Genomic DNA, 56,330 nt, shown 5'->3' with positions numbered 1-56,330 from the left:
GCACGCGCAGCGCGTCGGCGAGGCGCGCGTCACGGGCGACGCGTCTGCCGAGGTCGCCGCCGAAGAAGGCGTCCACGACCCGCTGGACGGCGCGGCCCACCTCGTCGTGCGAGCGGGCGTCCAGTTCGGGCACGCGGGTGGCCAGCCGGCGCAGCTCCGCGTCGCACACCAGCGCGGCGCGGTCGCGCAGGGCCATCAGGACCGCGGAGCTGCCCCGCGCCGGAGCGGGGGTGGCCCGCGCGGGAGCGGGGGTGGGGGCCGGACGCGGCGACAGCAGCGTCGGTGCGCTCATCAGCAGCCCGACCATGAGGCAGCAAGCATCGCCGCCTCCCTGCGCGCCTTGGCATCCTGCGGGGGGTCGGCCGTCACCTCGACGCGCACGTCGCCGAGCACCTCGCGGGCCGCTCCGCCGATCTTGTCGGCCAGCTCGTCACGCTGCTCCCGGGTGCAGCCGGGCTTCACGGTGACGGTCAGCCGCTGCTCGTCGCGCTTCACGAGGCCCGCTCCAATGCCTGGTCGATGACGGAAATGGCGGTGTCGGACACCTGGCGGATGTGGCGCAGCCGGTGCACGGTGCGGGCGCTGGCCGCCGGCATCGACGGCATCCCGGCCGTGGGCGTGTCGTCCGGGCTCAGGTACGGCTCCGGCTCGAGGCCGGGTTGCTCGGGGCTCAGGTAGGGGTGGTGGTACGGCCGGCGGGGTTCTTCGTCGTGCGACATGAGGAGCTCCTACGAGGGTTCAGCGCTGGTCAGCGGGTTGCCGCTGTCCGGGCACGGGCGACCAGCCGGCCCGTATCCCGGACGGATCGTGGATGCCGAACCTGGCCAGTTCCTCCTCGGCCTCCGCGCGGACCTGGACGAAGCTGGCACGTAGTTCGGCGAGCAGGTGGCGGAGCATCGCCACCTCCTCTTCGAGGGCGAGCACACCGGGCATGGGCGCCCGGCCGGCCCCGCGGGCGGCGCGGATGAGCGCGGCCGTGCCGATCACCGCCGTGGCCCCAAGACAGGCGGTGAAGACCGAGGCGAACCCGGGTGTGGGCCCGCGCAGGAACGGATGTTCGATGAGCACGGAGGCGGCGGCGACCCCGATGGCGCCGCCGAGCATCCGGGCGGTGTTGATCGCGCCGACGGCCGAGGCGTACTGGGTGGGGTCGGCGGCGATCGTGCCGGCGGTGAACGTGCCGGTGGACAGGAGCCCGAATCCGGTCCCCAGCAGGACCGCGCCCAGCAGGCTCCAGGCGGTGGGCGTCGGCTGGGCCAGCAGCAGCGCGCATCCGCCGCCGAGGATCAGCGCCCCGAGGTAGATCACGCCGTTGAGGCTGAGGCGGCGGCTGACCAGCGTGGCCATCGGGCTGGCCACGATCATCGCGATGGAGATGGGCGTCAGCCACCAGCCGATCTGCGCCGGGTCGAAGCCGCTTTCCCGCAGGTAGAGCGGGCCGGTGGCGAGCACGATGAACGACATGGCGCCGTAGAGGAAGGAGGCGGCGCCGCCCCACAGGAACCCGGGCCGCCGCCACAGCGACATGTCGACGGCCCCGGCCGGATGCCGCCACGAGGTGGCCAGCGCCGCGCACAGCAGCACGACGGCCGCTCCGGCGCAGGTGAGCGTCTGAACCGAGGTCCAGCCCCACACGTCGCCGCGCGAGATGGCGATCACCGCGGTGGCGATCGCCCCCACGAGGGCGAAGGCGCCCACGATGTCCGGGACGCGGCGTCCGGTGCCGAGCGAGCGGGGCAGGGCGGGGGTGAGGCAGAGCAGTGCGGCCGCCAGGATGGCCCCCGGCAGGTACAACCCGCGCCAGCCGTACGCCTCCATCAGCCAGCCGCCCCCGCCCTGCAGGGCGAGCGCGCCGATACCCGACGACGCGCCCCACAGCGCGACCGCCCCGGCACGGCGCGAGGGTGGGAGCTCACCGAGCAGCAGTCCCAGCGACGCGGGGAACATCATCGCGGCGCCGAGTCCCTCCGCGAGCCGTCCGGCGAGCAGGATGGGCCAGGTGGGCGCCATGATCACCGCGGTCGCGCCCAGGCCGTAGAGCAGCAGGCCGAGGGCGAGCACGCTGCGCCGGCCGAACAGGTCGGCGAAGCGTCCCGCCGTGGCCAGCAGCGCGGCGACCGCGGCGAAGTTGCCGGTGCTCACCCACGTGATCTCCGCGAGGGGCAGCCCGGTCGTCATCGGGTCGGCACTCAGCAGCGGTACGGCCAGCGTCGTCGCCGTGCTGTCCGCCATGATCGCCACGACGGAGCCGGAGGCGACCAGCCGCAGCAGCACGAACCTGCTGCGCGCCCGATGGCGGTGCGGGCGTAACCGCTTGGTGATCTTCTTCTGGGGAGCCGGCTTTCCGGCCTGTTTCTTGGCGGCTTTCTGGACCGCCTTCTTGGCCTCGGGCGGGATGGTGGCGTGCTCGCGGATCGGCGCCAGGGTCATCGAGTGCTCCCCGTCAGGGGACGGTTCGGGATGGTCGCAGCGACCAGGCGCTCGGTGCCCACCAGCCGGGGCAGGGCGTGCGCGGCCTGGAACCCTGCGGGGAGACCGGCCAGGGTGTGGATGGTGCGCAGGGCCACGTTGAGGTGCGCGGCGCAGCGCCGGCGGACGCGCGCCTCCAGCCCGGCGACCCGGGCCAGCTTGTGCCGGACGTTCTCGATCTCGCTGGTGCGCTCGAGGTCGTCGAGTAAGGCCAGCCGGGCCGGCCAGCGCAGGTCGTGCGCGACGAGGGTGAGCGTGTCGGCGGCGACCTCGACCGGGTCGGTGGCGGGCCGGCCCAGCAACTGGGCGGCGGTCCTGAGCGCGAGGGAGGCGGTGCGCTCGTGGTCGGCGAGCCGGTTGACGAGCGCGGCCGACAGGACGCGGGCGCGGTGGTCGAGATGGCTGCCGCTCCAGCCGAGCACGAGCAGGCGCTCCGGCCCGGTCTCGGTGTGCCAGCCGCCGAGGTTGATCTCGCGGGCCATCCTGTGGTGGAGGACCCACAGCCGGTCCTCGGGGACGGTTTCCGGTTCCGCCCACACCTGAACACCGCCGAGCGGCAGGTCAGCGGTATGGATCAGGGCGTCGGGACCGGCGGTGCGAGCGCAGATCCGCTGGATGGCGAGCGACAGCGTTCCCTGTCCTGTCTGGTCTCTGACGAACCATGAGCTGCCCTGGATCACGACCCGGCCGCCTCTCGCTGTTAAGTGCCAGTTATCGGATGCCGCTTTGATAGTGCTCAGTCGTGTTCTAGCGTGTCAACTGTCACTTTCATCATGGGAAGATTACGCAGGTCAGCGAGCCTTCCTTTACGCTGTGAAAAGTCCGCTTCCGACGGGAGGTGTGGTGGCCAATTTCGCCGAGCGTCTCGATCACGCGCTCAGCAAGCGCGGATACACGGGTGCGCAGGTGGCCGCCGCCTTGACCACGGCCGGCATCCCGATCACCCGCGCCTACGTCAGCCAGCTGCGCACCGGTAAACAGACCAACCCGACGCTTCAGGTGCTCCAGGCCCTGGCCAGTTACCTTCAGGTGAGTGTTGGCTGGCTTCTGGGTGAGGACTATCTCGAGTCCGGGGCCATGCAGGATCTCCAGCTGCGTGCCGCGGCCATAGGCGCCTCCGCCTCCGGCCTGTCGGAGGGCTCGCTCGACCTCCTGCGGGACGTCGTCGACCTGGCCCGCCGCGCCGAGGGGCTGCCCGCCCGCGCCGCGGTCACCGACCTGCCCGACGCCACCAGGCTCAGCGACGAGGCGCGTGGCGTCCTGGCCGAACGGCTGCGCGGACTGCGGGTCTCGGCCCGGATGTCACCGGCCGACGTCGAGTTCGCGCTGGGGCGCGGCGTGGCCGCGGTCTCGGCCATCGAGGAGGGCAAGCTGACCCCGGCTCCGGCCACGGTCGCCCGCCTGCTCACCTTGTACGGCGTGACCTCGGCGCACCTGCGCGAGCACCTGATGACGCTGGCCAGGGGCGAGCGGGAGCCCTCCTGGTACGACGCCGCCGACGTCTCGCCGCCGGCCGCCACCGCCTACGCGCTGGAGGAGCGGGCCTCGGTCATCCGCACCTACCAGAGCCAGGTCGTGCCCCCGCTGCTGCAGACCGAGGCGTACGCCCGCGCGGCGATCCAGGTGGCGGGCCTGGCCACGCCGGGCCTCACCTCGGTGGACGAGGCGGTCAGGGTCCTGATGACCCGCCAGGCGCTGCTGACCAGGCCCGACGCGCCGGTCTTCTGGACCGTGGTGGACGAGAGCGCGCTGCTGCGCGCGATCGCCGGCCCCGACGTGCAGCTGGCCCAGCTCGACCTGCTCATCCAGCACGCCAAGCGGCCCAACGTCTCGCTGCACATCGCGCCGCTGGAGGATCCGGCCTATCTGCCGCGCACCGGGCCGTTCACGCTGTGGCGCTTCGCCGAGCCGTACGAGCCGGATCTGGCGTGCGCGCACGGGATCGAGTCCGACGAGCTGATCGCCGACACCGCCTCGATCGAGGTTTTCCATCAGGCGTTCGCCAAGCTATCGGTGATCACCACGACCCGCGACGAAACTCTTGATCTTCTTCATGTCCACCGGAAGCGGCTCGATCCATGATCTTTAACGGCATTTCGGGCATCGGCGGCCCGGGGCCTTGTCCACTGCGGGGGAACGCTAAACAGGCCTGACGGGTATGGGTCATCGCGAGCGTCCTGCCTGGTCTTTTGCGCGGCGGGCGCGAGCGGTGAAACAAAACCAACTATTTCTTGGAAGAGCTATTGCCGAGGGCCGTGATTATGGATCATATTGACTTCGGTCACCGCGTGGGGTCAGGTGCCAACTTTCCCGTGATTGTTATGTGGCGAGGGGAAAGGGCCCACACCCAATGCGTCAACGCGCCATCCGAAACCTGGCCAATCTCGTAACCGAGACTGCCACGCCGACCAGAGTCCTGGACGCCGCCGCCGGCGGGAAGAACAATTTCCTCGTCGACCGCGACGCTCTCCGCCGCTATGACAGCGCGGCCGCCGTCACCGCCACCGCCGCCAGGGAAGTCCACGGTTTCCTGACGCGCGTCGTCCGCCACCTCTCGGACGAGCTGATCGACCAGCTTCTGGTGATCGGCAGTGGTGTGCCCAGCGGCCTGCCAGCCGGCCGTCAGCTCCACGACGTCGCCCGCACCCACCCGCTCACCGCTGGCACGCGCGTCGTCTACGCCGAGTCGGACCCGATGATCCTGGCCAACGCGCGCGCCACCATCGAGCCGATCAGCGACCTCGTGCGCGTCGTCGAGGGCGACGTGCGGGAGATCGACGCCCTGCTCGCCGACCGGGTCGTGACCACGTTCATCGACTGGGACCGCCCGGTGGGCATCCTGGTCGTCTCCGGTCACAGCATCCTGGACGACGAGGAGTTCAGGTACGTGTTCAAACGCCTCGGCCTGGCCGCCGCGTCAGGCAGCCACCTGGCCGTCCTCCAGGCCACGCTCGACGGCATCCCCACGGAGCTGCTGCCCACCGTCTACGACCTGATCGCGATGACCATGCCCGGCTACGCCACCCGCGCCCGCGACCGGCTGGCCGCCGTCCTGGACGGCCTCGACCTGCTGGATCCCGGCCTGGTGTGGGTGTCGCAGTGGCGGCCGGAGGAACCCGGCGGCAGCGCGATCCCGCCTGAATCGTCCGGCAACTACGGAGCGGTCGCTCTGGTGCGCTGATGAGACTGAGCCGGGGTGTGGCGACGGAGCCGTGCCCCTCAGTCCCACCAGAACGACCAGGTGTGCGCGCCCACCAGCTGCTCGGCGTAGCCGAAGAGGTCACCGGGGCCCTGGACGACGTTGTCGGGGCAGAAGGCCCAGTGCTCGGCCGCCACGTGCAGCGCGTGCTCCAGGTCGGCGGGCGGCGCGGCCACGCTGACGTCGAGGGTGTTGAAGCCGAGGCTGACCACCCGCGCTCCGAACCGGTCCTCCCAGCTGCGCACGACCGCGGCCAGGGGAACCATCCATTCGTTGTGGTGCAGCGCGCCCTGCCAGCCCATGACGGCCAGCGTGTCGGCGCCGCGATCGACGGCGGCCAGCCCCAGCGGCATGCCGCGGGCGGCGAGCTGGCCGGCGTACCAGTCGGCGACCGCGCCCGGCTCGGCCACCAGCGCGCCCGGCGGGGCCAGACCGGGACAGAGCGCGCCGAAGGGCTCCAGCTCGGCCAGCGCTTCGGGGGGAACCTGCGCGACCCACTCCTGCCACACCTCGGCCATGAAACCCTCGGCGGTGAAGTGCTCGATCTGGGTGGCGTCGTCGGGCACGACCTGACCGGACGCCCACGGCTGGGCCGATTCGTCGAGAAGGACCGGCCATAACCCGCTGCGCGCGTGCTCGGCGCGGAAGGCGGCCCACTCCCGGCCGGTGACGGGCTCGTCGCTCATCCAGAACGCCGGCCGGACGGCCTGCTGGGTGAATCCCGGATCGGGCCAGATCAGCTCGCCTCCGGGCATGGCGAGAGCGAGCCTGCGCCCCATGCCGCCGTCGGCGAACAGCTCGCGCAGCTCCTGCGGCAGCCTCAGATCGTTCACGCCCATCGGGGGAGATGGTAGTGCCGAATGGTGACATCGCTTCGAGGGGCGGGACATTTGTCCTGGGCGAACCTGGATCGACGTTCCTTCCGGGCGCCGGGTGCCGCCCGGCACCGTTGACGCATGAAGATTCTGCTCGCGGCAGCCGTACTGCTGACCGGAAGCGTGGACGCGGGGGCGCCTGTCGTCACGACGGACGCCGGCGCCGTCCGGGGGAAGGTGTCAGGAGATGTCCGGATCTTTTCTGGGATCCGGTATGCCACCGCCGGACGCTGGGAGGCCCCGAAGCCCGCCGCCCCCTGGAAGGGCGTCAAGGACGCCACCAAACCCGGCAGCCCCTGCCCGCAGGTCGGCGCCGACTACGCCAACGTCACCAGTGAGAACGAGGACTGCCTGTTCCTCAACGTCACCACCCCGGCCCGGCCCGGGACCAAACGCCCCGTCATGGTGTGGATCCACGGCGACGGCGCGGTCGGCGCCGGCCACTTCTCCGACCCGCGCAGACTGGCCCGCGAGGGCGGCGCGGTCGTGGTCACGATCAACTACCGGCTCGGGGTGTTCGGCGGCTTCGGCTACCCCGGCCTGCGCAACTCCGGCACGTTCGGCCTTCAGGACCAGCAGGAGGCGCTGCGCTGGGTCAGGCGCAACGCGGCGGCCTTCGGCGGCGACCCGGGCAACGTGACGGTGTTCGGCGTCTCCTACGGCGCCTCGGCCATCGGCGGCCACCTCACCTCGCCGGGCGCCAAGGGCCTGTTCCACAAGGCCGCGCTGCAGAGCGGGGAGGCCATGATGGACATGCCCGCCGGCAGCATACTGCCCGGTCTGCCGGCCGCGCCGTACCTGCTGTGGCGCAGCACGGCCGAGGTCGAGGAGACCGGCAAGGCGTTCGCCGCCCAGCTCGGCTGCGCCGACCTCGACTGCCTGAGGAAGCTGCCGGTCAAGAAGATCCTGGCCGTCCCGCAGATCATGAACGCCTTCCAGGGCCTCGCCTACGGCAACGAGGTGCTGCCCGAGGTGCCGGCCAAGGCGATCGCGGCGGGCCGCTTCCACCCGGTGCCGGTCCTGGCCGGGGCCACCAAGGACGAGCACCGGCTCTTCGCCGCCATGCGCGGGAAAATCTCCTATCCGGACGCGCTCAAGGAGACGTTCGGGGAGCGCGCGGGGGCGGTGGCGAAGGAGTACCCGCTCGAGAGGTACGGTCACCCGGCCGTTGCCTGGAGCGCGGTCATGACCGACCGCCTGTGGGCCGTCGCCACCCACGCCCAGAACACCGCGCTGGCCAGGCGCGCGCCCGTCTACGGCTACGAGTTCGCCGACCGGGACGCGCCCATGTTCCTGCCCGTCCCGGCAGACTTCGACCTGGGCGCCTACCATGCGGGCGACCTGCCGTACCTCTTCCCCGGCAAGAAGGAGAAGCTGAGCCCGGCCCAGTGGAAGCTGTCCGGCCAGATGGTCGCCTACTGGACGAACTTCGCCCGCACCGGCGACCCCAACGGCACGGGCCTGCCCGCCTGGCCCAGGCTCGGCAAGGGCGGCACCCTCTCGCTGGAGCCCGGCAAGATCCGGCCGATCGACTACGCCGCCGAGCACCGGCTGGACTTCTGGAACTAACGTGGCCCCATGACCGTGCGCGTGCTGATCGCCGAGGACCAGGGCATGATGCGCGACGCCCTCGCGCTGCTGCTCGGCCTGGAGGACGACCTGGAGATCGTCGCCCAGGTCGCCTCGGGGGAGGAGATCGTCCCGGCGGCCAGGGAGCACGCGCCGGACGTGGCGCTGCTGGACATCGAACTGCCCGGCCGCAGCGGCCTGGAGGCGCTGCCCGAGCTGCGTGCGGCGCTGCCCGGCTGCGCGGTGCTGGTGCTGACCACCTTCGCCCGGCCCGGGTACCTGCGCCGGGCGATGGAGGCGGGGGCGGCCGGGTTCCTGGTCAAGGACGGGCCCGTGGAGGAGCTGGCCGCGGCGATCCGGCGGGCGGTGGCGGGGGAGCGGGTGGTCGATCCCACGCTGGCCGCCGCCGCGCTGACCGCCGGGCCCAGCCCGCTGACCGGGCGTGAACGCGACGTGCTCGCCGCCGCGCTCGACGGCTCCACGATCGCCGACGTGGCGGCCCGGCTGCACCTGTCGGAGTCGACCGTGCGCAACCACCTGTCGTCGGCGATCGGCAAGACGCACACCCGCAACCGGATCGAGGCAGCCCGGCTGGCACGGCACAATGGGTGGCTGTGATGAGCTTTGACGCGGTACTCAGTGATCTCGATGGAGTCATCCGGATCTTCGATGACAAGGTCCAGGACGAGATCGAGGCCCGCTACGGCCTGCCCATGCGGAAGACCGCGTTCCGGCCCGACCTCATCATGCCCGCCACGCTCGGCCGGATCACCGAGCGGCAGTGGATCGAGGCGCTCACGGCCGAGCTCGGCGGCGACGAGCGGGCCAGGCAGGCGGCGCGGGAGTTCGGCGAGGTGCCGTTCCGGGTGGACGAGGAGGTCAGGGCCATCCTGGCCAAGCTCCAGGAGACCGTGCCGCTGATCATCGTCACCAACGCCATGGACACCCTCGACGAGCACCTCGACCGCCTCGGCCTCACCTACTTCGCCGACGCCGTGGTCAGCAGCGCCAAGGTCGGCGTCGCCAAGCCCGACCGGCGCATCTACGAGATCGGCGCCGAACTGGCCGGGGTGGCGCCCGAGCGCTGCGTGTTCATCGACGACCGCCTGGAGAACGTCGAGGGCGCCCGGGCGCTCGGCATGACCGGCATCCACTACCGGGCCGTCGCCGACCTCGCGCCCCTCATCGGCTAGCCACGTCCGCGTCGGCCACGTCCGCGTCGGCCACGTCCGCGTCGGCCACGTCCGCGTCGGCCACGTCCGCGTCGGCCATGTCTGTGACGGCCATGTCTGTGACGGCCATGTCCGCGTCGGCCATGTCGAAGAAGCGTCGTTCCAGCGCGACCGCGCGCCGGAACGTCGCCAGCACCTGAGCCGCGCGCTCCTCCGGCAGGGCGGGCCCGAGGCGGTCCAGTTCGCCGCGCAGGAAGTCCACCCACGCCCGGAACTCCGGCCCCTCGTGCAGGTCGATCCACTCCCGGTGCACGAACGTCGCCGGCAGCGGCTCCTCCGCCCGCTCCGCCCAGCTCAGGTAGCTCCACTCGGCCACGCACAGCACCGCCACGATCAGCGGGTAGTCCTGCGCGGCGCGCACCTCGTCCATGAGCGCCCGGAACTCCGCCGTGACCGGCTCGGGCGCCGCCTCGGTGCTGCCGCCGAGCGCGGCCAGCGCGCGATGGAAATACGTCTTCTCCTCGGCCGTGGCCACCTGCCCGAGGAACTGCCCGTACGGCACGCGGGCGGCGAAGGTGTCCGCACTGGCCACGGCCGCCCCGAGCAGCGCGGTGAAGGAGTCGACGAACAGGAAGTCCTGCTCCAGGTAGTGCCGCATGTCGGCGTCGCCGGTCGTGATGGCGGCGGCGAACGGGTGCCCGGCCACCGCCTCCCACTCGTCCGCGCACTGGGCGCGCAGCCACGCGCTGAAGGATTCCTCGCTCATGCGGGCGACTCTAGCCATGACGGCACTCCCCGCCGCGGCCGGGCCGTACCGGTCGGGCGGGGAGGCGTGGCGCGGGCAGGACGTCGTACCTGGGGAGAGGTTCACCGCCCGGGCGCGGGCCGCGCCGCCCGCGCCGGGCTCCAAGGCTCTAGTAACCACCTCCGCTCGTCCGGGTCGGAGTCGGTGAGGGATCGCCGGAGGGCGCCGGGGTGGTGGTGGCCGGGCGGGCGCCCGCGGGGCGGATGAGTCCGATGAGGCCGTGCTTGGCGCCGTCGATGCCGGCGGAGAACCAGACGGCGTTCTCGCCGCCGTTGGCCGCGGTGCCGGGCTCCAGGTCCCAGAGGCCGGGCAGGACGATCGGGCGGCCGTTGGCGGTGCGCAGCGCGCCCTGGTGGCGGCCGCGCTTGATGGCGTGGACGGTGCCGTCGCCGAAGTTGCCGACGAGCAGCGAGCCGGCGAGGGCGCCGAAGCCGCGCGGGGCGGTGGTGATCGCCCAGGGGGCGTTCAGCGGGCCGCGGGAGACGCGGCCGGTCAGCCTGCCGTCGGCGGTGAAGCGGCTGAGGAAGCCCTTACCGCGCCCGGGGACCGCCTTGCCGGTGTCCGGGTCGCGCAGGGCCGAGGCCACCCAGACGTTGCCGTTGGCCACCGCGACGTTGAACGGGTGGTAGTTCTGGGGCAGCGCCGGGTCGCGGAACTGCCAGCGGGCCAGCCGTACCCGCTTGAAGTCGTCGTCGAAGGCGTGGATGCGGCCACCGGCGAAGTCGGCGGCCAGCAGGAACGCGCCGTCGTCGGTCTCCAGCAGGGTCAGGCCCTTGTAGTCGGCGCCCCGGGTGAAGGCGGCGATGATGGCGTTGGCCGGGTCGGCCTCGGCGTTCCAGCCGCTGATGGCGCCGCTGGGGCTGGCGAAGATGAACGTGGCGGGCTTGCCCTTGACCGTGAAGCCCTGGCCGGTGTTGACGACCTGGCCGGTGGGCGCGCCGCCGGGGATGGCGACCTCGGTCTGCTCCTTCTTGCCGTTGCCCGAGTAGACGGTGGCGCTGCCGGTGCCGGTGTTGGAGACCCACAGGGTCTTGCCCATGGCCAGGCCCCAGGGGTTGACGACCTTGGGATCGGTGACGGGGGCCTTGCCGCGGACGTCGGAGACGAGGTTGACCACGTCGAAGCGGGCGCGGGGGGTGGATTGCGCGGGGGTGGTGAGGGTAGCTCCCAGCACGACCGCGACAGCGCCGAGCGTGATGATGCCGCGTCTATAGGGGTGCCGCATCCGTGCCTCCTTGGTGTGCGCTTGTGACGCGAGATACGCGGGAGGCGGGAGACTGGTTCAGCGTTGTTTACCACCGGGAATGGGACATATATGGAAGTTCTGGGCATCGATATCGGCGGTTCGGGGATCAAGGGAGCGCCCGTGGACGTGGTGGCGGGCCGCCTCACGCAGGAGCGCCTGCGCATCCCGACGCCCCAGCCCGCCAAGCCCGCGCCCATGGCGGAAACCGTCGCGCAGATCGTCGATCACTTCTCCTGGACCGGTCCCGTCGGCGTGACCTTTCCCGGCGTGATCATGGACGGGGTGGTCAGGAGCGCCGCCAACGTCCACCACTCGTGGGTCGGCGTGGACGCCGCGGATCTGTTCGGCGGCGCCCGGGTCGTCAACGACGCCGACGCCGCCGGCCTGGCCGAGCTCAGGTTCGGAGAGGGGCGCTCGCGCAAGGGCACCGTCCTCATGCTGACGTTCGGCACCGGCATCGGCAGCGCGCTGTTCGCCGACGGCGTGCTGGTCCCCAATACCGAACTCGGGCACCTGGAGCTGCACGGCAAGGACGCCGAGCACCGCGCCTCCGACCGGGCCCGCGAGGAGGAGGACCTCGGCTGGAAGGAGTGGGCGGAACGCGTCGAGACCTACCTGAAGCACGTGGAGAAGCTCTTCTCGCCCACGCTGTTCATCATCGGCGGCGGAGTCAGCAAAAAGGCGGACAAGTTCCTGCCGCACGTGAAGATCGACACGCCGATCGTGCCCGCCGCGCTCCAGAACGAGGCGGGCATCATCGGCGCCGCACTGGTGGCCGCCCCCGCGGGACCGCCACCGGCGGCGTAGCCGGCCTCCCGGGGATCAGCCCCAGCCCACCCCGCGGCTCACGGGGCCGCCCTCTGCCCGGCCAGCAGCTCCGCCAGCCGGTCCAGCTCCTCGCGGGCCCGCAGGGCCGGATGGCGCTCCAGGACCTCCTGCACCTGCAGCAACGCGCCGAACTCGGGCTCCGGCCCGGTGATTCCGGCCAGCTCCGGCCGGATCCGGTCCCGCAGGCCGGATCCGCGCGTGCCGTCGGCGAAGTCCGGAGGCAGGGGACCGGCCTGGTCGTGGAAGCCTCTGGCGTACAACATGAACTGGTAGGCGGTGCCGTACTGCTCGGAGACCCGGCTGACCAGGTCGTCGCGCAGGGCGCTGAGGTCGCTGTGGGCCAGGCTGTGCCGGCGGACCGCGCTGCCCGCCCGGCGCAGCCGCAGCGCCGCCCGCGCCCTCAGCAGCCGGCCCCGGCGCTTGACCTCCGCCTCGCGCGCCGCGTACGGGTCGTAGGCCACGATCTTCAGCGCCATGGCCGACAGCGTCAGCGTGACCATCAGGATCGTGATGAGGTCCGGCGGCAGCGGCCTCGAGAGCGGGCCGTCGTTGACGTCCTGTACGCGGTAGAGCGCCCAGCCGCCGATCAGCACGATCAGCAGCAGCGGCAGGGCCAGCCGCATCGTCCAGTGCAGAATCGCCGCCGCGGCCCGCCGGAATCCGGCGCGCTTGCGCTGGCGCGCGCCGTGCAGCCGGACGGCGCGGAAGACCGGCCCGCCCAGCAGCGTGCCCGCCACGACGATGCCCACGGTGAGCGCCAGCCCGGGCGCGAACGTGATCACCTGCTCCCGCCAGGACACGTCGGCGTTGCCGACGAACCGCTGGAAGATGCTCTGGAAGTACCACGTGTCGAACGCGCCCACCGCGATGATCGTCGGCCAGACGATCACGCGCACCCACAGGGGCCGCTGCGGCACGCCCGCCGTGACCCGCTCCTCGCGCAACCGCCGCCGATCCTGTACGGCCCGGCCGACCTCGCCGCCTTCGGCCACCGAGCGCAGCACGGCCAGGGCGGCCCGCGCGTCCTCGTCGGTGGTGATCACCCGGCGGCGTTCGCTCGCCATTCTCTCCTCGTGCTGCCTGACCAGGCGGGTCGCCCGGTTCTTGGCATCGAGCAGGGCCTGCGACTCGACGTTGTCGAGCTGTTCCGGCGCCCGGGCCGGTGTGCCGGTCAGGTACCGGTCGAAGTTGGTCTGCCAGCAGTCGCACCCGTGATGGCACATGTGCACGGGCCGCGCCGCGCCGGCCTCGACCAGCTCGCCCTCGACCGGCTCCTCGGCGTCTTCGTTCATGTCATCCACGCACCTTGTAAACGATCTCCACCCTGCGGTTGCACGTGTAGTCCGCCGCGCTGTCGCCGCGACAGCCCGGCTTGGGCCGTTCCTCTCCCGCGCCCTCGGCGGCGACGCCGCGCAGCCCTTCCTCCTGAAGCAGCGCCGCGACGCTTTCCGCCCGCCTTCCCGACAGCGCGGCGTTGTGGCCCGAGCTGCCGCGGCGATCGGTGTGGCCGATCACGGTGACGGTCTCCGGGCCCTGCGCGGCCAGTTCCACGGCGAACTCCTTGAGCCGCCGCGTCCCCCCGGCCGACAACGTCGCCGAGTCGGTCGCGAACAGCAGGTCGCCGGGGAACTCCTTGGTCCGCACCGAGCTGGGCGGGTGCTCGCTCTGCTGGAAGGCCACCGCCACGTCGGCGGCGCCCTCCTTCACGGTCGGCTGCCTGCCGTCCGTCGCCGGCAGCGCGCCGGGCTGCTGGCGCACGCCGATCTCGCACGAGCCGGCCTCGCCGGTGGCCGCCGCGCACAGGCCGCTCCAGAGCCGTTCGAGCCAGGTGAGATGGCCCTGCTGGGGCTGGGAGTGGCCCTTGCCGGAACTGCCGACCCAGGGCATCCGCACGCTCCAGCCGCGCAGCGCGGGAACGGCCTTCTGGGCCCTGCACGCCCTGACGATCCGGTCGGCGTGGCCGGGGTCGCGCATGGCGGTGGTGAGCAGCCCGGCGCAGCCCGTGGTGGACAATCCGTCGGAGGCCACGACCAGGGTGCGCCGGGTGTCCCGTCCCGCGCCGGTGACGGTGGGCTGGAAGGCGGCCAGCACGTTGCTGCCCTCCGTGTCCGGGGCCGACAGCGTCTTCTCCCCGAGGTGGAAGCGCAGGCAGGACCCGGTGTTGGCGGCGAAGTCCCTGCGGTTGACCTCGCCGCCGCTCATGCGGGGCAGGGAGATCTCCGCGGCCGTGACCCGGTTGCCGCCGTCGAAGGCGCCGACGCTGATCGTCGCGGGTGTGCGCAGCGACGGGATCAGGCCGCCCGAGCCGAAGCCGACCGAGCCGTCCGGCAGCGGGGTGCCGTCCCCGGCGAAGATCGCGGCGTACCAGTCGGGCACCTCACCGCTGTCCTTGTTCCGCATCGAGGCGCTGCGGTCCACCATGATGACGAGCTGCTCGGCGGTCGCCGTGCCATCGCCCTCGAGCCCTTTGAGGGCGGTGCAGGCGGCGTCCGGGTCGGCGGTCGTGGCCTGTGCGCCACCGAGCACCGAGCAGCCCGAGACCAGAATCGCGAGGACCGACAGGCCCGCGCAGGCGTGTGCTCTCATCCCTGCTCCTCCCACGGCATGGCGCCCGCCGGGGACAGCTCGACGCCCAGCCGTTCGAACGCCTCGCGGATCACCTTGTCGCTGCCGGTGACCAGGTCGAAGATGTTGACGTTGGCGGCCTTCTGCGCGTTGTCCACCATCTGCAGCACGCTGACGAAGTGCTCGAGCTCGCCCTTGCGGGCCTGCTGCATGGTGAGGATGACCTCGGCCGCGTTCGTGCCGTGCTCGGCCAGGAGGACGGCGAAGCGGCCGCGCCACGACTGGTCGCTGGCGATGAGGAAGTCCATCCACACGTCGCGCTCCGCGCCCAGCCGCTCCACCCGCGCCTTGGTGAGCTGCAGGCGCGCGTGCTCATCCATGATCAGGTAGGCCAGCTTCCGCTGGCGCTCGCGCACGTCCTCGGTCAGCGTGACCCAGGTGCGTGCGGCGACCTTGACGATCACCCGGTCGCAGTCGTGCACGGCCCGGGTGTAGCGGCCGTTCAGCGCGCGCTGGATCTCCTCCTCGGCCAGCTCCGGCCGGTGCGCCGGGATCGTCCGCGCCGCCGCGCGCACCAGGTCGTGCACCTCGCGCCTGACCCGGCTGCGCAGGGTGGCGATCTCCGTCCGCAGCAGCGCCTCGTCGTCGTTCTGCGGCGTCGCCGGCTGGGCGCACCAGGTGACCCAGACCGAGACCTCGAAGTGCAGGGCGTCGCCCTCGGCGGGTGTCACCAGCGTCAGCGCCTCGTCGGTGACGTGCAGGCCCTCGCTCTGGGAGTGCGTGCAGACCATCGGCGGCGGCTGGAGGACACGCTGGGTGTACATGATCGGGTTCGGCGGTTCCTCCGCCGTGCAGGCGTGCGGCACCGCGCTCTCGGGGACGGGCCCGCGCCGGATCCTGGTCCACAGTCGGCGGAGAAATCTCATGCCTTGGGCTCCTTCATCAGCCGGTCCAGGTGCCTGGCGAGGTCGGCGCTCAGCTCCTCGCGCAGGTACCAGTGCTTCATGTGCATCCGCAGCGGCGCGTCCAGCGCGCTGTCGCTCAGCCGGAAGACCTCCTCGACGACGCCACGCCTGCGCTCGTCGAGATCCGTCCAGCCCGTCACCCACGCGGTCAGCGCCGACCACGCCTCGATCACCGGGCGCTCGGCCGAGAACCCCCTGCCCAGGCCGTGGGCGAGCGCGTTCACCCACAGCCGCACCAGCCTCGGCCGGGCCAGCGCCCATTCGGCCGAGTCGAACCACTCCACCCGCAGCCCGCCCGCGGCCACCACCAGCCGGGTCAGCACCAGCGCCGCCGTCCGGCTCAGCTCCCAGCTGCCCAGCCGGGCCCACTCGTCGGCGTGCGCGAGGATCGGGGCCGCGCTGGCCGGGGTGAGGATCTCGGTCACCGACCGCGCCACGGCTTCCTGCATGTACGGCGGCGCCTCCTTGACCAGCACCCGCCGGAAGGCGTTCATCGCCTCCTCCACGCGCTGCTCGCCGATCCAGGAGCCGTACGCCTTGACCACGATCGAGCGCTGCGCCCGGGTGCCCTTCGACCAGTCGGCCAGCCGCCGGGTGATCAGCGGCGCGATCTCCTCGACGCGGGCGCCGGCCTCCAGCGTCCAGGCCGCCAGCCACCGGGTCCGCCACGTGGCCTTGGCGCCGCTCCATTTCTTCAGGAACGCGTGGTCGACGACGTCGAAGTCGAAGGCGGCCAGCCGCCCGATCGCGTGCGCGGCCTTGATGCGGACCTCGCGCTGGCGGTGCTCCGACAGGTGGCTCAGCCAGCCCTGCAGCGGGTCGCGGATGCTCTGTCCCTCGCGCCAGGCCACCTCCAGGATGGCGGCGGCCATGAGCGGCTGGCGCAGCCGGACCACGCGCCCCTTGTCGCCGGACTCGCTCTCCTCCGTCTCGGCCTCCGCGTGGTCCAGCGCCTTCTCCAGCCACGCCCACGACCGGGGCTCGGCACCCTCACCGCCGGTGCCGATCAGCTCGGCCAGCCCGGCCGCGGCCCGGGTGACCGTGACCACGGACAGGCCGTTGAGCACCGCCGCGCTGAGCGTGAAGCAGACCAGCGCCACGTCGCGGTCGTCGAGGAGCCGCTGCGCCTTCTCCCGCAACTGCCTCGGCTGCAGCTCGGACAGGCTGGCCAGGTCACCCGTCCTGACCAGGACCTTCGCCGCCTCCCTCGCCAGCCGGGCGCTCTCGCCCGGGGTGAGTTCGGCCACGTCGAGCTTCTCGTAGCCGGGCAGCTTGGCCAGCAGGGCCAGGTCGAAGGTGTCGTAGCCGGTCGAGCGCGTGCTGTCGTGCCCGTCCAGGCCCAGCGCGGCCACCACCCCGGCGGGCAGCGCGCCGGCCTGGTCGCGCAGCTCGTGGCGCAGCCACCGGGCGAACACGCGCTCCGGCTCCGGCCTGTCGTGCGGCACCGCGATCTGCTCGGCCAGGCCCTCGGGCCCGGCCAGCACCACGAACCGGCACGACAGCCGCCTGGCCAGATCGGCGAGCTGCCGCAGGGCCCGCTCCGGCCGCCTGCGCCAGCCTGCGCCGGTCGCGTCCACCACGTAGCCCACGCCTCTGGACAGGTCGGACTCGCGCAGCTCAGAGGGGTCGGCGTCGAGCATGAGGACCGCGGCCTCCGGCTCGTCGTTCCGCCCGGTGCGCGGATACAGCAGCGCGGCCAGGGCGGCGAACTCGCGCCCGCTCCTGGCGCCGCCGCCGATCACGACCAGGCTCTCGTGGTCGAGGCGCTTCACCAGCTCCCAGTAGGACTCGGTCGGGACCAGCGTCGCCTCGACCACGTGCCGGGCGACCGGGTGGGCGCGGGCGCGCGGAACCGTGCTCCCGATGAAGATGTCGCCGCCGTGGGTCTCGGCGTACACCGAGTCCTTGACCTGGTGGGACGAGCCCAGGGCGAGCGTGGCCAGGTTGAGCTCGCGCATGCTGCGCTCGCGCTCCTCGGCCACCATGCGATGGTTCAGGGGGAGGTCGTCGTCGGTCTCCTCCTCGTCCAGCGAGACGCGCCGCGGCTGCTCCTCCGGCGTGCTGTCCGCGGGAGCCGGAGGCTCCGGCGTCGGCTCGGCCGCGCCGTCCGCCTCCGGACCGGGGTCCTGGGCAGGGGGCGCGGCGGGGGAGGACGGCGGTTCCGGAGGCTCCGGCTCCGGGTCCCCCGCGGGGTGGGGCTCGGTCATCTCAGTGCTTCCCGCCCAGGCTGATGTCCCCGACGTTGATGTCACCCTCGTGGGTCTCGTTGACCACGGAGTCGGTGATCTTGTGGGCCGAGCCGTACACGAGCGTGCCGGGGCCGGCGGGCAGCGGGCGGGGTTCCTCGGCGGCGGGCGGTCCGGGGGCGTAGGCGTCCAGGTCGGCGAGCTCGTGCAGGTCGCAGCCGGCGACGTAGAGGTAGGCGGTGTAGGTGTCGGACTTGGCGCGCACGTGCACCTGCCGGAACTCCGCCGGGCTCAGCGAGCCGTAGCCGTCGCTGAGGTAGTCGTTGAACACCCGGTCGGAGACGATCACGGCCAGGTCGGCGCCCGGGCAGAGCCGCAGGGCGTCGCGTACGGCCTGCGCGTCCGCCAGGCGGTTGACCTGGACCGCGTGCCCGCCCGGGACTCCCATGGCGCCGTCGGTGCGGATCGGGCCCTCGTGCAGGGCCAGGCGCAGCCGCAGGCGGGTCCAGGGGGAGGGCTTGGGCCGGTGGTTGTGGGCGGCCAGGGCCAGGCAGAGCTCCGGGATGAACGTTTCGGCCAGCGTCCCGACCGGGGTGCCGCCGGGCAGGACCGAGAACTCGCCGTCGCCGGTCTGCTGGATCAGCCAGCCTTCGCGGGCCAGGCCCGCGGCCGCGGCGGCGATGGCCAGGACGCTGCTGAGGTTCTCCTGGGCGGTGGCCTGCTGGGAGTTGGTGCGCAGGCTGTACGCCTCCAGGTCGACCGTCATCATCGGCCGGTGTTTGGGCATGCCGAGATCAGGCATTCGCTACCTCCGTAAGTGGGCTGTGGGCACACCCTGCCAGGGGTGTGCCAATTGGATTCCGTCAAAATCCGGGTTTCGGGCGATATTTCGGGAGATCCGGTAGAGCGGTATTTCAGAATGTTGTTCGACGGTGCTTGGGCATGGTGGGGCCCGATCGCACACGTGTTCATTGAACGTTCATTGAGCGTTCAAGACAGGGTGATGCGATTCGCCGGGAGTGCGTAGTTTTTGCGCGATTTATGTTGAAATATCGGAGAATGTGGCTAGCTCTGTGTATTTAGTGATCTTGACGGGCCGGGACCGCGAATCGAGATACCCCAGCCCCGCCAGCTGGCGCATCGCGCGGTTGACCGAATCGGGTGCGGCGCCGATGAGCGCCGCGTACTCCGCCTGCGTCAGCGTCACGCCCACGCTGGCGCACTCGCCCGTCCTGGTGCCGTGGAGCTCGGCCAGCTCCAGCAGCACCCTGCCCAGGCGCACCGCCACCGGATAGCCGCCGATGTCGAGCCGCCGCTGGTTGGCGTAGCGCAGCCGGGAGCTGAACATCCGGTTGAGCGTCAGCGCGGTCGCGGGCCTGGCGTCGAGGTGCGCCAGGAACACCGGCCCGGGGATGTGACTGATCAACGACCTGCGGCAGGTCGTGACCGTCGCGAAGCGGGCGGTGTTGTCGAGGACCGCCATCTCCCCGACCAGGTCGCCGGACAGGCGGATGGCGAGCAGCGTCTGCGCGCCGTTCTCGACGGTCGCCGTCACCTTCACGAGCGCGTCGATGAGTAAATAGACGTCGCCTGCCGGGTCGCCCTGGCGGATGAGCGTCGTGTCGGCCGGATGCATCCGGTGCCGTCCTAGATCAAGAAACTCGCGCCGGTCCGCGGGGGGAAGCTTGGCCATGAATGTTCCGGGAGGCCAGCCTCGTTCGCGACGTTCTTCCGGGTATTCGCGCATGGCTGTCGCCCTCGTTCTAACGAAGACTACGTGGAGGGCGTTGAGTATAGGGCTATTTCTTGACTTCTCACGATTTAAACGAAATGGGCAAGATTCTTTTCATATAACGCCAATCCCGCTGAAGCACACCTGCCACACTGGTCTCAGGACTCGCCGGCCGTACCACTCGCGAGGCCGGACCGGGCGCTGCCCCGGCACCGGCGTCCCACAGGCCGGTCGTGATCAAAAATCTCCCGGGAGGCATGCAACCCATCGGCCGTCTCAGGAGTCTCACTAGTGTCCGTGGCCGACCGTGGTGAACTCTGGGGAGAGTGCTGACACACCGCGGCCGGCCACGGACCACACGTGGGGCGATATTGGGATGCGCGGCCCGCCGCGCTCGGGCACGATGGGCGGTTGGCACCCGGCACGCGGGGCTCAAATATCCTGAAAGCAGTATGGGAACCTCGTCGTTGTCCTCTCCACTGTCCGAGCTCCAGAGCCGCCTGCCCGAACTCATGCCGCGCGACCAGCGGCGCCTTCGGCGCAGGCTCGACGGCGTGCGCCGGGTACGCTCCCGCGAGGCGCGTGACAAGATCACCGCGGAGATCCTCGCCGACGTCGAACGCGCCGAGCAGCGCCTGGTCCGGCGCCGCGAAGCCGTACCCGCGGTGACCTATCCGGAAGAGCTGCCCGTCTCCCAGCGCAGGGACGACATCCTCGAGGCCATCCGCGACCACCAGGTCGTGATCATCGCGGGCGAGACCGGCTCCGGCAAGACCACCCAGATCCCCAAGATCTGCCTCGAGCTCGGGCGCGGCGTGCGCGGCGTCATCGGGCACACCCAGCCCCGCCGGATCGCCGCCAGGACCGTCGCCGAGCGCATCGCCGAAGAACTCGGCACCGAGCTGGGGCAGACCGTCGGCTACAAGGTCCGCTTCACCGACCAGGCCAGTGACCGGACCCTGGTCAAGCTCATGACCGACGGCATCCTGCTGGCCGAGCTGCAGAACGACCGGCTGCTGGAGCAGTACGACACGCTGATCATCGACGAGGCCCACGAGCGCAGCCTCAACATCGACTTCATCCTCGGCTACCTCAAACAGCTGCTGCCCCGCCGCCCCGACCTCAAGATCATCATCACCAGCGCCACGATCGACCCCGAGCGCTTCTCCCGCCACTTCGGCGACGCCCCGATCGTCGAGGTCTCCGGCCGCACCTACCCGGTCGAGGTCCGCTACCGGCCGCTCAACGACGAGGACGACCAGACGCAGGGCATCGTCGAGGCGTGCAGGGAACTCGTCCTGGAAGGGCCCGGCGACATCCTCGTCTTCCTCAGCGGCGAGCGCGAGATCCGCGACGCCGCCGACGCCCTGGGCAAGGCCGACTTCCGCAACACCGAAGTGCTCCCGCTCTACGCCCGCCTCAGCGCCGCCGAGCAGCACCGCGTCTTCCAGCGCCACACCGGCCGCCGCATCGTGCTGGCCACCAACGTGGCCGAGACCTCGCTGACCGTGCCCGGCATCAAGTACGTCGTGGACCCCGGCTTCGCCCGCATCTCCCGCTACAGCCACCGCACCAAGGTCCAGCGCCTGCCCATCGAGGCCATCTCCCAGGCCAGCGCCAACCAGCGCAAGGGACGCTCCGGCCGGACCTCCGACGGCATCTGCATCCGCCTGTACGAGGAGGAGGACTTCCTCAACCGGCCGGAGTTCACCGACCCCGAGATCCTGCGCACCAACCTCGCCAGCGTCATCCTGCAGATGACCTCGATCGGCCTCGGCGACATCGAGGCATTCCCGTTCGTCGAGCCGCCGGACAAACGCCAGGTGCGCGACGGCGTCAACCTGCTGGTCGAGCTCGGCGCCTTCGACGCCCACGGCACGCTCACCGGCGTCGGCCGCAAGCTCGCCGGGCTGCCGGTCGACCCGCGCCTGGCCCGCATGGTGCTGGAGGCCGACAAGAACGGCTGCCTGCGCGAGGTCATGGTCATCGCCGCCGCCCTGTCCATCCAGGACCCGCGCGAGCGCCCGGCCGACAAGCAGCAGCAGGCCGACGAGAAGCACCGCCGCTTCGCCGACCCCGAATCCGACTTCCTGACCTACCTCAACCTCTGGAACTACCTCAAGGACAAGCAGAAGGAACTGTCCTCCAGCGCCTTCCGCCGCCTGTGCAAGGCCGAGTTCCTCAACTACCTGCGCGTGCGCGAGTGGCAGGACATCTACAGCCAGATCCGGCAGACCCTCGGCGTCCAGCCGAACAGCACCCCGGCCTCGCCGTACCAGATCCACGGCTCGCTCCTCGTCGGCCTGCTCTCCCACATCGGCGTCAAGGACGTCGTGGAGAAGCAGCGCGGGCAGGACGGCCGGCGGCCCATCCAGGAGTACGTCGGGGCGCGCAACGCCCGCTTCGCGATCTTCCCCGGCTCCGCGCTGGCCAGGAAGCAGCCGCAGTGGCTCATGTCCGCCGAGCTCGTCGAGACCTCTCGGCTGTGGGCCAGGGTCAACGCCAAGATCGAGCCCGACTGGGTGGAGCCGCTCGCCCAGCACCTGGTCAAACGCACCTACTCCGAGCCGCACTGGGAGAAGAACCAGGGCGCGGTGATCGCGCTGGAGAAGGTCACGCTGTACGGCGTGCCGCTCGTGGTCGGGCGCAAGGTGAACTACGGGCGCATCGATCCGGAGCTGTCGCGGGAGCTGTTCATCCGGCACGCCCTGGTCGAGGGCGACTGGGACAGCCACCACGCCTTCCTCAAGGAGAACCGCAAGCTGCTCGGCGAGGTCGAGGAACTGGAGGCGCGGGCCCGCAGGCGCGACATCATGGTCGACGACGAGGCGTTGTTCGACTTCTACGACCAGCGGGTGCCCGCCGACGTGGTCTCCGCCCGGCACTTCGACTCCTGGTGGAAGAAGGTCGAGGACAAGACCGTCCTGACGTTCACACCGGAGATGCTGGTCAACGAGGGCGCCGACGTCAGCGCCCGCGACTACCCCGACACCTGGCGGCAGCTCGGCCAGCGGATGAAGCTGACCTACCAGTTCGAGCCCGGCGCGGACGCCGACGGCGTCACCGTCCACGTGCCGCTGCAGGTGCTCAACCAGGTCAACGGCGACGGCTTCGACTGGCAGATCCCCGGCCTGCGCGAAGAGCTGATCACCGCGCTGATCCGGGCGTTGCCCAAGAACGTCCGCCGCAACTTCGTGCCCGCGCCCAACTACGCCAAGCAGGTGCTGGCCGGCGTCAAGCCGACCGGTGAGCCGCTGCTGGAGGCGGTCGAGCGGGAGCTGCTGCGGCTGACCGGGATCCGCGTCCCGCGCGACGCCTGGCAGCTCGACCAGGTCCCCGACCACCTGCGCATCACCTACCGGGTGATCGACGAGCGCAAGCGCACGATCGCCGAGGGCAAGGACATCGACGCGCTGAAGAAGCAGCTCGCCCCGCGCCTGCGCAAGACGCTCTCGGCGGCCGGCGACGACGTCGAGCGCACCGGCCTGCACACGTGGAGCTTCGGCGCCCTGCCCAAGGTGTTCGAGCAGGGCCGCATGAAGGGCTACCCGGCCTTGGTGGATGAAGGCACGAGCGTCGGCGTCAAGATCTTCGAGACGCAGGCCGAGCAGCGCCGCTCCATGTGGACCGGCACCCGCCGCCTGCTGCTGCTCAACGTCACCAACCCGGCCAGGTCGCTGCTCGGCGGCCTGTCCAACCAGGCCAAGCTGGCCCTGTCACGCAGCCCGCACGGCGGCGCGGTGGCGTTGTTCGACGACGTGGTCAACGCCGCCGTGGACAAGCTGATGACCGACGTGGGCGGCCCCGCCTGGGAGCCCGTCGCCTTCGACCGCCTCTACCAGCACGTGCGGGCCGAGCTGTACGACACGGCGCGGGACGTCCTGGGCAAGGTGGAGCAGATCCTGAGCGCGTGGCACACGGTGGGCACGCAACTGGCCGCGCTACGGCAGAGCGCTTCGACGGACGACGTCCGCGAGCAGTTGGACAGGCTGGTGTTCGCCGGTTTCGTCACGGCGACGGGAGTGAAGCGGCTACCCGACGTTTCCCGCTACATCCGGGCGATCGAGCGGCGGCTGACCAAGCTGCCCGAGGAGCCGTGGCGGGACGAGGAGTGGATGGGCCGGGTGCACAAGGTGGAGGACGACTACTACGACGCCCTGGACCGGCTGCCCCCTGCGCGGCGGGGGGATGCGGAGGTGCGGGAGATCCGGTGGATGATCGAGGAGTTGCGGGTCAGCTTCTTCGCCCAGACCCTCGGGACGCCCACGCCGGTGTCGGAGAAGCGGATCACGAGGGCCCTGGAAAAGCTCAGTCCATGAGCAAGGTACTGGTGTCCAGATCGAAGTCGATCGGCGCGGGTAGAGGCAGCGTGCAACCGAGGGGCTGAAGGGCCTTCTTGTTGTACAGCTCGTCGACGATCTCGTAATGGACGCTTACAGACCCCTCCAACGGGTCGATCAGGAGGTAGATGGGCACGCCGCCGGCCGCGTAGAGATCTGGCTTGATGACTCGGTCATCGTGTGCGCTACCGGGAGAGACCACTTCCGCAGCCAGGATCACGCCGGTGGAGCGCAATTCCGAATCACCCCACAAAGGGCAATCCTTTGGCGCGAGTGCGAAATCGGGTACGAGAGTATCTCGAGGCCCATCGATGCAGATGTTGACGCCTCCGTAGCACTCCCAGTCCTCTCTGTCGATTACGGGTATGAACAGACGGCTCAGCCGCCAGGCGATCGCCTGATGCTTGGGCTTTCCCATGGGGCTCACGCGAAGCGTCCCTTCGATGACCTCGACCCGGAGACCGGGGAGGGGGGGTAGGGCATCGAACAGTTCCCGCACCGTCGTCGGTAGTTGGTCTGCGGGAGCGGTGTAGGGCTTCACGCGCGGCCGATGCTCGGTGATGACCATGAACCTGTCCCTTCGTATTCGAGCGGGCACGCTAAGTATTGCATCACGTCGCTACGTCTCATAGGCAAACCTTGAAACTTTACCGGCCGACCGGTACAGTTTCGAGCCATGCCAAGACCGAGCTCCCGCGAACGCCTGCTGGACGCCGCCGCCGACGTCCTGCTCACCGACGGGGCCGAGGCGCTCACGCTGGAAGCCGTGGCCAGGCGGGCCGGCGTGTCGAAGGGCGGCCTGTTCTACCACTTCCCCACGAAGCAGGCCCTGGTGGCCGGCATGGTCGAGCGGCTGACCGGCGCCTTCGACGCCGCGCTGGCCGAGGCCGGGGAGCGGCCGGGTGACTACCTGCGCGCCTACATCGACGCCACCATCCCCGAGCGGCACACCGGGCCCGAGGCGCCCGCCGACCGGGTCACCGTGGCGCTGCTGGCGGGGGTGCTCGTCGATCCGGCCGGGCTGGAGCCGCTGCGGCAGCGTTATGCCGCCTGGCAGGCCCGGCTGGCCGGCGACGGCATCGATCCGGCCGTGGCGACAGCCGTACGGCTGGCCGTGGACGGATGGTGGGCGGCGCGGCTGCTGGGGCTCGGTGAGCCGGAGCCGGGACTGCACGAGGACACCCGCCGCTACCTCCTGGAGTTGATCGAGCGTGCTGCGCACGACTAAGGCATTGATGCTCGCCACCGACGTCGGCTTCATCGTCTACTTCGGCGTGACGGGCCTCGGCCTGATCCCGCCCGAGTGGGCGTTCGCCGACTACGGCAACCCGCTCATGGCCGCCTGGAACTGGTCGTTCCTGTGGATCGACCTGCTGGCCAGCGCGACCGGGCTGACCAGCCTGTGGCTGCTCCGGAAGGGCGGGCCGGGCGGGCCGCCGCTCATGCTGGTGTCGCTGGTGCTGACCATGGCCTCGGGGCTCATGGCCATCGCCTTCTGGACGTTGCGCGGCGACTTCTCCCCGGCCTGGTGGATCCCCAACCTCTACCTGATGCTCTTCCCGCTCCCGGCCGTCGTCTGCCTGATCACGGGGGCGGCGGCACGCCTGCGTAGCATGGAATCATGACGGATCGCAAACCAGCGGGCATGCCGTTCGAATCCTTCATCGACCGGCAGATCCGAGAGGCCCAGGAGCGCGGCGAGTTCGATGACCTGCCGGGTGCGGGCAAGCCGCTGCCGGGCGCGGGCCGTCCCCACGACGACAACTGGTGGCTCAAGAACAAGCTGGCGGAAGAGGGCCTGACCATGCCGCTGCCGCCGGTCCTGGCGCTGCGCAAGGAAGCCGACGAGGTGCTGGAGCTGGCGCTGAACGCCGGGTCCGAGGGAGAGGTCCGGCAGCTCATCGAGGGCGTGAACGAGAAGATCAACGCGGCGATCAGGCGCGGGGTGTCCGGTCCGCCCGTCGATCTCTTCCCCTTCGACGTCGAACGGGTCATCGAACGCTGGCGGGCGGCGCGGGACTGACGCCATACCCTTGGCGTGGTTCACACGTGAGGGAAGAGGCAGATGATCAAGGCGCTGGTGTTCGACGTCGGAGAGACGCTCATCGATGAGACCCGCATCTGGAGCCGCTGGGCCGACCGGCTGGGCGTGCCGCGGCTGACGTTCATGGGCGTGCTCGGGGGCGTGGCCGCGCTCGAGCGCTCCCACCGTGACGTGTTCGCGATCCTCCGGCCCGGCCTCGACGTGGACGCGGAGGCCGCCGCGTGGAAGCGCGACGACCCTGCCGGGCTGCGCAACCACTTCGACGCCGATGACCTTTACCCCGATGTGCGCCCGGCGCTGAGCGCCCTGCGGGCGGCGGGGTACCAGGTGGTGATCGCCGGGAACCAGCCGGTCGAGGCGTATGACGCGCTGGTGGCCATGGACCTGCCCGCGGACTCCATCCACACCTCCGACGGCTGGGGGGTGGCCAAGCCGGCGCCGTCCTTCTTCGCCAAGGCGGCCTCGGTGGCCGGGCGCGAGCCGGCCGAGATCCTGTACGTCGGCGACCGCCTGGACAACGACATCCGGCCCGCCCGCGCGGCCGGCATGCGCACCGCCCTGCTCCGGCGCGGCCCGTGGGGCTTCCTGCACGCCGCGGACCCCGCGGCCGCCGATCAGGCCGACCTGGTGATCGACGACCTGCACGCCCTGCTGCCCGCCCTGCCCGGCCTCTGAGGCTCACCGGCCGGCTCGATGGCTCGACGGCCGCATAGCTCGGCGGCCGGCGCGATGGCTCGGCTGCCGGGTTCGACGGTTCAGTGGCCGGGTTCGACGGTTCAGCGGTCGGGTTCGACGGTTCAGCGGTCGGGTTCGATGTGGATGGCGCGTTCCTCGGCAGAGAGGTCCGCGCCCGCCTCGTCACCCCAGTCCTCGCCCACTTCCTCGTCGTCCTCGTCGGGCCCGAGCCCTTCGTCGGGCGCGGTGAGCCGGTGCCCGGCGCGCGGGTCGCGCTCCGGGCCGTCGGGCAGCTCCCGCCGCAGCCGCTCGCCGAGCGTGTCGCCGCGTGCCGGGTCGTCCTCGCGGATCTCGTGGTTCAGGCCGAGGTCGTCGGTCCACTCCTGGACCTCGATCTCCTGCTCGTCGCTGTATCCATCTTTCATACGCGCTTCCCTACCCGGGAGCGGCGCAGGTCAACGACCTATCGCGGCGCCGATCAGGGAGCGCGGGTCGGCCGCCCCGGCCAGCGTGCCGTCCGGCCGTACGTCGATGAGGTGCGCGTGGCCGAACCCGGTGCCGTACGGCCGGCGGGCGACCGGGTGGCCCAGCGCCTCCAGCCCGTCGGGCCAGTGGGTGCCCTCCTCGACCTCCACGACGCTCTCGTCGGGCGCGTCCCAGGTGTCGAAGCCGGTGGTGCCGCCGAGCTTCCAGCGGGGCGCGGAGACGGCCTCGCCGGGCGCCTGGCCGTACCGCAGCAGCCGGGTGACGACCTGCAGCAGGATCTGCGGTTGCGCGTCGCCGCCCATGGTGCCGACGACCGAGCGCAGCGAGCCGTCGGGGCGGGTGATGAGGGCGGGCGTGAGCGTGTGCGGTGGCCTGCGGCCGGGCGCGTACTCGGCCGGATGCCCCGGCGTCAGCGAGAAGCCGATGCCGCGGTTGTGGAGGTTGATCCCGGTGCGCGGCTCGAAGACCATGCTGCCGAATCCCGACGCGTTCGACTGGATGAGCGAGACGCCCATGCCCTGCTCGTCCACGGCGCACAGATAGGTGGTGTCGCCGTCGGCGGCGGGGGCGGCGAGCCTGACGCGCGCGGACGGGTTCACCAGCGCCCGCCGCCGCGCGATCTCGTGCTCGCCGAGCAGGTCCTTGGCGTCCTCGTGCAGTACGGCGAGGCGGTCGTGCCCGGCGACCCGGGCGGCCTCGGTGAGCAGGTGCGCCCACGCCGAGCGGCCGGGCTCCACCGGCAGGTCCAGGCCGTCGGCGATGCCGAGCGCGAGCAGGAGCAGGTAGCCCTGGGAGTTGGGCGGCGCGGACCAGACGTCGTGGCCGAAGGCGCGCACGCGCAGCGGCTCCACCCAGTCGGCGTTGACCCGGGCCAGGTCGGCTTCGAGGTATTCGCCGGCGCCCGTCTCGAGCAGTCCTTGCCCGAACTCGCCGAGGTAGAAGCCGTCGCGCCCGGATGCGGCGATCGCCTTCAGCGTGCGGGCCACGCCCGGCCGGGTGACCAGGTCGCCCGCGGCGCCGGCGGATGCGAAGTCGCCGCCGCCCGGCCGCTGGGCCGCGGCCCTGGCCCCGGCCAGCATGAGCGGGGAGGCGGGGAAACCGCCCTCGGCCAGCCGGATCGCCGGGGCGAGCACGTCGGCCAGCGGCAGCCTGCCGTACCTGCCGTGCAGGGCCGTCCAGCCGTCCACGCAGCCGGGCACCGGGACGGACCTGATGTCGTGCAGGTGCGGCATCCGGGTGTGCCCTTCTGCGCGCAGCCGCGCGGCGTCGGCGCCGGACCCGGCCCGCCCGGAGGCGTTCAACGTGGCGACCCGGCCGTCGTGGACGAGGGCGAACAGGTCGCCGCCCAGGCCGCACATGTGCGGCGCGGTGACGGTGAGCACGGCGTTGGTGGCGATGGCGGCGTCGGCCGCGGAGCCGCCCCGGTCGAGCATGGTGATCCCGGCCGAGGAGGCGAGGTGGTCCACGCTGCACACCATGCCGGAGCGGGCATATCTGGTGTTCTGCACCCATAGAGGGTACGCCCGGTCGAGGTCAGCAGGGCCGGGCCGGCATGGTCCCGTCGAACAGGTAGCTGTCGATCGCCCGTTTCGCGCAGTCGTTGTTGCCGTAGGCCGTGTGGTCCTTGCCCTCCACCTTCAGGAGGGTGGCGTTGGCCAGGTTCTCGTTGAGGAACTGGGCGTCGCCGTACGAGGTGATGGGGTCCTCCGTGGTGCCGACGAGCAGGATCGGCGGGGTGGCCGGCGGCACCCAGGGATCGGGGCCCGGGTTGGCGGGCCAGCCTTGACAGCCGGCCGAGTCCCAGGCGATCCAGCTGCCGAACAGGTCCGAGGCATCGTGGATCGCGGCGCCGTCCTTCACGATGCGCTGCGGGTCGATCCGGGCCGGGGTGTCGGCGCAGTTGACGGCCAGACGGGCGTCGATCTCGCCGGGCGCCTGCATGGCCACCGCCGCGTCGTAGAGCGGCTGGCCGTCGCCGCGCATCAGCGCCCGCACCGCCTCGCGCAGGTCCGGCCAGGAGCCGGTGTCGTAGAGGTGGCCGACGATCCCGATGATGGCCCGGCTGTCGTCGAGCTGCCCGCCCTTCACCCGCAGCGGCCGGAAGTCGAGGTCGTCGATGATGTTGTCCAGTTCGACGGCCGGGTCCAGGAAGACCTTGCCGAGCGGGCAGCCGCGGCGGCGCTGCACGCAGTCCCGGGTGAAGGCGTCGAAGGCGTCCTGCATCGCCTGGATGCCGCTGAGGAGCGAGTCGAGGTGGTAGGCGCCGATGGCGCCGGCGGCGGGGGAGTCGAGCACCATGCGCCCGACCCGGCCGGGGTGGACCCGGCTGTAGTCGGCGCCCAGTTGCCCGCCGTAGGACCAGCCGAGGTAGGTCAGGCGCTCCTCGCCGAGGGCGGATCGGATGATGTCGAGGTCGTTGGCGGCGGCCCGGGTGGTCAGGTGGGGCATCAGCCAGCCGAAGCGCCGCTCGCACTGGGTGAACTGCTCGCGCTGCGCGGCGACGAACCGGGCCTGTTCCTGCGGGGTCTCGGGCGTCTGGTCGGCGGCGAACACGGGAGCCGTCTCGCCGGGCTCACGGCAGACCAGAGCCGTGCTGGACCCGGCGCCCCGAGGGTCGAAGGCGACGATGTCGTAGCGCTCGCGCAACTCGGTGAAGAGCCCGGGCCCCTCGGCCAGGGCGGCGACGCTCGAGATGCCGGGACCGCCGTAGTTGACCACCAGCGTGCCGATCCGGCGGGCCGGATCGGTGGCGGACAGGCGGGCCAGCGCGATCTCGAGGGTGGGGCTGCCGGGCGCGTCGTGGTCCAGCGGCACCTTCACGGTCGCGCACTGCGGGCCGCCCAGGCAGTGCACCCACTCAAGGACCTGCCCGGCATATCCGACGGGACGGCTGATCAGGTAGAGGTAGCCCCAGACCGCAGCCAGCACCAACACCGCGCTGATTTTGCGTCTCAAAGCACCCCCGATGCACGGGCGCTGAAATGTCCGGAAGACGATCTTATCTCAGTACTTTTCAGGCCAGAACGACGTCGCTGTCGCGCGACACCAGCGCCGCGTACGCGCCGCCCAGCGCCAGAAGGTCCTCGTGCGTGCCCAGCTCCACCACCCGGCCGCCGTCGAGCACGGCGATCTGGCCGGCGTCGCGGACCGTCGAGAGGCGGTGCGCGATGGTGATCGTGGTACGGCCGGCCGCCAGGTCGTCCAATGCCTCCTGGACGGCGTGCTCGGTCTGGGTGTCCAGCGCGCTGGTGGCCTCGTCCAGGATGAGGACCGGCGGGTTGCGCAGCAGGGTGCGGGCGATGGCCAGGCGCTGCTTCTCGCCGCCGGAGAAACGGTACCCGCGCTCGCCCACCACGGTGTCGTAGCCGTCGGGCAGGGCGGCGATGTGGTCGTGGATCCGCGCCGCGCGGGCGGCCGCCACGAGTTCCTCCTCGGTGGCGTCCGGCTTGGCGAACCGCAGGTTCTCCGCGATCGAGGTGTGGAAGAGGTAGGTCTCCTGGGAGACCACGCCTACGGTCTCGGCCAGCGCCTCGAAGGTGAGCTCGCGCACGTCCACGCCGTCGATGGTGACCCGGCCGCCGTCCACGTCGTACAGGCGGGGGAGCAGGTAACTGAGCGTCGTCTTGCCCGATCCGGTCTCGCCCACCACGGCCAGGCTGGTGCCCGCGGGGACGGTCAGATCGACCCCGGTCAAGGTGGGCGCCTCGCCGTACGAGAAGGTGACGTTCTCGAAGCGCACGTCGCCGCGGGGGCGCTCCAGCGCGCGGGGGCCGGGGGTGATGTCCACGGGCAGGTCGAGGTACTCGAAGATGCGCCCGAACAGCGCCAGCGAGCTCTGCACCTCCACGCCCGTGCGCAGCAGCGAGACGGTCGGCCGGAACAGGCCGGCCTGCAGGGTGGTGAAGGCCACGACGGTGCCGATGGAGACCACGGAGGTCATCCCGGAGACCCAGTAGATCAGCGCCGGCATCGCGGCCATGACGATCTGGATCGTGGACTGGCGCCAGCGTCCGGCCATGCTCGACTGCACGCCGAGGTCGGCCAGTTCGCCGGAGGCTTCGGTGAAGCGGCGGGTGAGCTCGGGGGACTGGCCCATCGTGCGGCCGAGCAGGATGCCGCTGACCGACAGCGACTCCTGCACCATCGACGACATGACGGCCAGCTTGCGCTGCCGCTGGGCGGTGATGCGCTTGCGCTCGTCGCCGACCTTCCGGCTGATCCACACGAAGACGGGCAGCAGCGTCAGGGAGGCGAGGGTCAGCCGCCAGTCCAGGACGAGCATCGCGACGACGCTGGCCACCACGGTGGTGAGGTTGGAGACGATCGAGGTCGCGGTGCTGGTCACCACCGACTGCATGCCGCCGATGTCGTTGGCCAGGCGTGACTGCACCTCGCCGGTGCGCGTGCGGGTGAAGAAGGCCAGGGACATGCGCTGCAGGTGGGCGTAGACCCGGGTGCGCAGGTCGTGCATGACGCGCTGGCCGACGGTCGTGGAGATCAGCGTCTGCAGGACGTCGAAGACGCTCGTGGCCACGGCGACGGCCAGCATGCCGAGGACGAGCAGGGACAGCAGGGAGAGGTCGCGCTGGGGGATGGCCGCGTCCAGGACCTCGCGCAGGAGGAACGGCGAGGCCAGGCCGACCAGCGAGGACAGGGCGATGAGGCCGAGGACCACGCCCAGGCGGCCGTGGTAGGGGCGGAAGAGCCGGATGATGCGCCGCATGGGCGCTCGGGGTTCCTCTGTCACGAGGCTCCTTTCAGATGTTCGCTCAAACGGAGGTTACCTCATAATTATTTCCATCAACAGTGAGATAAGCTCAGGCCCGTGGAGGACGCCGCCGAACTGCTGGAACTCGTGCACCGGATCAGCCACCGCTTCCGGCGCGGCTACCGGGCCCGCCTGGAGCCGCTCGGGCTGAGCCCGGGCCAGGCCAGGGCGCTGAAGGTGCTCATGGAGGCGGGCGAGCCGCTGCGCATGGTGCGCCTGGCCGAGGCCCTGCGCATCGCGCCGCGCTCGGTGACGCCGGTGGTGGACGCGCTGGAGGAATCGGGGCTGGTCAGGCGGGAGGTGGATCCGGCCAACCGGCGTTCGACGCTGCTCGTGCTGACCGACGCGGGCCACGCCGCCTTCGGGCAGGTGAAGAAGGTGCGGGCCGAGGTGGCCGCGGAGTTGTTCGCCCCCCTGCCGCCGGAGCGGCGGGAGGCGCTACGCGAGCTGCTCGCTCTGGTCGACGAGCCCTGACGCGCTGACGGGCGGAACGGGCGGGGCGCCGCCGGCGACCGTGCCCAGGCACGGCGGCCCGGCCAGCAGCGCGGCGTAGGGGTAACGCCCGCGGGCGTCGAAGACGGCGAGGTCGGCCCGCGCCCCGGGGGCGAGGGCGCCGAGCCGTCCCGCTCCGGTGTCCATGCCCAGCGCCCGGGCCCCGCCCAGCGTGGCCGCGTCGACGAGGCGGCGATCCAGGCCCGTGGCCCGCGCCCCGCGGCCGCGCGCGTGCTCGCGCAGCTTCGCGGCCTGGCCCAGCAGGCTCCCGCCGCCACGGCTGCCGAGTGCGATCGGGTTGCCCTCGTCCAGGAGGGCCAGGGCGTCCTCGGGCCGCAGCGCCGGGCAGATGGCGACGACGCTCTTGCGCAGGCGCAGCAGCTTGCGCTCGCCGGGAGTGAGGCCGCAGGCGCAGGCGACGTGACAGTGCGGGCCGAGTGCCCCGGCCTCGTCGAGGGTGGTGACGGAATGGCGCTCGAGGTCGACGAGAATGCGCAGCCCGAAGGTCCGGGCCAGGACGGCGAGATCTTCGAGGACGACGAGATCACCGGTGTGCGCCGCGATCCCCACCGCGCCAGGGACATCAACCTCGCGAATCGCAGTAATCAGAGCATCTCTTCCAATATCCTCCCATTCCTCCTCTGATTCCGATCGGACCGCGATATAGGTGACACCGCCCAGCGCCACGGAACAGCCGGGCTCGGCCACGACGGTGGCGGCGGCGGTGACGCCGGGCGCGGGAGGGGAGGCGGGGAAGCAGGCGTCGACCAGGCCGGGGGTGATCATCCCAGGCCAGCGGGTCTCGGCGGCGTGCGGGAAGGCCGACAGGACGGTGGCGCGCGAGCCGGCCCGGAGCACCCGATCGCCACGGACGGCGACGGCCCCCTCGCGGATCGGTTCTTCACATATCGGCAAAACTATCGGTGCGGAATGCACTATCACCGGTGGCGCAGGCGTGCGGCTTCGAAGGACTCGTCCGGCTCGCGCTGCAGGTGGCATCAACTCTCCCGTCGAAATCTTCCCTTTTGGCATTAAACGGCAGCCCACGTAGCCCATGCAATCAGACACGGGGGCGATATCTGCCAGAAAGCCGAGCCAATTTCAGGCCAAGATGGAGTGCCAGGCGCTCCCCGCCATCCTTGAGATCGGTCTGGGCCAGCTCCTCCACCCGCTGTAACCGGTAGTACAGCGAGGTCCGGTGCAGGCGCAGCGCCTTGGCGGTGGCCACCGCGCTCCCGGCGAGATCGAGATACGTCTCCAGCGTCTCCAGCAGGGGCAGGTGTTGCGGATCGGCCAGGAGGTGCTCGAGCCCGGGATGCAACTCGTGGTCGGGCAGCCGGGTCAGCAGCCGGTAGACCCCCAGCCGCGCCCACTCGGCCGACGGCCCGAGACCGGGCACCCGGGCCGCCGCCTCGGCCGCGTGCAGCGCCTCGGTGTAGGACCCCGCCGCCTCGGCCAGCTCGGGCCGGGTCCGCCCGATCCCCACCACCACGGGTACGGCCAGCGCCGCGTGCACCTCCTCGGCCGGGATCGCGGGGCCGGCGACGAGCAGCACGCCGTGGTCGTACCGGACCAGATGCAGCGGATGGTGCACGGACAACCGGCGGCGCAACGCCAGCAGCCCCTGCTCCAGCGCCATCCGCAGTTGCTCGCCGGGTTCGGCGGCGGCCGGCCTGGCCACGAGCACGGTGACCGGCTGGCCCTGGGGGAAGGCGCCGGCCTCGATGAGCTGCCGGGCGGCGTCACGCTGGCCGAGCAGCACCCCGGTGACGGCCTCCAGCTCCCGGTGGGAGGCGAGCTCGCTGGCCAGGCTCTCGTGGTAGAGCGCCAGGGCCAGCATCGGGACCGCGGCCGCGGCCAGGGCGACCTCCTCCTCGGTCATCTCCGGCTCGGCGTCGATGAACCAGACGAAACCCAGCAGGGCGCTGCCGTGCCGTACCGGGACGCAGACGCGGGGGAGCAGGCCGAGGCAGGGCGCGCCCGGGGTGCGCAGCGGGCCGGCGGCGTCGAGGATGCCGGCGGCGCGTAACCAGGAGCGCACCTCGGGGGTGGTGTGGCGGCGCAGGATGGAGTCGCGGCGGATGTCGTCCATCGCGCCGCTCTGCTCGGTGTAGGCGACCACCCGCTGCAGCCGGTCCTCCAGAAGGAGGGGCCGGTCGAGGCGGGCGGCGAGGTCGTCCACGATGCGTTGAAGATCAGCCACCAGCCACCTGGACTTTCCGACATTTGTCGGATGAAATGCTAGGGCTCTTCCCTACAACTGATCGGTGATCTCCGTCAATAAGGTCTATAGCGTCCAAAACGTGAGAATCCCGAAGAAGCTGCTTAAGGGCCTGTTAGCCGGGGTCGTGCTGATCCCGCTGGCCTGGACAGCCACCCCCGCTTCAGCAGACCCCTCAGCTGACCCAGAACACCCCTGGCGGCAGGACCACTGGCCGCAGACCCAGCCGTGGCAGCGCGACGAGCCCGCGGACGCGCAGGCGCTGCGATCGCGGCCAGCCGACGGCCCGCTCCGCCCGATCGACCCGCAGAACTGGGAAAACCCCGACCACATGACGTGGGCCGACTACAAGAAGCCTCCCGGCACCAACTGGAACGACCCGAACGTCAAGGGCTCCAAGCGCACCTTCAAGGGCGCGCTGGTCCTGCTGGACTACCCGAACCAGCCGTTCGTCGTCACCCAGCCCAAGGGCTCGACGATCTACCGCAACCCCAGCGCCGAGGCCCACGACATCCCGCGCACCGAGGTCGCCAAGTTCTACCAGGACTTCCTCAACACCCCGAACGCCCTCAACAGGGGGCACACCATCCACGAGTACTGGATGGAGGACTCCGGCGGACGCTACGGCGTCGAGCTCACCGGCTTCGGCCCCTACGCGATGACCGGCAAGGACCACGAGTACGCCATGGAGTTCCAGGCCGGCACCGGCTGCCCCGCCGGCGACTCGTGCAACAAGAACCTGCGCACCGAGGGCAACGCCCTGTGGATCGGCGACATCGGTCCCGAGGAGGCCGCCAAGTTCGACTTCATCTTCTACCTGAGCGCCGGCCAGGACGAGTCGTCCACCTGGCAGGAGTTCGGCATGATGAAGTTCCCCCTGAAGGAGGACGTGCCGGACGAGTGGGGCCCGCCCGACCCCGCCCTGCCCAACTGGGTCAGGACCCGCTACGTCGAATGGACCTCCTGGCAGGCCGGCTCCAACTTCTGGCCCAACGCCCGCTTCGGCGTCGACTCCGTGCAGGCCGAAAGCTCCGGCATGGCCGTCTACGCCCACGAGCTCAGCCACATCCTGGGCATCGCCGACAACTACAACAACCCGTACGGCGTGCCGGCCAGACGGGCCTACACCGGCATCTGGGAGATGCTCAGCCGCGGCAGCTTCAACGGCCCCGGCGGACCGCACAGCCGCTGGCTGATCCCGCCCACCTCCGGCGCCTCCATGGGCGCCCAACACATGCTCCGCAACAAGATCAAGCTGGAGATGGTCGACGAGGCCAACGTCCTGCGCCTGTCGCGCGAGGCCCTCGACGACTCCGGCCTGGTCACGGCGCGGATCACCGCGCGGGCCGTCCAGCCGGGCACGAACGGCCTGGCCGGGATCAACCTGCAGTTCGACACCGGTGACAAGGCGCCCGCCTGCGACGTCACCCGCGACCCGCTGTGCGACGGCGGCGGCTACGAGAACTACACCGTGGAGGTCGTCGACCGCCTGGGCACCGACTCCTTCACCCCCGACTCCGGCGTCCTGCTGGCCAAGACCAAGAACGAGGACCGGGCTCCGTTCGAGTGGGTGATCGACGCCAACCCGCAGGACATCGGCATGACCGACTACGTCCTGCCCGACGGCACCAAGGTCCCGATCACGGTCGGCGACTACCGCCAGCTGTCCGACGCGCTCTTCCACGCCGGCACCGACTCCGGCAGCGAGTACGAGTTCGTCGACCAGGCCAACCGCCTGCACTTCTACGTCACCGACGTCCAGCGGGACCGCAAGGGCGTCCTGTCCTACACGGTCGCCGTCCGCTCCCTCGACGGCGCCGGGCCGCAGAAGCGCGGCGTGAAGGTGCTGCCCAGCATCGGCCTCCCGGCCGGCAAGGGCATCTCCACCTGCAAGTTCCCGCTGCTCAACACCGGCAGGCGCGCCCCGGCCGCGGGCCGGCACCCCGAGGACGTCAGCGCCTACCTCAACGGCGACGTCTACCGGCTCAGCGCCCAGGTCGAGGGCCGCGGCTGGCGTACCCAGCTGCCCAACGCCCTGGCCGCGGTGGACGCCGGCCGGAACGAGACCGTCTCGGTCAACGCGGTGCGCGCGGACGGCGGCAGCCGCATCGCGCGGGTCAAGCTCACCGCCACCTCCGAGAGCGACCCGTCCAAGACGGCGACGGCCACCTGCCTCGTGGGCGGCGTCTGATCCACTGATGGGGTACGGCGGCGCCTGCCGTACCCCATCAGCCCACTGGCGCGAGACCCGGGAAATCAGCTTGAATCACCCCTAAGGGGGTGCTCTTTGACCGGTCCGAACCGGCTTCCTGACGAACCCGTGTCCGAACCCAAACCCAGGCGGCGCAGGGTAATCCTGGCCGCGCCCGTCGCGGCGGGCATCGCGGCCGCGGCGGCGAGCATTCTGGCCGCCTCTCTCGAATGGGACATCCCGCCCATCGCCCGGATCGGCGTCTCCGCGACCGCCGCGCTCCTGGTCGGCCTGACCACGTGGGCCACCACCGAGGGCGCGGCCGGGCGGACGCGCCGGCGGCGGCTCAGCGCCGCGCCCGACGCCGGCACCCGCGCCCCCGACCAGTGGCCGCCGGTGCCCGAGCACTTCACCGGCCGCGCCGAGTCGCTGACCGAGCTGCGCGCGGCCTTCTCCCGGCGCAGGAAGCCGGGCGAGCCGCCGCTCGTCGCCTCCGTGTACGGCAGGGGCGGCGTCGGCAAGTCCGCCCTCATGGCCCGCTTCGGGCAGGAGGTGGCCGGCGGCTTCCCCGACGGCAGGCTCTACGCCGACCTGCGCGGCGTGGGCCCGGAAGAGGTGCTGATCGGCTTCCTGCGAGCCCTCGGCGTCCGCCTGACCACCGACCCCGGCGGCATGGAGGAGCTGCGCAAGCTCTGGCTCACCTGGACCAAGGACCGGCGCATCCTCATCGGCCTGGACAACGCCGACAGCGGCGAGCAGGTCAAGCCGCTGCTGCCGGCCGACCCCGGCTGCGCGGTGATCGTCACCTCGCGCCACCCGCTCTACCTGATGAACGCGGTCGACTTCCAGCTCCCGGTCTTCAGCGAGGCCCAGAGCGTGGAACTGCTGGCGAGGCTGGCCGGCGGCGCCCGGATCGTGGACGATCTGGAGTCGGCCAAGAAGATCGTGGGCATCTGCGACCACCTGCCGCTGGCGATCAGCATCTGCGGCGCCCGGCTGGCCACCCGCGCCACCTGGTCCTTACGCGAGCTGGCCAAGCGGCTGGCCGACGAGCGCCGCCGCCTGGACCAGCTCGAACTCGCGCCGCGGGTGGACAAGAGCGTGCGCGCCTCGGTGCAGCTCAGCTACGACGACTGCACCGGCATCCAGCGCCGCCTGCTGCGCCTGATGGCCGGGCTGTCGGCCCCGGACGTGCCCGGCTGGGTGGCCGGGGCGCTGCTCGACACCTCCGAGCTCGACGGCGGCGACCAGCTCGAGGCGCTGGTCGACGCCCAGCTCGCCGAGTGCTCGGGCACCGGCCAGACCGGCGAGATGCGCTACCGCCTGCACGACCTGGTGCGGCTGTTCGCCGCCGAGATGGACGAGGAGCGCCTGCTGCCCGCGCTGGAGCGGGTGCTGACCGGCTACCGGCAGCGCGCCGAGAGCGCCGCGCAGGACCGCTGGCCGCAGGACTGGAGCAAGGGCGGCCGCCGTACCAGTGCCGCCGGTCAGTCGCAGGCCGCCGACTGGCTCAACGCCGAGCGCCTCAGCATGGTCGCCATGATCCACCACGCCCGCGACCGTGAGCTGTGGGAGCTGACCTGGGGCCTGGCCCGCGCCTTCTGCTCCCTGTGCCACTCCCTGCGCGCCTTCTGGGCCGACTGGCGGGCCGTCGCCGACATCGGCCGCGACGCCGCGCTGCGCACCGGCGACCGCCGCGCCTACGGCATCGCCCTCATGGACCGGGCGGCCGTGGCCGCCGGCGGCAGCACCGCCGAGGCCGAGACCGCCCTGGAGATCTTCACCGAGCTCGGCGAGTCCTGGTGGGCCGCCCGGGCGATGCGCACGATCGGCATGATCCGCTACTCCGGCGGCAACCTCGACCGCGCCCAGGACTACCTGCTGTCGGCCATCGCCGGATTCAGGGACGTCGACGACGTGTGGTGGCTGGCCCGCACCCAGCGCAACCTCGCCGAGCTGCGCCTGGCGGAACGCCGCCCCGAGGAGGCCCGCGACCTGCTGGAGGAGTCGCTGGCCGTCTTCGAGCGCGAGGGCAACCGCTACTCCGAGGCGCAGACGCTCCGGGTGTACGGCGAGGCCCTGGCCGCCCAGGCTCGCGGCCTGCGCAGGGAGGGCGAGGCCAGAGCCGCCCAGGACCACTTCACCCGGGCCGGCCTCAGCCTGGATCGGGCCACGGAGATGTTCAAGCAGCGCGGCGAGATGTGGGAGGTGGCCCGCTGCCTGCGCTCGGCCGGCGAGGTGGGCAACCCGGCCAACGTCCTGGTCGAGCTGGACCACGTGCGCGAGTCGGGCGAGATCCTGGCCATGCTCGGCGACGCCTGGGGCGTGGCCAGGAGCGCCCAGTCGGCCGGTCGGGTGCTGGGCCGCATGGGCCGGGCGCGTGAGGCCGAGGAGGAGTTGCGCCGCGCCTACGCCGCCTTCGAGGAGCTGGGCGAGCGCTGGCGGATGGCGCAGTGCCTGCGGTACCTGGGCGAGGCGCACCTGGACGCGGGCGCGCGCGAGCCCGCCGTACGGACGCTGGAGGAGGCCAGGGCGCTCTACCGCAGCCTGGGCAACGAGGCCGGCATGCGCAGGACCCTGGAACTGCTCAGGAGAGCGGAGTCCTGAGCAGCTCGCCGGCGGTCTGCCTGGCCTGGGCGATGCTCTCCTCGAAGAGTTTGCGCACGTGCTCGGCCTGGGTGGCCAGTTCCCTGATGTGCCTGCGGGCCAGGTCGTCGCGGACGGTGTCGGCGATCAGGCGCTGGTAGTCGGGCGTCCGGTCGGCCAGCGCCTGCAGCCTCTGGTGGGCGTGGAAGACCTCGTCGGCCTTGAGGACCTGCATCGCGTACTCCTCCAGGCGGCGCACCCGCTTGGACAACGAGGTCCAGGCGGCGTCCAGCGCGGTGCTGTACGGCTTGAAGGCGTCCTCCAGGGCCGAGGGCAGCATCTGGGGCACGATCCGGTCGTGCTCGGCGTGCATGCGCGACAGCTTCGCCAGCCGGCTGCCGATCTGCCACACCTCCTCCGGCATCGACACCCGGTTGTTGACCGCGTCGAGCATCCCGGCCCGCTGCACGTCCGAGGCGAGGATCGTGTGCACCGCGTCCTGCGCCCGGCGCAGCAGCCGCTGGCAGGGATAGTCCAGGTCGCTCGGGAGCACGTAGTGGTCGGCGTGGGCGCGGGCCAGTTCCAGGCGCCGCCGTACCGTGCGCTTGGACAGGTCGGAGGCGGACCACCCGAGCAGCGCGATCAGCGTCATGCCGATGCCGGCCACGACCATGCCCGTCGCGCCGGTCAGCACCAGCATCAGCAGGAGGAACCCGGGCAGCACGACGAGCAGCGCGGGGCTGAAGGTGCGTTCCACGCTCTTCCCTCTTCTGGCCATGGTCAGCACGTCCGGGCTGGCCGCCAGCTCGGCGGAGACGTGGGCCGGCAGGTGCGGGTCGATCACCAGCCGCGGGGGAAGAGCTCGCGGATCCATACGTTCATGTTGCGTTATGAACGGAGAATTCGCTCACATATAGGTTGGTGAGATGAACAGCTGGATTGATCTACAAGGTGCAGTCAACGCCCGTGACCTGGGCGGGTTGCCCACCAAGGACGGCCGGACCACCCGTCCAGGCCGGATCTTCCGCTCCGACAATCTGCAGGGGCTCACCGGCGGCGACATCGCGCGGCTGGTCGGGGAGCTCAAGCTCAGGCACATCGTGGACCTGCGCTCGCACGCCGAAGTGGCGCTGGAGGGGCCCGGCCCGCTGACCCGCGTGGCCGAGGTGACCCACCACAACCACAGTTTCTTCGCCGAAGGCGGCGAGCACACCGACGCCGAGGCCGACTCCATCGACGCCGACAAGGTGCTGCCCTGGCAGGAGCGCCGGCTGGACGAGGAACTGCGCGTCAGCGGCTTCTACTACGGCTACCTGCGCGACCGGCCCGACTCGGTCGTGGGGGCACTGCGCGCGCTGGCGCTGGACGACGGCGCGGCGATCGTCCACTGCGCGGCGGGAAAGGACCGCACCGGCGTGGTCTGCGCGCTGGCCCTGGAGGTGGCCGAGGTGACCAGGGAGGCGATCGTGGCCGACTACGTGGCCACCGGCGAGCGCATGGAGAAGGTGCTGGCCCGCCTGCGCGCCAGCGCCACCTACCGGGACGACCTCGACTCGCGTCCCGCCGACGACCACATGCCGCGCCCGCAGTACCTGGAGCAGTTCCTGGGCGTGCTCGACGACCGCTTCGGAGGCCCGCTGGAGTGGCTGCGCGCGCACGGCTGGACCGACCAGGACGGCGCCGCCCTGCGCGCCCGGCTGCTCGGCTGACCCGCCGGCCGGGTCTCACGACAGATGGCTCACCGTGCCCTGCTCGGCCGACAGGCGGGCCGCCTCGATCACCCGCAGCACCGCCACCACGCCGGCCGGGTCCACCGGGGGCGGCCCGCCGGCCCGCAGCGCCGTCTCGACGCCGCGGTAGAAGTCGAGGTACGCGCCGGGGAGCGTGGGCAGCGGGCGATGCCCCTCGGCGGTGCCGATCTCGCCCCAGCGCCCCTCCGGCTCCTCGCCGAAACCGGGCTCGTCCGGGGTACGGCCGGCGCGCAGGCGGTCCTCCTGGACGTCCAGGCCGTCCTTGACGTAGGCGCCGGCCGAGCCGAGCACCCGGAAGCGCGGGCCCGGCCGGGCGGCGACCGCGCTCATCCACAGATGGGAGCGCACGCCGCTCTCGTGGCCGAGCGCCACGAAGGTGTCGTCGTCGGAGCCCACACCCGGACGGCGGGCCGCGCTCTCGGCGTAGACGGTGCGCACCGGGCCGAACAGCTCGAGGGCCTGGTCGATGAGATGGCTGCCCAGGTCGTAGAGCAGGCCGCCGATCTCCTGGGCGCCGCCGGACTCGCGCCAGCCGCCCTTGGGCTCCGGCCGCCAGCGCTCGAATCGGGACTCGAACCTGGTCACCTCGCCGAGCGCGCCCTCCTCCAGCAGCGCGCGCAGGGTGCGGAAGTCACCGTCCCAGCGGCGGTTCTGGAAGACGGTCAGCATCCGGTCGCGCTCCCGCGCCAGCGCCACCAACCGCCGCGCCTCCTCGGCCGTGGCGGCCAGCGGCTTGTCCACGATCACCGGCAGGCCGAGAGCCAGCGCCTCGGTGGCCAGCGGGACGTGCGTGCGGTTCGGGGAGGCGACGACCACCAGATCGCACCGCTGGAACACCTGCTCGGCGTCGGGCAGCGCGGCCGCGCCGTACCTCTGCCCGGCCTCGGCGGCGCGCTCGGGATCGCGGGTGACCACGGCGGCCAGGCGCAGCCCCGGCGTGGCGTGGATCAGCGGGCCGTGGAAGAACCGCCCGGCGGGGCCGTAGCCGATCAGGCCAACCTGGATGTCGTCCATGGCCCCCAGGTTACTTAGAGATCTTCGTCACGCTCGGCCAGGAAACGCTCGAACTGCGCCGCCAGCTCATCGCCCGTCGGCATCGCGGACGGCTCGGCCAGCAGGCTCTCCTTGCCGGCCCCTGCCGCGAAGGCGTCGTACTGCTGCTCGAGCCCGGTGATCGCGCTGGACAGCTCGGCCGAGCCGCTGATCTGCTCCTCGATCTCCACGTTGGTGCGCTCGGCCGCGTCGCGCAGCGCGTCCATCGGGAAGACCAGGCCGGTGCCGCGGGTGACGGCCTCCAGGGCGGTGACCGCCGAGTGGGGGTACTCGGCCTGCGAGAGGTAGTGCGGCACGTGGACGGCGTAGCCCACGGCGTCGTGACCCTTGCCGCCCAGGCGGTACTCCAGCAGCGCTGCGACGCTGCCCGGCACCTGGACCCGGCCGAAGTTGCTGCTCTGCGGGCCGATGAGCTCGGGGCGGCTGGCGTGCATGGTGATGCCGAGCGGCCGGGTGTGCGGCACGGCCATGGGGATGCCGTGCACGGTGACGATCTTGTTCACCTTGAGGCGCTCGATCAGCGACCCCACGGCCCTGGCGAACAACTCCCACTCGCGGTCCGGCTCGGGGCCGCTGAGCACGAGGAACGGGGTGCCGGTGGCGTCGGTCGTCAGGTAGACGGCCAGCTCGGGGCTCTCGCAGTCCACCCACTTGTCGGTGTCGAAGGTCATGATGGGCCGGCGGGAGCGGTAGTCCAGGAGGCGGTCCACGTCGAACGTGGCCACGACCCGGTGCTCCAGCTCGGCCAGGAGGTGGCCCAGCGCCAGTCGTCCGGCGCCACCCGCATCGACGAAACCATCGAAGTGGTACAGCAGCACCGGATCAGCCAGCTCGGGCACATCGTCGGCGAGCTCGTAGAGATCCGTCGGGTCGAACACGTTGGACAGCCTTTCCCTTAGGTACTCTCTCCAGCAACCTACGGCGGGCCGGAACGATTCCGTGCACGGCACCCTATCGAGGCAGAATGGGCTCCATGGACGGGGACCCGCAGCTCGAAGAGTTCGCCACGAGGATGTTCGGCCTGGCCAGGGCCGGTGACACGGAGACGTTGCGGGCGTACGTGGCGGCCGGGCTTCCGGTCAACCTCGCCAACGGCAAGGGCGACACCCTGCTCATGCTGGCCGCCTACCACGGGCACGCGGAGACCGTGCGCATGCTGGCCGAGCTGGGCGCCGACCCCGGCCGGCAGAACGACCGCGGGCAGACGCCGCTGGCGGGCGCGGTGTTCAAGAAGGAGCGGGACGTGGTGACGATTCTGCTCGAGGCGGGGGCGGATCCGGGTGAGGGGACCCCGTCCGCGATCGACACGGCCCGCCTGTTCGGGACCGAGGACTGGCTGGCGTAGACCGCCCTCACTTTCACAGGCAGTCATCCATCGCCCACTCGTGGTCAGCGATGCGGTCAGCCACGCTGCGCAACTATCCGTTTACGTAGCTAACTACTATCCCTGTGCCAGAACCGACGTTCATCGCATTGACATGCACAATCGTTCTGTGTGCCAATAAACGGTATATCCATCCGATAGGCGAAAGTAGGTTCAAAAAGCCACTTAAAGTACATCCCTTTCCTGCGCATACAAGGGAAAAGTCGTATGGCTGTCCACGCACCGCCCGCGTCCGGCAAGCTGCCTCTACTGGGGCACATCCCCGCCCTGGCGCTCCACCGGCTCTCCTTCATCGAGAGCGTCCGCCATGAGGGTCCCGTCCTGCGGATCCACCTCGGCCGTACTCCCACCTACCTCGTCAACGACTACCGGCTCTACCGCGAGGCATTCGGCGACCTCGGCACGGTCTATGCCCGTGGCCGGTTCTTCCGGAAGCTCGTGCCCCTGCTCGGCAACGGCCTCGGCACCTCCGACGGCCCCTTCCACATGAGGCAGCGCCGGATGGTCCAGCCTGCCTTCCATCCCGCCAAACCCGCCTACGACGCCGCGCGGCTGCTGGAGGTCGTCGACAACCAGACCGCCTCCTGGCGGCCGGGCACGACCGTGGACCTGGCCAGGGAGATGGACCGCCTGGGCGTCGCGGTCATCACGAAGGCGCTGTTCTCCGCCAGCAGCGCCGTCGGCGAGGTCCGCGCCGTCCAGGAGTCGATCGCCGACTTCATGGTCGGCGTCGGCATCAGGACCGTCGCCCCGGACCTGGTCGAAAGGCTGCCCCTCCCGGTCAACCGGCGCTTCGAGGCCGCCAGTGATCGACTGGAGCGTGCCATTCGCACCGTGATCGCGACCTACCGGAAGGAGGGGGACGACCATCACGACATCCTGTCCATGCTCATGGCGGCACGGGACGCCGAAGGCCGTCCCATGTCCGACCGGGAACTGCGCGACGAGGTCCTCTCCCTCGTGGTCGCCGGCGGCGACACCACGGGCCACGTGCTCGGGTGGGCCTTCCACGAGATCGCCCGCCACCCGGACGTCGAGCGCGAGCTGCACGACGAGCTGCGCAACGTCCTCTCCGGGCGCGCGGTGACCACCGACGACCTGCCCAAACTCACCTACCTCCAGCGCGTCATCAAGGAATGCCTGCGGTTGCGCAACCCCGGCTGGATCATGATGCGGCGCGCCACCAAGGACGTCCGGCTGGGCCAGTACGCCATCCCCGAAGGGGCCGAGCTGATGGTCAGCGGCACGTCGATGCTGCGCGACCCCGCCCTGTGGCCGCGGCCGGACCGGTTCGACCCGGACCGATGGCTGCCGGAGCGGGCCAAGGAAGTGCCTCGCGAGGCATACGTGCCGTTCGGGGTCGGCACCAGGCAGTGCGCGGGCGAGCATCTGTCGCGCATGACCATGGCCGTGGTCCTGGCCACCATCCCGGCCCGCTTCCGGTTCCGTCCGGTGCCGGGGCACCGGGTCAAGGAGGTGCCGCTGGGCACCATGTCCGCCAACGCGCTTCCGATGACCTTGGAAGCACGGTGAACACTGCGCGACGACCCCTCCTGGAAGTGAATGCCTTGACCGAGACCATCCCCGCACCGTTCGTGTCCGTGCCGTCCTTCTACTGCCCGTTCCCCTACGCGATCTCCCCGGAGGCCGCTGACGTCGATCGGCGCACCATCCAGTGGATGGACGATTTCGGACTGTTCCGCAGCGCTACGCAGCGCGACTACCTCGCCACCCAGAAGGTGGGTTACTTCGCATCCCTGACCATGCCACACGGTTTCGGCGAGGGCTTGCAGGCGGCCAGCGACCAGCTCTTCTGGCTGTTCACGTTCGACGACATGTACTGCGACGAGCGAGTGGGGGACTCCTCGCTCGACGACCTGATCCAGCTCCTGGGCCGGCTCGCCCGCATTCTGGAGGCCCCCAACGCCAGGATGCTGCCGGACAACCCGTGGGCCGAGGGACTGCGCGACCTCAGGCTCCGGCTCGACCGGCACGCCACTCCGCTGCAGACGGCGCGATGGGTCGAGGAGCTGCGCAAATATCTGTTCGGCCTGATCTGGGAGGCCACCAACCGCACGGCCAGCCGGATCCCCACGCTCAACGACTACGTGGCCATGTGGCTCAACGTCACCGCCACCGCCCCCAGCCTGATGTTCATCGACATCAGCGCCCACTACGAGGTCCCGGCCGAGGACATGGCCAGCCCGGCGGTCCGCGCGCTCACCGAGATGGCCAACATGCTCGTCGGCTGGGACAACGACATCATCTCGTTCAACAAGGAAGCCTTCAGGAAGGACCGGTACGGCTACGCCGAGCTCCAGAACCTGGTGACCGTCCTGGCCCACCAGAACCAGATCCCCATCGAGTCGGCCCTGGCCGAGGCGATGGCCATGCGCGACCGGCTCATGGCCCGCTTCCTGCGCCTGAGCATCGAGGTCCGGACCCGCTCCGGGCCTGAGCTCTCGCGCTACGTCTACGGGCTCGGCGAGTGGGTGCGCGGCTACCTGGAATGGAGCATGATCACCGACCGCTACGGCGACCCCCGTAACCCGGGCGACGCCGTACAGACCGCTCGCATCCCGATGCCGCGCACCTGGAAGCAGCATCCGGCCAACGACAACCAGGATCCGCTGCCCGTCACCGCGATCAGCTGGTGGTGGGAGCCCTTCGAGGCGCGGAGATAGGCCTACAGCGGGGCGTCCATCTCTCCCAGCGCGAGGGAGGACGCCTCGTCGAGGTCGAGCCTGCTGCCGTCTTCGAAAGCCTGCTTGTAGCCGTCCTCGCCCAGCGCCTTGCCGACCTCCTTGACGCACTTCTCGTGGTCGCCGGTCAGCCACGGCGCACCGAGCATCGGCAGCCCGGCCTTCTTCCAGTTCTGCTGCAGCGCGCCGAGGAGCCTGGCCGCCACGTGGGGCTGCTCCAGCGCGGAGTAGATCCTGGCCACGCCCTCGAGGACGATCAGGGTGCCGACCGTGTCGTGGAAGTGCCGCTTGACCCGCAGGCTCTCCTGCGCGTCCGCCAGCGCGTCCTGCGGCCGGTTCGTGGCCAGCCGGGTCATCGCCAGCGCCCAGTGCGCGTAGGAGCCGAGCCACAGCTCGCCGCGCTCCTTGCACACCTGCAGGGCGTCCAGCTGCAGCGACTCGGCCTCGAACAGCTCGCCCTGCGCGGTCAGCACGATCGACAGTTCCACGATGGCGGGCAGCAGACCCGGGTTGAGTTCCTTGTTGTCGACGTTGAACTCGATCGCCACCCCCAGCAGCGCGCTGGCCTTCTGCAGGTCGCCCTGGAGCAGCGCGGCCGTGCCCTGCATCTTCGAGGCCAGGATGACGGCCTTGGAGTCGCCGACCTTGACCGCTTCCGTGCTGCACTGCTCGGCGGCCAGCACCGCGGCCCCGACGTCGCCCTGAGCGCTGCGCACGTACGACAGCACCCACAGCGCCTTGCACCGTTCCCGGCTGAGGCCCTCGTTGACCGCCAGCGCCCGCTCCAGGTAGAGGCGTCCCTCGCGGGTCAGCCCGCAGCAGAACCACATGAACCACAGCGACCCGAGCAGCCGCAGGGCCAGCACCGACTCGCCGGGCGTGCGCAGCGCGTGCTCCAGCGCCACCCGCACGTTGTCGTGCTCATGACGCATCCGGACGAACCAGTACAGCTGCCTCGGCCCGGACCAGGCGTCCTCGCCCCGCTGGGCCAGGCTCAGGTAGTACTCCAGGTGCTTGTGGCGCATCTTGTCGGACTCGCCGAGCTTGTCCAGCCACTCCTCGCCGTACTCGGCCAGCGTGTCGATCAGCTGGTAGCGCACGCCCGCCGGGTTGCTCTTGATCAGCAGGATCGACTTCTCCACCAGGCCCGTCACCAGGTCGGTGATGTTCTCCTGCGGCAGCCGTTCGTCGGCGCAGACCGAACGCGCCGCGTCCAGCTCGAAGTCACCGGCGAACACCGACAGCCGCGCCCACAGCAGCCGCTCGGCCGGCTCGCACAGCTCGTGACTCCAGCCGATGGCCGCGCGCAGCGTCTGGTGCCGCGGCAGCGCCGTACGGCTGGCGCCGGCCAGCAGGCTGAAGCGGTCGGCCAGCAGCGCCAGGATCTGCTCCACCGACAGCGCCCGCAGCCGGACGGCGGCCAGCTCGATCGCCAGCGGGATGCCGTCCAGGCGGCGGCACAGCTCGGCCACCGCGGTGATGTTCTCCTCGTCCAGCACGAAGTCGGGCACGACCGTGCCCGCCCGCGCCGCGAAGAGCTGCACCGACTCGTTGGCGAAGAGGTTCTCCGCCGGATCCTCGCCGGGCACCTGCAGCGGCGGGACCGGGATGACGTGCTCGTAGGGCAGGTTGAGCGACTGGCGGCTGGTGGCCAGCACCTTCAGGTTGGCGTTGCCGTTGAGCAACTCCTCCACCAGCTCGGCGCACCCCTGCACGAGGTGCTCGCAGGTGTCGATGATGAGCAGGATCTGCCGCTCGCCGACCCACTCCGACAGCGTCTCGGACTCCGCCCGCGAGGACTGGTCGGCGATGCCGAGCGCGGAGGCGATGGTGTGCTTGACCATGCCCGCGTCCTGCAGCCGGGCCAGGTCGGCGAACCAGACGCCGTCCTCGTACTGGCCGCGGATCTGGTGGGCCAGGCGCAGCACCGTGCGCGACTTGCCCACGCCGCCGATCCCGGTGACCGTGACCAGGCGTGACTCACCCAGGTGGCGTTTGAGATTGGCGAGCAGACGTGTGCGTCCGATGAAGCTGGTCAGCTCCGCCGGCAGATTGCCTTCTCGCCGCCAACCTGTTGGGGTGGCCATGGGCAGCCTCACGGGGGGTAGGCGACACCTGCACAGGCATCGTACCCCCGGCGAAACCCGCTGTCCTTGGTGCTCGGGAGGGAGTGGGGTCGGGTTTGTTCGTCTCGGTAGCATGTCTTCCGTGAGTGAACTTCTCCCGGAGCAGACCGCCGACGACACCGACGTGGCGTGGGGCGACTGGCGCGAGGCCGACGACGACAGCTTCTACCTCGAGAACAAGCCGCCCCACTGGGGTTAGGAGACCACGTCCTTGCGCCGGAAACGGCGGAAGGTGAAGGCCAGCAGCAGCGCCGCGTACGTCACCGAGATCGAGGCGCCCTTGGCCATGCCGCCCCAGTCGATCACCGGCGCCAGCGCGTCCAGCCAGGCGGTGTTCCAGAACGTCGGCAGAAACTCCCGCAGCGCGCCCAGCGCCTCGACCGCCTGCAGGATCGTGCAGACGATCCACAGCCCGACCGCGCCGCCGACGGCGCCGAGGGGCGAGTCCGTGACCGTGGAGATCAGGAACGCCAGCGCCGCCACCACGAGCTGGCTGACCAGCGCGTAGCCGATGACGATGCCGAAGCGCGGCAGCACGTCCAGCGCCGGGATGACCTCGCCGGTGCCGGGCACCTGGATGTCGTCCCAGCCGAAGGCGACCGTCCCGGCCAGCAGCGCCATCACCGGCAGCGCGACCACCGCGGCCGCCGAGTAGCCGAGGGCCACCACGAGCTTCTGGCGCAGCAGCCGGTCGCGCGGCACCGGCGCGGCCAGCAGGTAGCGCAGCGACGACCAGCTCGCCTCGCTGGAGACCGTGTCGCCGCAGAACAACGCCACCGCCACCACGAGCAGGAAGTTCGCCGAGACCGACAGCGCGAACGCGGCGAAGTTCAGCCCGCCGGCCGTGGCCAGGTCCGACAGGCGCAACCCGGCCTGCTGCCCGGAGGGCTGCTGGGGGCCGAATTGGAAGGCGACGACCAGAATCCACGGCAGTGCGAGCAACAGCCCGAACATCACCAGGGTGCGCCGCCGCTTGAACTGGCGGACGATCTCCACGCGCAGCGGCAGCGTCCGCGCGGGCGAATACCCCACGGCGGTGTTGGTCATGACTTCTCCCCGATGAGGTCCAGGAACACGTCCTCCAGGCGCGGCCCGCGGCCGCCGGGCCCCTGGCCGTCGGGCCCGTGGCCGTTGGAGCCGGCCAGCAGCGAGGTGACGGGCCCGGTGGCGACCAGGCGGCCGCGGTGCATCACGACCACGTGGCTGCAGGTCTGCTCGACCTCCGCCAGCAGGTGGCTGGAGACGATCACCGTGCGGCCGTCGCGGGCGTAGCGCTTCAGCACCTCGCGCATCTCCCTGATCTGGGGCGGGTCGAGCCCGTTCGTGGGCTCGTCGAGCACCAGCAGGTCCGGCAGCCCCAGCATCGCCTGGGCGATCGCCAGGCGCTGCCGCATGCCCTGCGAGTACGTGCGCACGGCCCGCTCCAGCGCCGCCCCGAGCCCGGCGATCTCCAGCGCCTCGGCCATGTGCGCCTCGGCGGCGGGGCGGCCGGTGGCGGCCCAGTACAGCTCCAGGTTCTCCCGCCCGGACAGGTGCGGCAGGAACCCCGGCCCCTCCACGAACGAGCCGAGCCGCGACAACACCGGCGCGCCCGGCGTCACCGCCTCGCCGAAGATGCGGATCTCCCCGGCGTCGGGATGGATGAGGCCCATCATCATGCGCATCGTGGTCGTCTTACCCGCGCCGTTCGGGCCGAGCAGGCCGAGCACCTGCCCCTGCTCGACGCGGAACGACAGGTCGTCCACGGCCTTCTCACCGTTGCGGTAGGTCTTGGTCAGGCCGCTGATCTCCAGCGGGGCCCCTTCTCCGGTACGGCCGGCCGTACGCCTGCGGGCGCGGCCGGTGGCGAGCAGGACGGCGGCCACCACGATCGCGGCCAGCGGCATCGCCCACACCCACCAGGCGATCCCGCCCGCCGGGGCGCTCATCGACGGCACCGTGGGCACGGCCAGCGCGGGCGAGGCCAGCGCCACCCGGTAGGCGGCCGGTTCGGCGGGGGTGGCGTAGCCCATGTCGGTGGTGGTGACGGTCAGCCGGAGGCGGTGGCCGGCGGTGAAGCGGTGGTCGAGCGCGGGCAGGGCGACGGTCACGTCGGCGCTCTGGGCCCCGTCGGGGATGCGCACCCGCAGGGGGGAGACCAGCCCGGCGGGCAGGGTGGGCGGCTGGAGCGCGTCGGGGACGTCGTACACCTTGGCGAAGAGCGTCACCTCGCCCTTGCCGTACACGCGCAGCTTCACCGACGGTGAGCCGGTCAGCTGCAGCGGGGCGGTGAGCGGGGCGGAGTCGAAGCTCGCGGCCTGGCCGGGCATGTCGAGGGAGACGCTCAGGTTCGACTGGTTGCCGCCGCCCAGGAGGCTGCCGACGCCGGGGACGGTCGAGACGGAGGCGGGGTTGCCGCCGGGCGGGTTGACGATGTTCTGCTCGGGGCCGGAGAGCGTGACCTGGGTGGTGGCGGTGCCGGACAGGCCGGGATACGACGTGTTCTCCGGGTGCAGGCGGATGCGCTGGCGGGTGCCGGGGTCGCGGCCGCCGTCCCGGGTGACGGTGAACGCCTGGGCGGTGGCGGCGCCGGCATCGCCCTTGAGGTAGCGGTTCAGCCAGGCGGACGTCTGCTGGTAGACCCAGTCGGCCTCGCCGTTGCCGCCGTCGTGGCCGCCGTCGAACCACATGACGCTCACCGGGGTGCCCGGCGCGATCGCCCTGGCGTTGGCGTCGGCGTGGCCGAGTGGGAACAACGAGTCGCGCTGGCCCTGGATGAGCAGCGTGGGGGCCTTGATCCGGCCCTGGACGGAACTCGGGCTCGACGCGCGCAGCAGCTCGACCGCCTCGGGCGTCGCCTTGCCGGTCGTGGCCACCTGCTGGTAGATCGTGCAGATCTGCGGGAGGAAGCGGCCACAGCGCGCCTCCTGCTCGCTCACCGGCTGGGGCGCGCGAGTCAGGCCCTGCAGGCCCTGCAGGCCCTGGGCCGCGGGGGCGCCGCGGCCGAAGAAGATTCCGGCCCACAGGCTCTTGAACACCCCGCCCCGGGGGCCCTGGCCGGTGGCGTCGGGGAAGAGGGCGTCGGCCAGGTCGTACCAGGTGATCTGCGGGACGATCGCGTCCACCCTGGCGTCGTGGGCCGCGGTCATCAGCGCGATGGCGCCGCCGTACGAGCCGCCGGCGATGCCCACGCGCGGGTCGCCCGCCTTGTCGAGCGCGACCTCGGGGCGGGCGGCCAGCCAGTCGATGAGCTGCTTGACGTCCTTGACCTCGTAGTCGGGGGAGTTCAGCGCGATCTGGCCGCTCGAGCGGCCGAATCCGCGCGCCGACCAGGTCAGGACCGCGTAGCCGTCGCGCGCCAGCTTCATCGCCTCGTCGCGGACGCTCAGCTTGCTGCCGCCGAAGCCGTGCGCGAGCAGTACGGCCGGCGCCTTCCCGCCGCCGGCGGGCGGGTAGAACGTGGTGTCCAGCTCCACCCGCTGGTCGTCGGCCGGGCCGTCCGTGACCGTGATCCGGGACTCCCGCCCGCGCGCCTCGGGGCCCTGCGGCCAGGCCAGCCAGGCGATCACCCCGGCCAGGACCAGCACCGCGACCAGCGCGGCCACTCTTCTCATGAGCTGCGAGCTTACTTACCGATTCTGAGAGATCACTGAGATCCGCAGCTGGAGGATCCCCGTGAGGAGCACCACGACCGCGGTGAGGGCGTGGACGCCGAGCGCGGTCGCGGTCGAGCCGCCGCGGGCCAGGATGATGGCGGCGTCGCCGAACGGGATCAGCGAGATGATCACCTGGCTCCACCCGAGCGCCCTGCGCTGCCCGGTGAGCAGCAGCGCCAGCGGGACGAGGCCGGTGGCCAGGTCGCGGATGCCCTTGACGTTGAGGAAGCCGGCCGCCTCGGGGGAGGGCCAGGCGGGCAGGCCGAAACCCGGGGCGGTCTGCAGGGGCAGGAACAGGTAGCTGCTGACCCGGGACGCGCCGCTGCGTGAGGAGGGGTGGCGGCTGCTCGCGCTCGCCCTCTGGCGGACCGGACGGCGGGCCGACGCGCTGGCCGCATGGACCGGCGCGACGCCGCTCCGGCTGAGCGCATCGACCTGCTGGGCCGCCTGCTGCGCGCCCAGGTGCGGGCCGGCGACGTCGGCGGTAGGTGGGCGGCCCGGCCCTGCTGGCGCTCACCCTCTCCACGCTCGCCCACGACCTCGACCCGGTGCTCGACTGGCGCGAGCGTGCCGAGCTGGCCGAGCGGATCGGGGGCGTGGACGTGCCCGAATACCAACGGCCCGCTGGCCGCCGACGTGCTGGCCCTCGCGCTGGCCAGGCAGGGAAACCTCCCCGAAGCGCGGGCCGCCCGGCAGCAGGCGCCGCCCATCCGAGCCGACTACTTCTTCCCCGTCTTCGCGACCTTCCGCGCCATGGCCATGGCCGCGCTGGGCGAGCAGGAGGGGGCCCGGGACCTCTACGAGGCGCTGCTCCCCCACGCCGGCGGCCCACCCGCGGGCGCGGGCAGCATGTCAGTCGCCCTCCCACCTCCGGCCCACGCCCTGGGAGAACTGTCCCGCCTGCTGGGCGACGAGCGTACGGCCCGCGCCCACTTCACCAGAGCCGCCCAGATCGCCACCCGCTGGGGCGCACAGTCCTGGGCCGCCACCTCCCGCCGGGCCGCCTCTTAGGGGCTGCAGGGAGGTGCCGCCTTCTGATGTGCCGCTTTCCGAAGGCGTCGTCAGGAGGCGACCGAGAGGCGCAAGGTGTGCAGGCCGCCCTGTTTGCGGGCGGCGAACCACTCACAGGCCAGCCAGGCGGCCAGGAGGCCGAGTCCTGCCCAGAGGGCCGATGCCGTGGCCAGGGGCGGGGCGCCCAGGAGGCCGTTCATGGACGTGAGCCCGCCGTACACTCCGCCCATCACGGCGTTCTGCACGATCAGCCCGCCGTACACCGCGGCCGTGGCCAGGGCGGCGCCCAGTGCGGCGCGGAGCGCGGGGATGCGTACCGCGAAGGCGACGTCCACCGCCAGTGCCCCTGCGACCAGGAAGAACGGCACCGCCGACGGCGGGAAGCCGCCCGCGGTCAGCAGGGGCCAGATCAGCGTGCGGAAGGCGACGTAGCCGGCGGCGATCAGGGTCGCGGCGCCGAAGCGGGCGATCATCAGGCGGGCCACCGCCAGGACGGTCATGCCTGCGATGACCGCGTAAACCGGGTAGAGAGCGTCCGGGACCGGCAGGGAGAAGCCCACCATGGTCACCCGGTCCACCGGGCGGCCCATCTGGTCGGCGGCGAACTGCAGCAGGATGGGTTCGGCGTAGGTGGCGTCGTTGTCCCAGGCTCCGATGGACAGGATGCCGTATTCCTGGTGCTGCTCGGGGAAGTGCACGTTCTCCAGGAAGAAGGCGAAGAGCGCGCCCAGCACGACGGTCCGTTCCCGGCCCGGTGGCGCCCCTGTGAACCAGCCCCGGATCACCCCGGCGATCATGAAGAACGTGCCGACATACAGCAGGATGTGCGACGGGCTCCACGAGGTGATGTCCAGCCCGTTGACCCGGTGGTTGATCAGGTCCAGCGGGACCGCGACGAGGAAGATCCCGGTGCCCCACTGGATGAGCCGCAGCGCGGCCCGGTCCACGCCGTAGCCGGTGTAGCCGTGGACGATGGTGAGGGCCACGGCCAGGGCCGTTCCGGCGGAGTTGAGCAGGTGTGGCGGCGCCAGGTCGTCGCGCAGCCATTTGAAGTGCCAGGAGACGTCCCAGGCCGAGCCGAGCAGTTTGAGGGTGAGCGCCAGCAGCCATCCGTAGTAGAGGACCCGGAAGAGGTCCGGTGGCGTCTCGCGCCCCGCCTGGCCTCTGGTCCAGTACGGCAGAGCCCAGTCCTTGATCATTACCGCTCGTTTCACGGCACGCAATCTTGCCCGGCCTTGACCTTCATCGCAATCGGGCATATATCAGCCCATATCACTCCAGGGTTGCCTTGAGCGAGTACATCAGCGGGAGCCGCGGGCCGCCCTCCGGCTGCCGGTGGGCGCCGTCGCGTTCCTCCAGGGTGGCGAAGCGCCGGAAGAGCGTGTGGTCGTGCTCGTGGAGGAACTCCACCCGCAGACCCGCGCCCGCCACGGCGGTGACCACCTCGCCCAGCCCGTGCTGGAACTGGACGGACGTGCTGCTGGACACCGTCCCCTCGCCGGTGTAGCTGTGAGGGTCGTCCCAGATCTGGGGACCGGCGTGGAAGTAGTCGTGGGTGACCTTGGAGCCGGTCTCGTCATCCAGGATGTCGGCGAACGGGTGGAACTCGGCCAGATAGAGGAAACCGCCCGGTCGCAGCAACGCGCGCACCGTCTCGGCCCACCGGGTGAGGTCGGGCAGCCAGACCAGGGCGCCGATGCCGGTGTAGACGATGTCGTAGGTCTGGCCCAGCGTCACGGGCGCGCCGTAGACGTCGCCGGCCTCGAAGCGGGCCGGGATGCCGGTCTCCGCGGCCAGGGCGCGGGCGGCCTCGATCGCGGTGTCCGAAAAGTCCAGCCCGGTGACCCGGGCGCCGTGCCGGGCCCACGACAGCGTGTCCAGTCCGAAGTGGCACTGCAGGTGGACCAGGTCGCGCCCGCTCACCTCGCCCACCTCGGCCAGCTCGAAACCCCTGATCGCATCACGGCCGGACTTGAACGCGGGCACGTCGTAGAAGTCACTGGCCAGGTGGATGGGGACGCGTTCGTTCCAATTGGCGCGGTTGACGGTCAAATAGTCGATCTCACTCATGCGTCCGAGCTTAGGCGCAGCCGTACCGGGAGATGTTTGAGGCCGTTCTGGAAGTTGGAGGTGAGGCGCACCGGGTCGCCGGTCAGTGTGACCTGCCATTTCAGGAGCTCGGCGAAGACCGCGCGCATCTGGACCCTGGCCAGGTGGGCGCCCAGGCAGAAGTGCGGTCCGAAGCCGAAGCTCACGTGGTCGTTGGGGGTGCGGGCGACGTCGAAGCGGTCCGGGCCGGGGAAGGCGGCCGGGTCGCGGTTGGCGGAGGCGTGGTAGACGACGACCTTGTCACCCGCCTTGATCTCCTGGCCGGCGAGGGTGAGGTCGCGCGTGGCCGTACGGCGGAAGTCCATGACCGGCGGCCAGAAGCGGAGCATCTCCTCGATCGCGGACGGCAGCAGGGAGGGGTCGGCGCGCAGGCGGGCGTGCTCGGCGGGATGCCGGAGGAGGGTGAGCAGGCCGCCGGGGATGCCGTTGCGCAGCGTCTCGTTGCCGGCCACGGCGAACAGGAAGAACATGTTCTGGAACTCCGCCTCGGTGAGGCCGCCGGTCAGCATCGCCGACATGACGGATTTTTCGTCATGCGGGGTGGCGGCCAGGGCCCGCGCATAGGCGAACATGTCGGCCAGGGCCGCCCTCGAGCGCGGGTTCACGCCCGGCTCCAGCCTCGGCCGGGCCGCCAGCGCCAGCCTGCCCATCGGGCTCAGCCGCCCGGCGCCGGCCGTGGACAGACCGGCGTAGTCGGCGTCCTGGTAGCCGATCACCCGGGACGCCCAGTCGTACAGCAGCCGCCGGTCGCCGTCCGGCACGCCCATGACCTGCGCCAGCGTCCAGACCGGCAGATCCGCCGCCACCTCCACGAAGTCGCACTCGCCCGCGGCGAACAACGCCGCAGCCCGCGCCGCGATCGTCTCCTCCAGCAGGCGTACGGCCCGCGGCGAGAACGCCGCCGCCACGATCCTGCGCAGCCGGGAGTGATCCGGCGGATCGGTGTTCAGCATCATCGCCCGCACGAACGCCAGATCCCCCGGCGTCTCCGGGTCCCGGATCTGCGTCGCGCCCAGGTACGAGGAGAAGTCCCCGGGGGTGCGCAGCACGTGCTTGACGTCCGCGTGCCGGAAGACCCCGAAGTAGCCGCTGCCCGCCGGCCACGGGCCCACCGCCGGCTCGGGGATCCAGCACACGGGCGCCTC

50 protein-coding genes and 1 pseudogene (2 of these 51 cut by a window edge) are annotated in these 56,330 nt (G+C 71.4%); 20 read left to right on the top strand and 31 right to left on the bottom strand.

Annotated elements, in window-relative coordinates; genetic code table 11:
* The 5 genes in view from FVE25_RS10420 to FVE25_RS10400 are tightly spaced (at most 19 nt apart) and all read right to left on the bottom strand, a layout consistent with a single transcriptional unit that may run on beyond the window.
* Window positions 1–292: the 5' portion of a hypothetical protein gene (locus FVE25_RS10420; protein ID WP_157246197.1), read on the bottom strand. 35 nt of this gene lie to the left of the window's left edge; the window shows 292 of its 327 coding nt (coding positions 1–292); it begins with the start codon at window positions 290–292; the stop codon falls past the left edge of the window.
* Window positions 292–495 (bottom strand): hypothetical protein, encoded by a 204-nt coding sequence (locus FVE25_RS10415; protein WP_157246196.1) that lies wholly within the window; start codon window positions 493–495, stop codon window positions 292–294. Before FVE25_RS10415 ends, FVE25_RS10420 begins: the two co-directional genes overlap by 1 nt.
* Entirely contained in the window at window positions 492–719 is a 228-nt protein-coding gene (locus tag FVE25_RS10410; RefSeq protein WP_157246195.1) for a hypothetical protein, read from the bottom strand. The genes FVE25_RS10415 and FVE25_RS10410 overlap by 4 nt, the downstream gene beginning before the upstream one ends.
* A 19-nt stretch (window positions 720–738) precedes the next feature.
* Complete coding sequence (locus tag FVE25_RS10405; protein ID WP_157246194.1) at window positions 739–2,430, bottom strand: MFS transporter; 1,692 nt, start codon at window positions 2,428–2,430, stop codon at window positions 739–741.
* Window positions 2,427–3,149 (bottom strand): hypothetical protein, encoded by a 723-nt coding sequence (locus tag FVE25_RS10400; protein ID WP_181019523.1) that lies wholly within the window; start codon window positions 3,147–3,149, stop codon window positions 2,427–2,429. The genes FVE25_RS10405 and FVE25_RS10400 overlap by 4 nt, the downstream gene beginning before the upstream one ends.
* 163 nt (window positions 3,150–3,312) lie before the next feature.
* Here FVE25_RS10400 and FVE25_RS10395 point away from each other — a divergent pair, with 163 nt between their 5' ends.
* Entirely contained in the window at window positions 3,313–4,551 is a 1,239-nt protein-coding gene (locus tag FVE25_RS10395) for a helix-turn-helix domain-containing protein (protein WP_181019522.1), read from the top strand.
* Window positions 4,552–4,819: 268 nt separating this feature from the next.
* Window positions 4,820–5,650 (top strand): SAM-dependent methyltransferase, encoded by an 831-nt coding sequence (locus tag FVE25_RS10390; protein ID WP_157246191.1) that lies wholly within the window; start codon window positions 4,820–4,822, stop codon window positions 5,648–5,650.
* Window positions 5,651–5,688: 38 nt separating this feature from the next.
* Here the strand turns inward: FVE25_RS10390 and FVE25_RS10385 are convergent, their stop codons facing one another.
* A complete protein-coding gene (locus FVE25_RS10385) occupies window positions 5,689–6,507 on the bottom strand; it encodes a DUF4253 domain-containing protein (protein ID WP_246266885.1) in 819 nt (272 codons plus the stop codon).
* A 117-nt stretch (window positions 6,508–6,624) separates the two neighbouring features.
* On the opposite strand from FVE25_RS10385, the gene FVE25_RS10380 reads away from it, so the two are divergent.
* The 3 genes from FVE25_RS10380 to FVE25_RS10370 are packed head-to-tail and all read left to right on the top strand — an operon-like array spanning window position 6,625 to window position 9,305.
* On the top strand, window positions 6,625–8,112 hold the full coding sequence (locus tag FVE25_RS10380) for a carboxylesterase/lipase family protein (RefSeq protein WP_157246190.1): 1,488 nt from the start codon (window positions 6,625–6,627) through the stop codon (window positions 8,110–8,112).
* 9 nt (window positions 8,113–8,121) lie between these two features.
* On the top strand, window positions 8,122–8,730 hold the full coding sequence (locus FVE25_RS10375; protein ID WP_157246189.1) for a response regulator transcription factor: 609 nt from the start codon (window positions 8,122–8,124) through the stop codon (window positions 8,728–8,730).
* Complete coding sequence (locus FVE25_RS10370) at window positions 8,730–9,305, top strand: HAD family hydrolase (RefSeq protein WP_157246188.1); 576 nt, start codon at window positions 8,730–8,732, stop codon at window positions 9,303–9,305. The genes FVE25_RS10375 and FVE25_RS10370 overlap by 1 nt, the downstream gene beginning before the upstream one ends.
* On the opposite strand, the gene FVE25_RS10365 is transcribed toward FVE25_RS10370, so the two are convergent.
* Window positions 9,295–10,050: a TenA family protein gene (locus FVE25_RS10365; protein WP_157246187.1), complete on the bottom strand. Its 756-nt coding sequence runs from the start codon at window positions 10,048–10,050 to the stop codon at window positions 9,295–9,297. The two genes, FVE25_RS10370 and FVE25_RS10365, sit on opposite strands and share 11 nt — an antisense overlap.
* 148 nt (window positions 10,051–10,198) lie before the next feature.
* Complete coding sequence (locus tag FVE25_RS10360) at window positions 10,199–11,314, bottom strand: TIGR03118 family protein (RefSeq protein WP_157246186.1); 1,116 nt, start codon at window positions 11,312–11,314, stop codon at window positions 10,199–10,201.
* Window positions 11,315–11,404: 90 nt separating this feature from the next.
* Here FVE25_RS10360 and ppgK point away from each other — a divergent pair, with 90 nt between their 5' ends.
* Window positions 11,405–12,142, top strand: a complete 738-nt coding sequence (gene ppgK, locus FVE25_RS10355; protein ID WP_157246185.1) for a polyphosphate--glucose phosphotransferase — start codon at window positions 11,405–11,407, stop codon at window positions 12,140–12,142.
* Between the two features lie 38 nt (window positions 12,143–12,180).
* On the opposite strand, the gene FVE25_RS10350 is transcribed toward ppgK, so the two are convergent.
* From FVE25_RS10350 to FVE25_RS10325, 6 genes are all read right to left on the bottom strand, one after another.
* On the bottom strand, window positions 12,181–13,455 hold the full coding sequence (locus FVE25_RS10350; protein ID WP_157246184.1) for a hypothetical protein: 1,275 nt from the start codon (window positions 13,453–13,455) through the stop codon (window positions 12,181–12,183).
* A gap of 1 nt (window position 13,456) precedes the next feature.
* Window positions 13,457–14,749: an OmpA family protein gene (locus tag FVE25_RS55065; RefSeq protein WP_157246183.1), complete on the bottom strand. Its 1,293-nt coding sequence runs from the start codon at window positions 14,747–14,749 to the stop codon at window positions 13,457–13,459.
* Entirely contained in the window at window positions 14,746–15,654 is a 909-nt protein-coding gene (locus FVE25_RS10340; RefSeq protein ID WP_157246182.1) for a hypothetical protein, read from the bottom strand. Before FVE25_RS10340 ends, FVE25_RS55065 begins: the two co-directional genes overlap by 4 nt.
* Entirely contained in the window at window positions 15,651–17,900 is a 2,250-nt protein-coding gene (locus FVE25_RS10335; protein ID WP_157246181.1) for a hypothetical protein, read from the bottom strand. The genes FVE25_RS10340 and FVE25_RS10335 overlap by 4 nt, the downstream gene beginning before the upstream one ends.
* Window position 17,901: 1 nt before the next feature.
* Window positions 17,902–18,681, bottom strand: a complete 780-nt coding sequence (locus FVE25_RS10330; RefSeq protein ID WP_157246180.1) for a hypothetical protein — start codon at window positions 18,679–18,681, stop codon at window positions 17,902–17,904.
* A gap of 237 nt (window positions 18,682–18,918) precedes the next feature.
* The gene (locus tag FVE25_RS10325) at window positions 18,919–19,572 is read right to left on the bottom strand and encodes a Crp/Fnr family transcriptional regulator (RefSeq protein ID WP_181019521.1); all 654 of its coding nucleotides are present in this window, start codon (window positions 19,570–19,572) and stop codon (window positions 18,919–18,921) included.
* 491 nt (window positions 19,573–20,063) lie between these two features.
* Here FVE25_RS10325 and hrpA point away from each other — a divergent pair, with 491 nt between their 5' ends.
* Window positions 20,064–23,930: an ATP-dependent RNA helicase HrpA gene (gene hrpA / locus FVE25_RS10320; protein ID WP_157246178.1), complete on the top strand. Its 3,867-nt coding sequence runs from the start codon at window positions 20,064–20,066 to the stop codon at window positions 23,928–23,930.
* On the opposite strand, the gene FVE25_RS10315 is transcribed toward hrpA, so the two are convergent.
* On the bottom strand, window positions 23,920–24,519 hold the full coding sequence (locus FVE25_RS10315; RefSeq protein WP_157246177.1) for a Uma2 family endonuclease: 600 nt from the start codon (window positions 24,517–24,519) through the stop codon (window positions 23,920–23,922). The two genes, hrpA and FVE25_RS10315, sit on opposite strands and share 11 nt — an antisense overlap.
* 108 nt (window positions 24,520–24,627) lie before the next feature.
* Between FVE25_RS10315 and FVE25_RS10310 the strand changes: the two genes are divergently transcribed.
* The 4 genes from FVE25_RS10310 to FVE25_RS10295 are packed head-to-tail and all read left to right on the top strand — an operon-like array spanning window position 24,628 to window position 26,670.
* Window positions 24,628–25,179: a TetR/AcrR family transcriptional regulator gene (locus FVE25_RS10310; protein ID WP_157246176.1), complete on the top strand. Its 552-nt coding sequence runs from the start codon at window positions 24,628–24,630 to the stop codon at window positions 25,177–25,179.
* Window positions 25,163–25,576, top strand: a complete 414-nt coding sequence (locus tag FVE25_RS10305) for a DUF5360 family protein (protein ID WP_219825413.1) — start codon at window positions 25,163–25,165, stop codon at window positions 25,574–25,576. Before FVE25_RS10310 ends, FVE25_RS10305 begins: the two co-directional genes overlap by 17 nt.
* Entirely contained in the window at window positions 25,573–25,974 is a 402-nt protein-coding gene (locus FVE25_RS10300; protein WP_157246175.1) for a DnaJ family domain-containing protein, read from the top strand. Before FVE25_RS10305 ends, FVE25_RS10300 begins: the two co-directional genes overlap by 4 nt.
* 42 nt (window positions 25,975–26,016) lie before the next feature.
* Entirely contained in the window at window positions 26,017–26,670 is a 654-nt protein-coding gene (locus tag FVE25_RS10295) for an HAD family hydrolase (protein ID WP_157246174.1), read from the top strand.
* Window positions 26,671–26,792: 122 nt separating this feature from the next.
* Here the strand turns inward: FVE25_RS10295 and FVE25_RS10290 are convergent, their stop codons facing one another.
* The 4 genes from FVE25_RS10290 to FVE25_RS10275 form a co-directional block, all read right to left on the bottom strand.
* Window positions 26,793–27,095, bottom strand: coding sequence for a DUF5709 domain-containing protein (locus FVE25_RS10290; protein WP_157246173.1), 303 nt, complete (start codon window positions 27,093–27,095; stop codon window positions 26,793–26,795).
* Between the two features lie 30 nt (window positions 27,096–27,125).
* Window positions 27,126–28,664, bottom strand: coding sequence for a gamma-glutamyltransferase family protein (locus FVE25_RS10285; RefSeq protein ID WP_157246172.1), 1,539 nt, complete (start codon window positions 28,662–28,664; stop codon window positions 27,126–27,128).
* Window positions 28,665–28,689: 25 nt separating this feature from the next.
* Complete coding sequence (locus FVE25_RS10280; protein WP_157246171.1) at window positions 28,690–30,090, bottom strand: alpha/beta hydrolase; 1,401 nt, start codon at window positions 30,088–30,090, stop codon at window positions 28,690–28,692.
* A gap of 79 nt (window positions 30,091–30,169) precedes the next feature.
* Window positions 30,170–31,903: an ABC transporter ATP-binding protein gene (locus tag FVE25_RS10275; RefSeq protein ID WP_281367837.1), complete on the bottom strand. Its 1,734-nt coding sequence runs from the start codon at window positions 31,901–31,903 to the stop codon at window positions 30,170–30,172.
* Between the two features lie 78 nt (window positions 31,904–31,981).
* Between FVE25_RS10275 and FVE25_RS10270 the strand changes: the two genes are divergently transcribed.
* The gene (locus FVE25_RS10270; protein ID WP_157246170.1) at window positions 31,982–32,398 is read left to right on the top strand and encodes a MarR family winged helix-turn-helix transcriptional regulator; all 417 of its coding nucleotides are present in this window, start codon (window positions 31,982–31,984) and stop codon (window positions 32,396–32,398) included.
* Here the strand turns inward: FVE25_RS10270 and FVE25_RS10265 are convergent.
* Entirely contained in the window at window positions 32,363–33,274 is a 912-nt protein-coding gene (locus FVE25_RS10265; protein WP_157246169.1) for an amidohydrolase family protein, read from the bottom strand. The genes FVE25_RS10270 and FVE25_RS10265 overlap by 36 nt on opposite strands.
* A 202-nt stretch (window positions 33,275–33,476) precedes the next feature.
* A complete protein-coding gene (locus tag FVE25_RS10260) occupies window positions 33,477–34,619 on the bottom strand; it encodes a PucR family transcriptional regulator (protein WP_157246168.1) in 1,143 nt (380 codons plus the stop codon).
* A 100-nt stretch (window positions 34,620–34,719) separates the two neighbouring features.
* Between FVE25_RS10260 and FVE25_RS10255 the strand changes: the two genes are divergently transcribed.
* Both FVE25_RS10255 and FVE25_RS53770 read left to right on the top strand, forming a co-directional pair.
* Entirely contained in the window at window positions 34,720–36,828 is a 2,109-nt protein-coding gene (locus FVE25_RS10255; protein WP_246266883.1) for a M6 family metalloprotease domain-containing protein, read from the top strand.
* A 129-nt stretch (window positions 36,829–36,957) separates the two neighbouring features.
* Entirely contained in the window at window positions 36,958–39,435 is a 2,478-nt protein-coding gene (locus FVE25_RS53770) for a tetratricopeptide repeat protein (RefSeq protein ID WP_181019520.1), read from the top strand.
* Here the strand turns inward: FVE25_RS53770 and FVE25_RS10245 are convergent.
* Complete coding sequence (locus FVE25_RS10245) at window positions 39,416–40,288, bottom strand: hypothetical protein (protein ID WP_157246167.1); 873 nt, start codon at window positions 40,286–40,288, stop codon at window positions 39,416–39,418. The two genes, FVE25_RS53770 and FVE25_RS10245, sit on opposite strands and share 20 nt — an antisense overlap.
* Window positions 40,289–40,340: 52 nt before the next feature.
* On the opposite strand from FVE25_RS10245, the gene FVE25_RS10240 reads away from it, so the two are divergent.
* Complete coding sequence (locus FVE25_RS10240) at window positions 40,341–41,123, top strand: tyrosine-protein phosphatase (RefSeq protein WP_157246166.1); 783 nt, start codon at window positions 40,341–40,343, stop codon at window positions 41,121–41,123.
* A 15-nt stretch (window positions 41,124–41,138) separates the two neighbouring features.
* On the opposite strand, the gene FVE25_RS10235 is transcribed toward FVE25_RS10240, so the two are convergent.
* Window positions 41,139–42,179, bottom strand: a complete 1,041-nt coding sequence (locus tag FVE25_RS10235) for a Gfo/Idh/MocA family protein (protein ID WP_157246165.1) — start codon at window positions 42,177–42,179, stop codon at window positions 41,139–41,141.
* Between the two features lie 14 nt (window positions 42,180–42,193).
* On the bottom strand, window positions 42,194–43,096 hold the full coding sequence (locus FVE25_RS10230; protein WP_157246164.1) for a proteasome assembly chaperone family protein: 903 nt from the start codon (window positions 43,094–43,096) through the stop codon (window positions 42,194–42,196).
* An 86-nt stretch (window positions 43,097–43,182) separates the two neighbouring features.
* On the opposite strand from FVE25_RS10230, the gene FVE25_RS10225 reads away from it, so the two are divergent.
* The 3 genes from FVE25_RS10225 to FVE25_RS10215 all read left to right on the top strand — a co-directional run bounded on the left by FVE25_RS10225 (window position 43,183) and on the right by FVE25_RS10215 (window position 46,286).
* Entirely contained in the window at window positions 43,183–43,563 is a 381-nt protein-coding gene (locus FVE25_RS10225; protein ID WP_157246163.1) for an ankyrin repeat domain-containing protein, read from the top strand.
* A 246-nt stretch (window positions 43,564–43,809) separates the two neighbouring features.
* Window positions 43,810–45,135, top strand: a complete 1,326-nt coding sequence (locus FVE25_RS10220; RefSeq protein ID WP_157246162.1) for a cytochrome P450 — start codon at window positions 43,810–43,812, stop codon at window positions 45,133–45,135.
* A 35-nt stretch (window positions 45,136–45,170) separates the two neighbouring features.
* Entirely contained in the window at window positions 45,171–46,286 is a 1,116-nt protein-coding gene (locus FVE25_RS10215; RefSeq protein ID WP_157246161.1) for a terpene synthase family protein, read from the top strand.
* A 2-nt stretch (window positions 46,287–46,288) separates the two neighbouring features.
* Here the strand turns inward: FVE25_RS10215 and FVE25_RS10210 are convergent, their stop codons facing one another.
* The 4 genes from FVE25_RS10210 to FVE25_RS10195 all read right to left on the bottom strand — a co-directional run bounded on the left by FVE25_RS10210 (window position 46,289) and on the right by FVE25_RS10195 (window position 52,356).
* Complete coding sequence (locus tag FVE25_RS10210; RefSeq protein ID WP_246266881.1) at window positions 46,289–48,403, bottom strand: ATP-binding protein; 2,115 nt, start codon at window positions 48,401–48,403, stop codon at window positions 46,289–46,291.
* A gap of 222 nt (window positions 48,404–48,625) precedes the next feature.
* The gene (locus FVE25_RS10205) at window positions 48,626–49,477 is read right to left on the bottom strand and encodes an ABC transporter permease (protein ID WP_157246160.1); all 852 of its coding nucleotides are present in this window, start codon (window positions 49,475–49,477) and stop codon (window positions 48,626–48,628) included.
* Window positions 49,474–52,023 (bottom strand): CocE/NonD family hydrolase, encoded by a 2,550-nt coding sequence (locus FVE25_RS10200; RefSeq protein ID WP_157246159.1) that lies wholly within the window; start codon window positions 52,021–52,023, stop codon window positions 49,474–49,476. The genes FVE25_RS10205 and FVE25_RS10200 overlap by 4 nt, the downstream gene beginning before the upstream one ends.
* A 15-nt stretch (window positions 52,024–52,038) precedes the next feature.
* Complete coding sequence (locus tag FVE25_RS10195) at window positions 52,039–52,356, bottom strand: DUF4267 domain-containing protein (protein WP_343046135.1); 318 nt, start codon at window positions 52,354–52,356, stop codon at window positions 52,039–52,041.
* A gap of 10 nt (window positions 52,357–52,366) precedes the next feature.
* Here FVE25_RS10195 and FVE25_RS56980 point away from each other — a divergent pair.
* Window positions 52,367–52,420: pseudogene (locus FVE25_RS56980) on the top strand (hypothetical protein); the annotation flags it as partial.
* Between the two features lie 41 nt (window positions 52,421–52,461).
* A complete protein-coding gene (locus FVE25_RS10185) occupies window positions 52,462–53,076 on the top strand; it encodes a hypothetical protein (RefSeq protein WP_157246158.1) in 615 nt (204 codons plus the stop codon).
* A 50-nt stretch (window positions 53,077–53,126) separates the two neighbouring features.
* Here FVE25_RS10185 and FVE25_RS10180 read toward each other — a convergent pair whose 3' ends face one another.
* The 3 genes in view from FVE25_RS10180 to FVE25_RS56225 are tightly spaced (at most 58 nt apart) and all read right to left on the bottom strand, a layout consistent with a single transcriptional unit that may run on beyond the window.
* The gene (locus tag FVE25_RS10180) at window positions 53,127–54,290 is read right to left on the bottom strand and encodes a hypothetical protein (protein WP_246266879.1); all 1,164 of its coding nucleotides are present in this window, start codon (window positions 54,288–54,290) and stop codon (window positions 53,127–53,129) included.
* A gap of 58 nt (window positions 54,291–54,348) precedes the next feature.
* Window positions 54,349–55,146 carry a class I SAM-dependent methyltransferase gene (locus FVE25_RS10175; protein ID WP_157246157.1) on the bottom strand — a complete coding sequence of 266 codons (798 nt, stop codon included), beginning with the start codon at window positions 55,144–55,146 and terminating at the stop codon, window positions 54,349–54,351.
* On the bottom strand, window positions 55,143–56,330 hold the 3' portion of the coding sequence (locus FVE25_RS56225) for a cytochrome P450 (protein WP_157246156.1). It continues 78 nt past the right edge of the window; 1,188 of the gene's 1,266 nt are visible here — the last part of the coding sequence; its start codon lies beyond the right edge, outside the window; its stop codon occupies window positions 55,143–55,145. Before FVE25_RS56225 ends, FVE25_RS10175 begins: the two co-directional genes overlap by 4 nt.

It is taken from the genome of Nonomuraea typhae, from assembly GCF_009760925.1.
Classification (GTDB): Bacteria; Actinomycetota; Actinomycetes; order Streptosporangiales; family Streptosporangiaceae; genus Nonomuraea; species Nonomuraea typhae.
This window is presented reverse-complemented; position numbering and strand designations above follow the sequence as displayed.

What these genes read in the sequence shown, in the direction of transcription:
- FVE25_RS10405 (WP_157246194.1), bottom strand. Translation starts at nt 2,430, where the DNA reads ATGACCCTGGCGCCGATCCGCGAGCACGCCACCATCCCGCCCGAGGCC.
- FVE25_RS10380 (WP_157246190.1), top strand. Translation starts at nt 6,625, where the DNA reads ATGAAGATTCTGCTCGCGGCAGCCGTACTGCTGACCGGAAGCGTGGAC.
- FVE25_RS10300 (WP_157246175.1), top strand. Translation starts at nt 25,573, where the DNA reads ATGACGGATCGCAAACCAGCGGGCATGCCGTTCGAATCCTTCATCGAC.
- FVE25_RS10245 (WP_157246167.1), bottom strand. Translation starts at nt 40,288, where the DNA reads ATGGATCCGCGAGCTCTTCCCCCGCGGCTGGTGATCGACCCGCACCTG.
- FVE25_RS10390 (WP_157246191.1), top strand. Translation starts at nt 4,820, where the DNA reads ATGCGTCAACGCGCCATCCGAAACCTGGCCAATCTCGTAACCGAGACT.
- FVE25_RS10335 (WP_157246181.1), bottom strand. Translation starts at nt 17,900, where the DNA reads ATGACCGAGCCCCACCCCGCGGGGGACCCGGAGCCGGAGCCTCCGGAA.
- FVE25_RS10205 (WP_157246160.1), bottom strand. Translation starts at nt 49,477, where the DNA reads ATGACCAACACCGCCGTGGGGTATTCGCCCGCGCGGACGCTGCCGCTG.
- FVE25_RS10200 (WP_157246159.1), bottom strand. Translation starts at nt 52,023, where the DNA reads ATGAGAAGAGTGGCCGCGCTGGTCGCGGTGCTGGTCCTGGCCGGGGTG.
- FVE25_RS10410 (WP_157246195.1), bottom strand. Translation starts at nt 719, where the DNA reads ATGTCGCACGACGAAGAACCCCGCCGGCCGTACCACCACCCCTACCTG.
- FVE25_RS10235 (WP_157246165.1), bottom strand. Translation starts at nt 42,179, where the DNA reads ATGGACGACATCCAGGTTGGCCTGATCGGCTACGGCCCCGCCGGGCGG.
- FVE25_RS10370 (WP_157246188.1), top strand. Translation starts at nt 8,730, where the DNA reads ATGAGCTTTGACGCGGTACTCAGTGATCTCGATGGAGTCATCCGGATC.
- FVE25_RS10240 (WP_157246166.1), top strand. Translation starts at nt 40,341, where the DNA reads ATGAACAGCTGGATTGATCTACAAGGTGCAGTCAACGCCCGTGACCTG.
- FVE25_RS10290 (WP_157246173.1), bottom strand. Translation starts at nt 27,095, where the DNA reads ATGAAAGATGGATACAGCGACGAGCAGGAGATCGAGGTCCAGGAGTGG.
- FVE25_RS10185 (WP_157246158.1), top strand. Translation starts at nt 52,462, where the DNA reads ATGGACCGGCGCGACGCCGCTCCGGCTGAGCGCATCGACCTGCTGGGC.
- FVE25_RS10295 (WP_157246174.1), top strand. Translation starts at nt 26,017, where the DNA reads ATGATCAAGGCGCTGGTGTTCGACGTCGGAGAGACGCTCATCGATGAG.
- FVE25_RS10330 (WP_157246180.1), bottom strand. Translation starts at nt 18,681, where the DNA reads ATGCCTGATCTCGGCATGCCCAAACACCGGCCGATGATGACGGTCGAC.
- FVE25_RS10325 (WP_181019521.1), bottom strand. Translation starts at nt 19,572, where the DNA reads ATGGCCAAGCTTCCCCCCGCGGACCGGCGCGAGTTTCTTGATCTAGGA.
- FVE25_RS10310 (WP_157246176.1), top strand. Translation starts at nt 24,628, where the DNA reads ATGCCAAGACCGAGCTCCCGCGAACGCCTGCTGGACGCCGCCGCCGAC.
- FVE25_RS10385 (WP_246266885.1), bottom strand. Translation starts at nt 6,507, where the DNA reads ATGGGCGTGAACGATCTGAGGCTGCCGCAGGAGCTGCGCGAGCTGTTC.
- FVE25_RS10340 (WP_157246182.1), bottom strand. Translation starts at nt 15,654, where the DNA reads ATGAGATTTCTCCGCCGACTGTGGACCAGGATCCGGCGCGGGCCCGTC.
- FVE25_RS10360 (WP_157246186.1), bottom strand. Translation starts at nt 11,314, where the DNA reads ATGCGGCACCCCTATAGACGCGGCATCATCACGCTCGGCGCTGTCGCG.
- FVE25_RS10375 (WP_157246189.1), top strand. Translation starts at nt 8,122, where the DNA reads ATGACCGTGCGCGTGCTGATCGCCGAGGACCAGGGCATGATGCGCGAC.
- FVE25_RS10175 (WP_157246157.1), bottom strand. Translation starts at nt 55,146, where the DNA reads ATGAGTGAGATCGACTATTTGACCGTCAACCGCGCCAATTGGAACGAA.
- FVE25_RS10220 (WP_157246162.1), top strand. Translation starts at nt 43,810, where the DNA reads ATGGCTGTCCACGCACCGCCCGCGTCCGGCAAGCTGCCTCTACTGGGG.
- FVE25_RS55065 (WP_157246183.1), bottom strand. Translation starts at nt 14,749, where the DNA reads ATGAGAGCACACGCCTGCGCGGGCCTGTCGGTCCTCGCGATTCTGGTC.
- FVE25_RS10350 (WP_157246184.1), bottom strand. Translation starts at nt 13,455, where the DNA reads ATGAACGAAGACGCCGAGGAGCCGGTCGAGGGCGAGCTGGTCGAGGCC.
- FVE25_RS10315 (WP_157246177.1), bottom strand. Translation starts at nt 24,519, where the DNA reads ATGGTCATCACCGAGCATCGGCCGCGCGTGAAGCCCTACACCGCTCCC.
- FVE25_RS10365 (WP_157246187.1), bottom strand. Translation starts at nt 10,050, where the DNA reads ATGAGCGAGGAATCCTTCAGCGCGTGGCTGCGCGCCCAGTGCGCGGAC.
- FVE25_RS10225 (WP_157246163.1), top strand. Translation starts at nt 43,183, where the DNA reads ATGGGCTCCATGGACGGGGACCCGCAGCTCGAAGAGTTCGCCACGAGG.
- ppgK (WP_157246185.1), top strand. Translation starts at nt 11,405, where the DNA reads ATGGAAGTTCTGGGCATCGATATCGGCGGTTCGGGGATCAAGGGAGCG.
- hrpA (WP_157246178.1), top strand. Translation starts at nt 20,064, where the DNA reads ATGGGAACCTCGTCGTTGTCCTCTCCACTGTCCGAGCTCCAGAGCCGC.